Genomic DNA, 57,671 nt, shown 5'->3' with positions numbered 1-57,671 from the left:
CAGCTCGGAGACCACATCCATGGAGGGGACCCGGCCGTATCTGAGGAAAAACAGGGGGTTGGCCTGGATGCCCATGCCGGTAAGACCCTGGACAATGGACTTGTAGGTATCTTCGGCATTGGTTTCCACTGCCGTGGAACTCAGACCGTCGGCAATATAGATCTGGACCCTGGCGTTGGCCGGGCAGATGGTTTTGAGCTTGGCGGCCTGGTCTTCAGGCAGTCTGCGCCCCAGGTCCGGGCGGGTGAGGAATTCATCCTTGTCCGTGCAGCAGCTCTGGAGGGTTTCAATACCCAGTTTTTGGGTAAATTCGTCGGACACATTATTGAATACGGCATCCTGGGCCACGGCATGGTCGGCCCGGAACCGGAGAAGGGAACGGGTCAGGGGCCGGGGGCCGGAGCGCCAGATGCCGATTCGGGCAGGAGTGGTCTCCTTAAGTTTGAGGTACATCTCCCGGTTGTGGGGGTGGGGCACCAGCAGTTCTTTTTTCAGGTCAACGGCGGCCAGGTCCTCAAGGGCGTCGTCATTTACCTGGGCGGCTGAGGAGCCACCGGCTCCGGCAGCACCGGCTCCACCGGCAGTGTCAGCCGCGTTGGCAGCGCCAGCGGCGTTCAGGCTGCCCATTACATCTTCAATTATTGCTTTTAGCTTATCTTCTGAAATCACCGTAGTCTCCTCCTACTTGATAAAAACCGAGGCATCGCCGGCCCGTCTGCCCAGACGGCCGTTTTCACGGAAGCCCATTTTTTCCAGCCATTGGTCGAATTCGCTGACCGGGCGCAGTCCCAGGGTTTCCCTGAGGCTTGAGGCGTCGTGGTAGCCGGTGCACTGATAGTTGAGCATGATGTCGTCGCCCTGGGGAATACCCATGAAATAGGTACAGCCGGCGGCTGACAGGAGAACGGCCAGGTTTTCAATGTCGTTCTGGTCGGCCTTCATATGGTTGGTGTAACAGGCGTCCACCCCCATGGGGAGCCCGGTGAGCTTGCCCATGAAATGGTCCTCCAGTCCGGCCCGGATCACCTGCTTGTTGTCATAGAGGTATTCGGGGCCGATGAACCCGACCACGGTGTTCACCAAAAAGGGGGAAAAGTGTTTGGCAAACCCGTAGCACCGGGCTTCCATGGTCACCTGGTCCACTCCGTGGTGGGCGTCGGAGGAAAGCTCGGAGCCCTGGCCGGTTTCAAAGTAAAGGACATTGGGCCCGGTGGCGGTGCCCTCCTTGAGGGCCAGGTCCCGGGCCTCGGCCATGGTGGCCGCACTCAGGCCGAAGGCGGTGTTGCCCTTTTCACTCCCTGCAATACTCTGGAAGATCAAATCGGCGGGGGCCCCCTGCCGGATGGCCTCCATCTGGGTGTTGACGTGGGCCAGCACACAGGTCTGGGTGGGGATGTCGTGGGTTTCCTTGATCTCCTGGAAGAGTCTGAGAATGGCTGCCACGGAGTCGGCCGTGTCATTTACGGGGTTGAGGCCGATGACCGCATCCCCCACCCCGTAGCTCAGCCCCTCATAGGTGGAGATACGGATGCCGTCCAGGTCGTCGGTGGTGTGGTTGGGCTGGAGGCGGAAGGCCAGGGTCCCCTTTTTACCGATGGTGGTGTTGCAATGGGCGGTCACTTCAATTTTTGAGGCCGCATAGACCAGGTCCAGGTTGGACATGAGCTTGGCCACGGCCGCCACCATTTCCGAGGTGAGCCCCCTGGAAATGCGGCGGATGGCTGCGCTGTCGGTTTCATTGGAGAGGAGCCATTCCCTCAGTTCTGCAACGGTCCAGTTTTTGATACTGCCGTAGATCCGTTCGTTGACGTCATCCTGGATGAGCCGGGTGACTTCGTCCTGCTCATAGGGGACGGCCGGGTTGTTTCTCAGATCCGCCAGGGTCAGATTGCTCAAGACTTCCTTTGCCGCAACCATTTCGGTGACGGAGGCGGCGGCCACACCGGCCAGCTGGTCCCCGGATTTTTCCTCATTGGCCTTTGCCATGACGTCGTTGACGTCTTTAAAGGAATACAGGGTTCCAAATAGTTTTGTTTTTAATCTCATTTGCGTGTTCCTCAAGTGTATGGGATTTAGGGTCCTCAATAGCCAAAGACCAATGTCTTTACAATCACCGGCACCACATTGCCGTTGGCAAGGCCTTTGCCGATGTCGATGTAGTCGCCGTTTTCAACGGCAACCGAGTCAATGCAGATGACCTTCTTTTTGCCTGCCAGCTGCGCCCTTAAAGCCTGGCCCAGGGCTTTGGCCAGGTCGTTTTCAACCACCACCATCAGGGGGGCGGAAAGTGTCATGACGGCATCCATGCCGGCAATAATGCTCCGGGCCATTGTCTGTATCTCGTCAAAGCCGGGCGCAACAGGGCCTTTAAAGGCCAGAGCGGGCATCAGGTCCTCTCCCCTCAGGGCAAACCAGTTGACCTTTTGCGAGATGATATCCGCCCACTGCTCATAGGGAGCGGCCTCATCCTCTTTTGACAGCTTTAATACAGGGACATCCTGCACCGGCAGGGCCTCTTCGGCAAAGGTTACCGTAGACCCGCTGATGCTGGTGGTGTGGGAACCGGCCCCCACCACCGTGGCCCGTATGGTCTCTTTGGCCGCCAGTACGGTGAGTTTTTCCGGCAGGCTGGAGGCGGCCAGGGCCCGGCCCAGATAAATGCCCAGGTCCCCGAAGGCAAAGGGATCCATGTTCCGGTTATCCGGGTTGATTTTATCCTGGTTCATGCATTCGGCCACCCCTCCGGAAAAGGTGATATAATCAATGTCGTAATCCAGTTTCAGCAGCTTGTCCGTAGCCATCTCCGGCAGTACCCGGCTGCGCAGGGCCGTGCCGAGGGACTGTTCCAGAATGCCTGCCATGCCCTGGGCCAGGGTGTGGATGCCGGATTGGGTCAGGACCTGTCCGGGTTCCAGAGATATCCCCAGGCTTCGGGCCAGAAGCTGTGCCTTTTTTGAGGCGTAGGAGACTTTGCCGGTCCGGTCGGAGAATTTGACCAGGCGGCCGCCGATGTCCATGCAGGAGGTGTCGATGACCTCTCCGTTGCAGAATACGGCGATGTTGGTGGTGCCGCCGCCGATATCCAGGTTGGCGACCACTGCACCCCGTTCCTTGGAAACGGTGTGGGCGCCGGCGCCCTTTCCGGCAATGATGCCCTCAAGGGCCGGGCCGGCCGTGGCCACCACAAATTCTCCGGCCAGGCCGGAAAGGGTGTCCAGAACCTGGGCGGCATTGGATTTCCTGGCGGTCTCCCCGGTGATGATCACCGCCCCGGTGCCCACCTGGTCCGGGGTGATCCCGGCCCTGGTATACTCGGCTTCAACCATGGACCGTACTTTGGGGCCGTCGATTTCCTTTGCCGATACCAGAGGGGTTTCGTGGATGTCACTGGTGAATACCAGTTCCTTTTCCATGATGGTAATCCTGGGCACGGAAAAAACGTTGGCCATGTTCTGGAGTTTGATCTGGCTGAACACCAGCTGGGTGGTGGATGTGCCGATATCAATGCCCACGCTCAGGATATTATCTTCCAATGTGTTCCTTCCTTGTCTCTTTGCCGCGACCTGTGCGGCCTGCCGTAGTTTTTGCCAAAATAAAAAAGCCTTAATCCACGCGGGTATACCTGTCCGCTGAATCAAGGCTTCGTTGCCTGTTTCCGTCCCGCACCCCGTTGTGCAGGACTACAAGTTGTATATTGCCCGGTTATCCCGGGTCGCCGGCGTTACGGCCGGTTTGTTTCTTCTTCGCTGGGCGCATTGCCCGTAACAAAATCAAAAAGCACCTTGGTGCCGCCGGCACCGGACTCCACCTGAAGGGTGCCGCCCAGTTTGCCTTCCACCAGCTGCCGGACGATCGAGGTGCCCAGGGAGATGCTGGTGTCCACTTTATCCTCATCAAATCCGATGCCGTCATCGGTGATGCAGATATTGGAATAGGCGGTGCCTTTCCTGATTTCCACGGTAATCGTGCCGTGGTCTCTGCCCACAAAGGCGTATTTAATGCAGTTTTGGATCAGTTCGTTGACCACCAGGGCAATGGAGGTGGCCACATCGGAATCGGTGTGGATGGCGTCCCCGGTGATATCGATTTTAATTCCCCGGCTGGCGGAGAGGCTGTGTCCGGCCACACTGTTTAAAATCCGGTTGATCATGACCGTGAGGTCCACATCGTCAACCCCGTTCTGGGCCAGGATTTCATGGGTGGCGGCAATGCTCAGCACCCGGCTGATGCTTTTGGAAAACGCCCGTTTGGCGGATTCGTTGTCGACCCGCCGGGACTGCAGCCGCAACAGGCTGGCAATGGTCTGGAGGTTGTTTTTCACCCGGTGGTGAATCTCTTTGATGGCCACGGATTTGAGGATGAGTTCCTTTTCCTTGGCCATGACGGCGGTTTCATCGGAAATCAGCATGACCGCGCCGGTGGGACGGGCATTTTCTTTGCTCTGCATAATGGTGTATTTAATGTTCAGTACCAGGCCGCCCAGGTTGACGCCGGAGGAATTTACCTGTTTCTTTTCAAAAATTGTTTCCAGATCAATGTCTTCAAGGGCCAGGTTGGAAAATACAAGGCCCTCGGGTTCGTTCATGTACCCCAGTTTTTTATAGATGCCCCGGGCAACGGGATTGGTGTATACGCAGATCCCTTCCCGGTTGAAGATGGCAATTCCGTCGGTGACGTGGTAGGGGATCCCCTTCTCCTTGTTGAGCATGGAGATCAGGGCTTCGGTAAGCTGTTCCGTGGTCCTGGACAGCATGGAAAGGTGGCGCTTGGTTTTCAGGTCTGCGGTGATATCTGTTTCCGCGATGAGGCAGGCAATCACCCGGCCCCTTTTATTTTTAATGGGGGAAACATTCTGGCGGACATCCCTGTTTTCCTGGGTCTTGGCCATCATGTCCATGGTGGGCATGCCGATGTCCAGGGTCCGCAATGCCGCCGGCTCGTTGCTCCGGTATGCAAATTCTGCGACCACAGATCGTTTGTACAGGGTTTTGCCGTTGGAGGGGCGGGCCTGGGCCACCACCACTGCCACATCCTTATCCCGGGTGCGGCAGTCAATGAATACATCCGCGGTCATGAGGTCGGCCACGGCTTCCAGGGTCTCGGCCACTTCTTCAATATGCCGGATGTCGCTCTCGGCCAGATCCGTATGTTCCCTGCATATTTTTTCGATCATTTCCATGGCTGAACCTATTGGCTGAGCAGGATGATTTCGGCAATATCCCGCATGGGCCGGCGTTTGTCCATACCCAGTTTTCTGATCATCTGAAAGGCCTCGTCTTCGCCGATGTTTTTCTGCTGCATCAGAATTCCCTTGGCCTTTTCGATCACCGCCCGGTCTTCCAGCCGCTGCCGGGTTTTGGCGATTTCCCTGTCCTTTTCACAAAATTCTTTTCCCTTGGCAATGCCCACCTCTATCATGGGAAGCAGGGATTCCTCCCGGATGGGTTTGACCACATACCCCATGACCCCCGCCACCTTGGCCTGGTCCACAAATTCCTTTCCGCTGTAGGCCGTGATCAGTAGGATGGCCGAGGCCAGTCTTTCCTCGTGGATGATGCGGGCGGCCTTAAGGCCGTCCAGCAGGGGCATCTTAATATCCAGCAGCACCATGTCGGGCTTTTCTTTCCTGCACATCTCCACGGCGTCAAATCCGTCCGATGCCTCACCCACCACGTTGTAGCCGGAACTGGTCAATATCTCCCGGATATCCATTCGTGTAATAGGTTCGTCGTCTGCTATTACAATCCTGTATTCCATTATCTATTCATCCTCAAGGCGGTTCCGGCGGTCAGGACCGGGTGACGGGAACCACAGCAAATTTAAGGTTATCCTGGAAGTGGGAGACCACCTCATGGACAGCCGCATCCACGCTGGCCACATCCCCGGACATGACCAGGGAACCGCCGAAACGGTCCAGAAAACTCAAGGCCACATCCGCTGCCTTGGTGGCCACGTCCGCCGCAATGATAACGGCTTCCCCCGGGGTGATGGTCAAAATGCCGATGGCATCGTAATTCCCTTCTATGCCCACCTGTTCACAAACCGTTTTCAAGGGTTTTGCGATGATATGGGCCAGGGTCAGCTGTTTCCCCGGTACGTATTCCTGTATGACCCGTTGTTTTCCTTCGTCCATTTAACCCGCCTGTGAAAGGTAATATATATATAAGGTAGCCGTCAAGCCGGACCCGGTGTTCATTCCGGGCCCGGCCGTGGGTGTATTTACCTGACTAGTTCAGTCCTTCTTCGGCTGCAGCAATGGCTGCAAACTCTTCTTCCGGTGCTTTGGCGATCAGGTGATGACGGCTGTGAAGCTGGAAGTAAAGGATAAACGCGGCGTAAATGACCGCGGCGATGCAGGTCATCTTGGCATTGGCCAGGAAGCATGCCACAAAGGCAAAGCAGCCCAGGACAACGCTGATGCCTGAGGTCAGTTTCCCGCCGGGGGTTTTGTAGGGACGGGGCAAATTGGGTTCTTTCATTCTCAGGACGAAATGGGAAGCCGTCATGAGGATGTAGGAGATGGATGCGCCGAATACGGCGATGACCAGCAGGCTGTCACCGTCAATGATCAGGGACAGGAAAAAACCGATGCCGCCGATGGCCAGCAGGGATACCCATGGGGTCTTCCGTTTACCGGTGAGGGAGAGGAAGGTGGGCAGGTAGCCAGCGCGGGAAAGGGCGAAAAACTGCCGGGAGGCGCCGAAGATCAGGGAGAAAAAGGAGGCAACCAGGCCGGCCAGGCCGACAACGTTGATCAGACGGGAGACAAAGGTCGGTCCGCCGTAGGCGTTGGGGGACTGGATGGCGCCGATGAGGGGATCGGCTGCACTCTGGATCAGGGCGGATGAAGAACCGGCCGGACCGAATACCAGGATCAGGGCGGCAAAGATCAGCAGGGTAATCATGGCGGTGATGATGGCCTTGGGCATATCTTTTGTGGGATCCTGGCATTCTTCCGCTGCCAGGGGGATCCCTTCAACGCCCAGAAAGAACCACATGCCGAAGGGCAGGGCGGCCCAGACACCCATCCAGCCATGGGGCAGGAAGGTGGAGGCGCCGGCAACGTCCTTGGCCGGAGCGATGTCGAAGAGGTTTGCCGGGTTGAAATGGGGAACCATGGAAAAGATGAATGCAGCCAGGGCCAGTACGGCGATGACGGTGATGATCATGCACAGGGTCAGGGCTTCGCCCACGCCGTAAAGGTGGACACCCACAAATACCACGTAAAAGAGCAGCTTGGTCATCCAGGTGCCGCCCAGAAGAATGGTTGCCATACCCTGAAGTCCTTCGGGCACATAGGCGATGAGGGAACCGCCGGCCCCGAACAGGGATGAGCAGTAACCGGCGATGAAGCAGGCAATGGCCGCCGGTGCAATGCAGTATTCGAATAAGATGCCGATGCCGGTCATGTAGCCGCCCAGGGGGCCGAAGGCCCGGCGGGCAAATCCGTAGCCGCCGCCGGCGGAGGGGATGATGGTGGAAAGTTCCGCTTCAGAAAGTACCATGGAGGTGTACATCACCGCCATAAGGACGGTGGCGATAAGCAGTCCGCCCCATCCGGCTTTTTCAATACCAAAGTTCCAGCCCGCAAAATCGCCTGAAATAACGTAAGCGACACCCAGGAATGAAAGAAGCACCCAACCGGCCGCTCCTTTTTTCAGCTCCCGCTGTTCAAAATACTTGTCGTCTTGACCTGCCATAATTACTCCTTAAAAGAAATAAAACTCTTGTTTCCGCAGCCGGTGTCTCCCCTTTTCACTGTCCGTCCAGGCCGGAAAGCCTACCGTCCGCCACAAATAAAAAAAGCCTGCAGCAAGTGTTCCGTTTTCGGTCACTTGTCAGCAAGCTTCGTTGTTTGCCCTGTCGCCCCACGCCGTTGTACAGCGACATTCATTCCAAATTAGCGGGATAGGTACCACAAAAAAATCCGAATGACAACATCTTTTTTACAAAAATATTACGGCCGGTTTCCCGGCCGCAATATGTGTTGAACTTAATTGTTCTGCAATCTAAATGCCTGTTTACCAGGCCTGTTCAAATAGGTGGCGTATCTCTTCAAAGGAGGGTTTCCTGGGGTTATAGGCCGAGCAGGGGTCTTCCAGTGCCTTTACCGACAGGTCCCCCAGGGCGGATTTGAATTCGGCTTCTTCAATGTCCAGATCCCGGATCCGCAGGGGAATGTTCATATGTTCGTTAAGGCTCTGGACGGCCAGAACCAGACTCTTTGTGCCCGTGGCCACGGAGGATGCCGGCAGGTTGATCATTTCGGCAATGGTTTTGTACCGCTCGCCGGCTTCCAGGGTGTTGAATGTGATGGCGTGGGGCAGCATCACGGCGTTGGCCTTGCCGTGGGGGATGTGAAAGATCCCGCCCAGGGCGTGGGCCAGGCTGTGGCAGATACCCAGTCCGCAGTTGGAAAAGGCGGTGCCGGCCATGCAGGAGGCCACCATCATCCGTTCCCTGGCCCGCATGTCATCCCCGTTTTCATAGGCCCGGACCAGGTATTTGAATACATCCCGGATGGCGTGCTCCGAGTAGATGTCGGCAAAGATGTTGGCATCCACCGAGGTAAACGCCTCAATGGCATGGGTGAGCACATCCATGCCCGTGTCCGCGGTGATGGCCGGGGGCACGGTCCGGGTGAACCGGGCGTCCAGGATGGCCATGTCCGGGATGAGCAGCTCGTCGGACAGGGGGATTTTGGTCTGGTTGGCCGTGTCCGTGACCACGGAAAAAGAGGTGACCTCGGAGCCGGTGCCGGAGGTGGTGGGGATGACCACCAGCAGGGGCTTGTCTTTTTCGCCCATGGCCTTGTAGGCAAAGTACATCATGGCCTTGGCCGCATCGATGGCAGAGCCGCCCCCCAGGGCGATGATGCCGTCTGCCCCGGCCTGTACCAGTTCATGGGTGCCCAGGGTGACGGTCTCCAGGGAGGGGTCGGGTTCCACCCGGTCAAAGAGGCTGTGGGGAATCCTGGCCCGGTCCAGGGCGCTGATGATCCGGTCAGCAAATCCGATCTGGGTCATGAAGGGGTCGGTGACCACCAGGGCCCGTTTCAGAGGCAGGGTCTCAATAACGTTCATGGCGTCTTCGCCATAGCAGATTTTTGTTCTTCCGTTAAACTGGGTCATGGGCTGATTAACCTTTTATTTCGGTTGCAGATGAAAGCCGTAACAGCGGGGACGGACGTATGGTGCTTGGGGAACTGTGGCGGTCTGCTGTACGCGCTTAATGTATGTCAAAATAAAATCGGCGGTGTTGGAGAGCGGTAAAATATTCAAATCAGCGGGGTTTGTCAAGGGGGAGGGATCAGAAAAATGGAATGATGGGTGATGTTGAAAGGCCGGGCTGCCCTGTCCTCTGTGCCGATCCGGATTTTTTGTCAATACCGGTCAGCTTTTTTGCTATTTGATGGAGGGGGGCAGGATATTCCGGCCTTGCCTCCTCATTTTTTTTAAAAAACAGTTTTTTTAATTGCGGAATGTATCCTTTTTGATCAAGGCGGTCTGTTTAAAAAGCCGATTGGGGGGAAATTGCCGTGCTTTTCGCTGAAAACTTAATTTGATAGGCCAGTTTTGTAAACGGGCCTTGCGCCAAGGATATTGGGTATCATATCCCGGGGTTAGGCAAGAATGGAGGCCGGCAGCAGGCATGATATCGCCCTTTGCAATAATTTCTGGAAATTTTTTTGAAAAAAAATGTATTTTTACTAAAAAATTACATTGACTTTCCCCTTAGGGGTAAAGATATACTCGCCCCTCGAAAATGAAGATCCCTGAATTTTATGCATAAATTGGGTTTTGCATGGATGTGGGGTATAATATAAATCTTTAACGAGAAGGGAAGAGTTAATTATGAGTGGAGTATCCGGCTCACAGAATGCGGCAGCATTTGCCGCAAAGGCAAAACTCGCCGCAGACTTCAAAAGAAAGGGTATAATGATTGCCCTGGCATCCGGTCTGCTTTATGGGTTTTATACCGCTTTTATGACCCTGGGCATGTCCAAAGGCGCCTGGGTGGACTGGTACGGCGCCAACACCGCAGGGTTGTCCGCCTTTGCCATTACTTATCTGTTGGGTGCACTCGGTGCAGCCACCAACGACATCCTCAGTGCTGTCTGGGCCCTGGGCGCCGCCGGCGTCAGAGGCCTGATCGGCGACTTTTTCAGGTGCCTGAAGACCAAACCCGGCATGGTTATGGTTGGGGCCGCTCTCATCGGCGGGCCCTTTGCCAGTACCTGCTATGTTATCGGCCTGCAGAAAGCCGGTTCCATTGTTGTTCCCATCAGTGCCCTGTGCCCGGCTTTCGGTGCCATCCTGGGCCGCTTCATGTTTAAACAGGAACTGAGCGCCCGCATGCTGCTGGGTATTGCCATCTGCTTCGGCGCATCTCTGATGATCGGCGGCACCAGCATCTCCGGCGGTTCCGAAGGCATGGCCATCGGTATCTTCTTCGGTTTCCTGGCTGCCCTTGGTTGGGGTTTTGAAGGCTGCGTATGCGGTTATGGTACCTCCATGATCGATTCCGAGATCGGCATCACCATCCGCCAGGTCACCTCCGGCCTGTCCAACCTCATCATCCTGGTTCCCATTTTCGGCATGATGGACGGCAAAGCCGACACCTTCGCCCTTATCGGCCAGGCCTTCGGCGATACCTCCATTGTATGGTTTGCCGTTTCCGGTCTCTGTGCCTACCTTTCCTTCATGTTCTGGTACAAAGGCAACTCCATGTGCGGTGCTGCCCTGGGTATGTCCTGTAACGGTACCTTCTCCTTCTGGGGCCCCTTCTGCTGCTGGCTGGTACTCGGCGTGGCCTTCGGTCTTGACGGCTGGTCCATTCCGCCCATCGCCTGGGCTGGTGCTGTCGTAATGGTAGCCGGTATCTTTATCATCGCCCTGAACCCCCTTGACCTGTTCAAGAAAAAAGAGGAGGTAAACTATGAAGCCGCTTAATTACGCCATCCTGAAATACTTCACCAAGGTAGAAGAAGCTTGTGCCGATGATGTGATGAACGCCCTGAAGGGTGACTATGCCAGCTTTAAGGCTTTCAGGAAACCCTCCGTGATTTCCGCCATCATGACGGCTGAAGCCAACGGCCTGCTTGAAGAAACCCGGTTCGAAATGGGTTCCGACAACGAGCTGAAGGTTTACTACCGTGCCCATGAAGAAGGTGCTGACACCATTAATCATTACATTGCAGATTAATGTATGATTTGCTGATTCAGCATTGATTTCTATAAAATCCCTGTCCCGGTGCCTGCCCATGGCGGTACCGGGCAGGGATTTTTTTTAACCTTATCTCAGGGGAATCTTCTCTCTGATATACCCTGAACCCCCCTGTCCCTTTCCTTTCGGCTAATTCCTTTTAATCCGGCCAGTTAAGTCTTTTACATTTTTTAACAAAAAATTATTTTTTTTTGAAAAAAACCCTTGACCTTCCCCTAAGGGGAAAGCTGTATCCTGCTCACCGCAAAAAAGTGGATTCTAATAAAGGACCAATTTTTAAGGAGAAAAATTAATGCGGTACCAAGGAGAAGAAGCATTAGGACTTATCGAAACCCTGGGCATGGTGCCCGCGCTGCATGCTGCGGACCAGATGCTCAAGGCTGCTGACGTTGAACTGATTTCTTACGAGAACATCGGCTCCACCCTCGTGACCATCATGGTCAAGGGTGATGTGGCTGCTGTGAAGGCTTCCGTTGAAGCCGGCGCCAAGGCTGCTGAGTCCATCGGCAAACTGACGGCCCAGAACGTAATGCCCCGTCCCATCAGGGAAGTGGGTGACATTGTTTCTGTCCATGACGTTGATTTCGAGTAATTAAGATTTAGAAGGGAATTTTAAAATGGCCAAAGCAAGAGCATTGGGAATGGTTGAGACCTTCGGTCTTGTATTCGTGCTGGAGGCGGCAGACGCCATGGTAAAGGCTGCTGACGTTGAACTTGAAGGGTATGAGAATACTGCTTCCGGTTATATTTCCGTTCTGGTCCGGGGCGATGTGGCTGCCTGCCAGGCGGCTGTTGAAGCCGGTGTCCAGGCGGTAAAAGAGATGGAAGGCGAACTCTACTCTTCAGTGGTTATCCCCACGCCCCATCCGGACCTGGAGAAAATCACCAAACGCTACAAAATAGAAAACCTGCTGCCCCAGGAAGCCTAATCCGGCGACGGTGGATTAAAGACGGCAACGGTAACCCATATGCAGACGAGATAAGGAGAGAATTCCAGGATGAATATCATAGACAACGATCTGCTCTCCATCCAGGAAGCCCGGATTCTGGCAGAAAACGCCTTTGAAGCCCAGAAAATCCTTGCCGGTTTTTCCCAGGAAAAACTGGACAGGATCGTGGAATCCATGGCCGAGGCCGTGGAGGCCCGGGTCGAGGATCTGGCCCTCATGTCCCATGAGGAAACCGAGTACGGTATTCCCGGAGACAAGCTCAAGAAAAATCAATTCGTCTGCGGATATGCCCGCAGGCAGCTGCGGTCCATGCGCTGCGTGGGCATCATCAATGAAGACCGGCAGATGCAGATGATGGACGTGGGCGTGCCCATGGGCGTGGTCCTGGCGCTTTGCCCGGCCACAAGCCCGGTTTCCACCACCCTGTACAATGCCATGATCGCCGTTAAATCCGGTAATTCCATGGTTTTTTCCCCCCATCCCAGGGCCAGGAAAACCATGGGCGTGGTGCTGGACATCATCATTTCCGCGGCCCAGGCCGCTGGGATGCCCAAGGGCGCGGTGGCCTATCTGCACACCGTGGCCGCCGGCGGTACCCGGGAGCTGATGAACCACAGTCTGGTTTCCATGATCCTGAACACCGGCGTCCCCTCCATGCTGGCGGATGCCGAAAAAGCAGGAAAGCCCCTGATTTATGCCGGGACCGGAAACGGGCCGGCCTTTATCGAGCGCACCGCCGATGTTGACCAGGCCGTAAAGGACATCATTGCCAGCAAGACATTTGATAACGGTATTGTTGCGGCTGCCGAGCAGTCCATAGTGGTAGACGGGCCCATAGACGGGCAGGTGAGGGCGGCCCTTGAGGCCAACGGCGCCTATTTCATGACCAAAGAGGAGGCCGACCGGCTTGCGGGATTGTTTTACTGCCCCGTGGGCGGACTCAACCCCAAAATGGTGGGGATTTGTGCCAGGGACCTGGCCTTCAGGGCGGGGATTACCGTTCCGGGAAATGTCAGTGTTCTCATTGCAGAGCGCAAATATGTCTCCCCCAGCGATCCCTACCTCAAGGAGAAGCTTTGCCCCATTCTGACCTATTATGTGGAAGAAGATTGGCGTGAAGCCTGCGAAAAGTGCATTGAAATCCTGCTCACCGAGCGCGGCGGGCATACCCTGGTGATCCATTCCGGGGATGAAGATGTTATCCGCCAGTTTGCATTGAAAAAACCCGTTGCCAGGGTGCTGGTCAATACCCCGGCCACCCTGGGGGGCATGGGGGCCACCACCAATATGTTCCCCTCCATGACCCTGGGCAGCGGCTCCGCCGGCCACGGCATTACATCCGACAACGTGTCGCCACTTAACCTCATTTACGTCCGCAAGGTGGGCTACGGGGTAAGGAAGGCCGACGCCATAGATTTAAATAAAGAGACACCTTCTCTCTCAGCTCCCAAGACGATTGACGCTGATACGGATTCTGAAAAACTGCAGATCCTCTATCGCATTCTCAAAGGGGCGGTTGACGGGAAGGTAAACCCCTAAAGGGAGGTAATAATTTTGGATATTCGTGATTTTTCTGAAAAACTTGCGGAAGCCACCAAACATATGAGCCCCCAGGAACGCGAGTCCCTGAAAAAAATGTTTGAAAGCGTTTCCGCCGAGATCGCCAAAGAAGCGCCCGCCAACGGTGCTGCGGCAGCTGCCGCCCCGGCCTCTTTTGCTCCGGCCGGCACCGGGATCCCCGAGGGCCCCACCGAACGCCACGCGGCCCTGAAGGCCAATTTCCTGAAACAGGTGCCCTCCATCACCACCCACCGGGCCCGGGCCATCACCAAGATCGCCAAGGAAAACCCCGGCATGCCCAAGACCGTTCTCCGCGGCAAATGCTTCAAGTACTGCTGCGAGACCGCACCCCTGGTCATCCAGGAGAACGAGCTCATCGTCGGTGCCCCCAACGGCGCTCCCCGTGCAGGCTCCTGCTCTCCGGACATTGCATGGCGGTGGATGCTGGACGAGCTGGATACCATCGGCACCCGTGCCCAGGATCCCTTCTTTATTTCAGAAGAAGACAAAAAGATCATGCGGGAAGAGCTTTTCCCCTACTGGGAAGGCAAATCCGTTGATGAATACTGCGAAGACCAGTACCGGGAAGCCGGCCTCTGGGAAATGTCCGGTGAATCCTATGTCTCCGACTGCTCCTACCATGCCGTGAACGGCGGCGGCGACTCCAACCCCGGATACGACGTCATCCTCATGAAAAAGGGCATGCTGGACATCCAGGCCGAAGCCAGGGAGCACCTGGAAAAACTGGATTATGCAAATCCTGAAGATATTGACAAGATCTACTACTACAAGTCCCTCATTGACACTGCCGAGGGTGTAATGATCTACGCCCGGCGCCTCTCCGAGTACGCCTCCCAGCTGGCCGCCAAAGAGGCGGATCCCCGCCGGCGTGCCGAGCTGGAAAAGATCGCCGCCGTCAATGCCCGGGTGCCTGCCCACAAGCCCGAAACCTTCTGGGAAGCCATCCAGGCGGTATGGACCATCGAGTCCCTGCTGACCGTTGAGGAGAACCAGACCGGCATGTCCATCGGCCGTGTTGACCAGTACATGTACCCCTTATTCAAGGCCGACCTTGAAGCCGGCCGCATGACCGAATACGAAGCATTCGATCTGGCGGGCTGTATGCTCATCAAGATGTCCGAAATGATGTGGATCACCTCCGCAGACGGCTCCAAGTTCTTTGCCGGTTACCAGCCCTTCGTCAACATGTGCCTGGGCGGCGTGACCCGTGACGGACGGGATGCCACCAACGACCTGACCTACCTGCTCATGGATGCGGTCCGGCACGTGAAGATCTACCAGCCTTCCCTGGCCACCCGTGTGCACAATAAGTCCCCCCAGAAATACCTGAAAAAGATTGTGGACGTCATCCGGTCCGGCATGGGTTTCCCTGCCATCCATTTTGACGACACCCACATCAAAATGATGCTGGCCAAGGGCGTTTCCATTGAAGATGCCCGGGATTACTGCCTCATGGGCTGTGTAGAGCCCCAGAAATCCGGCCGCCTCTACCAGTGGACCTCCACCGGTTACACCCAGTGGCCCATCTGCATCGAGCTGGTGCTCAACAATGGGGTGCCCCTCTGGTACGGCAAACCGGTTACCCCGGATTACGGTGACGTCAATTCCTTTGACACCTGGGAAAAATTTGAAGGTGCCGTTAAGGACACCATTAAATGGGTCACCGAAAAGACCTCCATTGCAACGGTTATCTCCCAGCGGGTCCACAGGGAACTGGCTCCCAAACCCCTGATGTCCATGATGTACGAAGGCTGCATGGAATCCGGCAAGGATGTGTCCGCCGGCGGTGCCATGTACAACTTCGGCCCCGGGGTTATCTGGAGCGGCCTGGCCACCTACGCCGACTCCATGGCTGCCATCAAGAAGCTGGTATTTGAAGACAAGAAATACACCCTGGCCCAGATGAACGAAGCCCTGAAAGCCGACTTCGTCGGGTTTGAGCAGATCAAGGCCGACTGCCTGGCTGCCCCCAAATACGGTAACGATGACGATTACGCCGATATGATCGCCGCCGATCTCATCAACTTCACCGAAATGGAGCACAGAAAATTTAAAACCCTGTACTCCGTACTGAGCCACGGCACCCTGTCCATCTCCAACAACACCCCCTTCGGCCAGCTGCTGGGCGCCTCCGCCAACGGACGTAATGCCTGGCTGCCCCTGTCCGACGGCATCAGCCCCACCCAGGGCGCGGACTTTAAGGGCCCCACCGCCATTATCAAGTCCATCTCCAAGCTGTCCAACGACAATATGAACATCGGCATGGTGCACAACTTCAAGCTGATGTCCGGGCTGCTGTCCACCAAGGAAGGCGAAGACGGGCTGATCACCCTGATCCGTACCGCCTGCATGCTGGGCAACGGAGAGATGCAGTTCAACTACCTGGATAACGACGTGCTTCTGGATGCCCAGAAGCATCCTGAAAACTACCGCGACCTGGTGGTCCGGGTTGCCGGGTACAGCGCCTTCTTTGTGGAGCTGTGCAAGGATGTTCAGGATGAGATTATCTCCAGAACCATGCTGCATCAGGTAGTGTAACCTAATAAAGAACGGGAAACGAGCACCATGAGTACGACGACCACCATACCCACCGGCTCCAACTGCCGGGGCGCCAATGCCGACGGCGCTGTAATTGAGCGGAAGGCCAGGGTTTTCAACATACAGAAGTATAACATGTATGACGGCCCGGGCGTCAGGACCCTTGTATTTTTCAAAGGGTGCCCCCTGAGGTGCAAATGGTGCTCCAATCCCGAAAGCCAGAAACGGCATTACCAGGTTCTGTACAAACGCGAAGTCTGCGTGGACTGCGGGGCCTGCGTCGACGTCTGCCCTTCCGGGGTCCATAAAATGTCCCCGGAGGGCATTCACGAATTTGTGAAAAATTCCAAGTGCATCGGATGCCGGCTCTGCGAAGAGGCCTGTCCGGTTTCCGCCCTCTCCGTTGTCGGCGAGGAAAAGACCATCTCCGAGCTTCTGGAAATCGTTGAAGAGGACAAGCCCTTTTACGATGTTTCCGGCGGCGGGGTGACCCTGGGAGGCGGGGAAGCCCTGATGCAGCCCGGTGCGGCGGTGAGCCTGCTGGCGGCCTGCAAGCAGGCGGGCATCAACACGGCCATGGAAACCTGCGGCTATGCCAAGACCGATAATGTCCTGGCCGTGGCCGAATTCTGCGACCTCTTTCTCTTTGACCTCAAGCACATGGATTCCGACCGCCACTTTGAGCTGACCGGTGTGAGAAACGAACTGATTCTCACCAATCTGACCACCCTGCTCAACCGGCGGCACAACGTTAAGATCAGGATGCCCCTGCTCAAGGGAGTGAACAATACGGAAGCGGATATTGCACGGACCATCGAGTTCCTCATGCCCTTCCGGGACTATAAGAATTTCAAGGGCATCGACCTTCTGCCCTACCATAAAATGGGGGTCAGCAAATACAATCGGCTGGGCTGGGAATATCCCATTGAGGGGGACCCGAGCCTCAGCAACGAAGATCTGGACAGAATCGAAAAGGCCATCCAGGATTATGATTTTCCGGTGGCGGTGATCCGCCACTAGGCCGGGGAAGAGAAACATGGGAATATTTGACGGAAAAGAAAACGAACTGACCCGGGTGATCCAGGAAACAGTCCCCGGCAAACAGGTGACCATCGCCCATGTCATTGCCGCACCCACCCAGGACATTTACGACCGCTTAGGAATTGACGGCCGGGGCGCCATCGGCATCCTCACCCTCACCCCTTATGAGACCGCCATTATTGCGGCGGACATTGCCACAAAGGCGGCGGATGTCGAGATCGGGTTTCTGGACCGGTTCACCGGATCTCTGGTGGTTGGCGGGGACGTTCAGAGTGTTGAAACTGCCCTGGAACAGGTGACAGATGTGCTGAAAACCGTTCTGGGATTTACCGTGGTGCCGGTCACCCGGTTTTAAGGGAATCCTAATGGGAAAACGGCGGATCATGCTCATCGGGCCTTCGGAATGCGGAAAGACCACCCTGGCCAATGCCATCAACGGGGTGGAAGGGCCGGTGCGCAAAACCCAGGATTTGATCTTCGGAAAGCACACCATGGATGTGCCCGGGTCCTATATCGAGACCCCCTGGATGTACCGCCACCTGATCTCCGCGGCCCAGAACCACGCGGCCCACATTCTGATGCTGGTGGACCAGGGCCGCTGCCGGGAGATCGGGGCCCCGGGCTTTGCCAAGGTATTTAACTGCCCGGTGACCGGTGTGGTCACCAAAACCGACCTGAACCCGGAAAATGAAGGCCGCTGCCTGGCCCACCTCAAACGGCTGGGCGCCGCGCAGCCTTATTATAAAGTTTCCGGCCGTTCCGGAGATGGAATGGCTGAATTGACAACCTATTTAGAAGAACAAGGGCTGATGCAATGAAATTTATAACGGAATTCACGCTCAGGGACCTGTACAGAAAAGGGGCCTTTACCGAATACGAGCTCGGGGCCGATGCCCGGCTGACCCCCGGCGGACGGTCCTTCCTCTCGGATAAGCGGATCCGACTCATTGAGCCCGGCGCCCCTGTCAAGAAAAAGGCCTGGGAAAAAAAGGCCGACACCGTGACCCCGGATGGGGCTGAAGCAGCGGCCCAAGCCGCAGACAGGCCTAGCGCCGGGCCCAGCGCAGACAAGATGCTGGCAGCCCGGGCCAGGTCCCTGGAAAACCTCTTCCTTGAAACCGGGTATGATTTTCTGGAGACCGATGTCAATTTTGCCAAAACCATTATGGAGCTTTCACCGGCCGTTGGTGCCATCAGGAATATGATTCTGGGAGAAACACCGGAACAATCCCTTGACTGCACGGCCTGCACAAAAATCAACCAGGATAATTTTGACCAAGACCTGGGGGAGTGTTTTGAGATTACCCCCTTTCACATCCAGTCCAAGAACGGCAGACAGATCCTGAAGCTGGATAAGCTGCGCTGCGCCGTGTATGAACTTGCCGTCCTGGCCGAGGCCTCCAACCATCCTGCGGGAAAAGACGACGACCTCTACCGCAGGGTCAACCGGGTGGCCAATGTATTATCGCAGATGATCTGCACCGCTTTTGGAGGAAAAGAATGTCTGAGAGACGCGTAAATTTCGAATATTGCGACCAACTGGTCGAGGCCTTTGAAAAGGTCGTTGAAAAACCGGTGAAATCGAACTCACCTGTATACTATACCGGGGTGGACCTGGGAACGGCCTGCGTTGTGCTGGCCGTGCTGGACGAAAACCGGAAACCCGTTGCCGGTGCCTACCGCTGGGCCGATGTGGTCCGTGACGGCATGGTGGTGGATTATATCGGTGCGGTACAGCTGGTCCGGGAGATGAAAGAGGAAGTGGAAGAAAAACTGGGCACCGAGCTGATTTATGCAGCGGCTGCCATTCCTCCCGGTACCGACAGCCTTGACGGCGGGGCCATTAAAAATGTGGTCCAGGGGGCCGGCTTTGAACTCACCGGTCTCTTTGACGAGCCCACGGCAGCCAACGAGGTGCTGAAAATCAAGGACGGCGCCGTGGTGGATATCGGCGGCGGCACCACCGGCATTTCCATCCTCAAGGATGGGAAAGTGGTTTACGTGGATGACGAGCCCACCGGGGGCACCCATTTTTCCCTGGTGGTGGCAGGGGCTTATAAAATGGCCTTTGACGAAGCTGACAAGTACAAGCGGGAGTTTAAGAACCACGCCGAACTGCTGCCCGTGCTCAAGCCGGTGGTGGAAAAGGTGGGCTCCATTGTCAAGCGCCATATTGAAGGTCACAACGTCCAGGAAATTTCCCTGGTAGGCGGGACCTGCTGCCTCACCGGCATTGAGGAAATCATAGAGAAAACAACCGGGATTTACACCCATAAGCCCAAAAACCCCTTCTTTGTCACGCCCCTGGGTATCGCCATGAGCTGCGACAACCCCGAAGGCTGATTGGCATAAAGGAGAAAACATATGTTGACTGCAAAACTCATCGGCAATGTCTGGGCCACCCGTAAAGCGGACGGGCTCAACGGGTTCAAGCTTATGCAGGTGGAAGTCCTGGGCGGCACCATGGCGGGGCAGAAGATCGTGGCTGTGGATACCATTTCCGCCGGATTCGGCGACCGGGTACTGGTTTGCACCGGTTCCTCGGCACGGAAAATGTTCAACGACGACAGCCTCCCCATTGATGCCGCCATCGTCGGAATTATTGATGAAGACTGCAATTTTGAAGGAGACGAGTAAGGAATGGATCTTCTGGATTCAGTAAAACAGGCCGGTATTGTCGGCGCAGGCGGGGCGGGATTTCCCACCCATGTCAAGCTGGCGGCCCAGGCCGAATATATATTGCTCAACGGCGCGGAATGCGAGCCCCTGCTCAGGGTCGACCAGCAGATCATGGATGTCCATGCGGACGAAATCATCCAGGGTTTTGCCGCCGCCGGCAGGCAGGTGGGTGCCAAAAAGGCCCTGCTCTGCATCAAGTACAAACACAAAAAAGTCATCGCCAGACTCCAGGCGCGCATCGATGCGCTGAGTATGGGGGATTATGTGGAAATCCGGGAGCTTCCCGATGTCTACCCCGCAGGTGACGAGCAGATCATGGTCTATGAGGTGCTGGGCCGTACCGTGCCCGAGGGCGGCATTCCCCTGAACGTGGGGTGTGTGGTGACCAACTCAGAAACCGCCATGAACATCCACCGGGCAGCCAAGGGTGAAGCCGTTACTGAAACCTGGCTGACCCTGGCCGGGGATATCCCCAACCGCATGACCCTGAAAGTGCCCGTGGGCACCCCGGTCAGAGAGGTGCTGGCGCTCACCGGCGTGGACAACCTGGACGACTACCGGGTGATTGACGGCGGTCCCATGATGGGGCCTGTCATGGACAACATCGACGGTCATGTGACCAAGGTGTCCAAGGGATACATCCTTTTGAAAAAGGACCATTCCCTGATCCGCAAAAAGACCGTGACCCCTGAGCAGGCCAAACGGCTGAACAAGGCCACCTGCGAGCAGTGCCGCATGTGCACCGACCTCTGCCCCCGGTTCCTCATCGGCCACGGCATGGAGCCCCACAAGATGATGCGGGTGCTCAACTACGGCATGGACGTTGAAGAAGCCGGCATCACAGCCCAGCTCTGCTGTTCCTGCAACCTCTGCGAACTCTTTTCCTGCCCCGCCGGCCTCCATCCCCGTATGGCCAATGAATGGCTTAAGGGCAAACTGGCAGAGAAAAACATCCGCTACACTTCCACCAAGGAAAGCTACAGCGGCAGGGCCAACCGGGATTACCGCCAGGTTCCCAGCAAGCGCCTCATCGCCCGGCTGGGACTGACCCGCTTTGACCAGGATGCCCCCATTACGGATCAGACCCTGGAACCTGCGGAAGTGCGCATTGCCACCCGGCAGCATGTGGGTGCTCCCTGTGTACCGGCGGTCAGCGCCGGCGACCGGGTCGAAAAAGGACAGATCATAGGTAATATCCCCGAAGGCAGCCTGGGCGCGCCCATCCATGCCAGCATTTCAGGCAGGGTCACGGGAGTTGAAAACGATTATATCGCCATAAGGAAGGACTGATATGCAGAACGCTATCGGAATGGTTGAGTTTACAAGTATTGCTCGGGGGATTTACGCCGCCGACCAGATGGTTAAAACCGCTGAAGTGGAAATCGTGACCGCGGTTTCCGCCTGCCCGGGTAAATATATAGCAATTGTGACCGGGGATGTGGCCTCGGTTGAGAATTCCGTACAGGTGGGGGAAGAGCTGGCCGAGGAATACCTGGTGGACGCCATTGTGATCCCCAATGTGGCCAAGGGGATTTTCCCTGCCATTTCCGGGGCCACCATGCCCGAGGCCGTCAATGCCATCGGCATTGTGGAATGCTTTTCCATGGCCACCATGATCATTGCCGCTGACGCCATCCTCAAGGCTGCCGAACTGGAAGCCATTGAACTGAGAATGGGCAACGGCCTGGGCGGCAAAGCCTTTTTCACCTTTACCGGCGATGTGGCCGCGGTGAATGCGGGGGTTGATGCCGGCAAATCCATGATCAAGGGCAAAGGCCTGCTGGTGAACGCGGAAGTGATTCCCTCTCCCTCGGACCGGATTGTTCCCTCACTGCTATAGAAATTTGAAATTCGTGATAACGCTAAACTTATGAAAGGGAAGCAAGGCATGAAAAAAGTAATTTGTGCAAAAGATATCGACGAGCTGGTCAAAGAGGGGGGAAAAACCCTCTACGTCGATCCCAAGGCCATCTTGACCCCGTCCGCCAAGGACGCCATCAAAAAGGCCGAGATCGAAGTGGTTGAAGGACCCGCTCCCGCTGCCCCTGCCGCCTGTGAAGCCGCTGCACCGGCCGCTGCACCGGCAGCCGCCTGCGCCGAAGGCGACATCAGCAGCGATATGATTTACAAGGCCCTCAAGGCCATGCTGGAAAAGGGCATGCTGGAAGGGATGTTCAACGACAACCCTGCCGCCCAGCCGGCTGCCCCCTATGTCAGTGAAACCCACGGCAGCGGCCTGAAGCTGGTCCGGGGGAACAATGTCACCATGGAACCCCTGGATGTGGGCGTTCCCGGTGCCAAGGTCTCCTACCAGGAATTTGTGGGCAAGGGGGAAGCCACCACCTCCTCCGGGCTCCTTGAAATTGAGAACGCCCAGTTTGACTGGGAACTGGAATATGAAGAGACCGATTACGTCGTTGAAGGGACCATGACGGTCACCGTTGACGGGCAGACCTTCACCGCCAAGGCCGGGGACATGTTTTTCCTGCCCAAGGGTTCCAAGGTGGTCATGGGATCTCCTGATAAGTGTAAGGTGTTTTACACCACCTATCCCGCACTCTAAAAGAAGAGATACCTATATATAAGGATAGAAAATGAAGGCACTTGGATTAGTAGAAACAAAGGGGCTCGTGGCAGCCATCGAAGGGGCGGACGCCATGCTCAAGGCGGCTAATGTCGGCCTTGTGGACAAAACCAAGGTCGGGTCCGGGCTGGTTACCATCACCATCGACGGTGATGTGGGGGCCGTCAAGGCATCCGTGGATGCGGCCGTGGCCGCCATTGAGCGGGTTAATGCCGACGCCCTGGTTTCCACCCATGTGATCCCCCGCCCGGACATTTCCATTGAAGGGCTGATTTATCCGCCGAAAGATACAGATCCCGGCCCGGAGCCGGGACCCGATTCGGATCCTGAGCCGGCACCGGATAATACCCCCGATGCTGAACCTGAAGCTGATCTGGAACCTGAAGCCGAAGTTGAACCCGTTGCCGAAGTCGAAGCTGTTGTTGAGGCAGTTGCACCGGCTGTTGAACCTGAAGCTGACGCCCAGGCTGACGCGCCTGAGCCCGAAATTGAAGCAGCACCTGAATCTGAACCTGAGGTTCCGGCTGAGGATACCGAACCCGAACCGGCCCCTGAGCCTGTCCCCGAACCCGTCGAAACTCCGGCGGATCCCGAGTCCATGGACCGGGAGGATTTTGACAGGCTTGTCGCCGGAGGGGCGGCAGATGCCGCCCTTGAGGCCCTGAATAAACTCAAGCTGGTGAAAGTCAAAAAGCTGGCCCGGGAGTACAAGGATTTTCCCATGGAAGCGAAGAAGATTTCCAGGGCCAGTAAGAAAAAACTCCTTGAGGCCTTTGAGGCCCATTTTAAGAAATAATAGATACGACCTGAATAGGAGAATGAAATAGCGTGGAAAATATGGATTACGATTTGCGCTCCGTGCAGGAAGCAAGGGATCTGGCCCGCCTGGGCCAGGTAGCCACCGAGCAGATCAAAAACTATACAGAGGATCTCATTGACAAGATCCTGTGCAACATGGTTCGCGCCGCCCAGGCCCATGCCGTTGAACTGGCAAAAATGGCTGTGGAGGAAACCGGTTTCGGCAAGGTTGCCGATAAGACCTACAAGAACCACATGGCTTCCGTCACCCTTTACGATGCCATTAAAAATATGAAAACCATCGGTGTGATCCGGGAAGACGACCTGAACAAGGTCATTGAGATTGCCGAGCCCGTGGGCCTCTGCCTGGGGATTATCCCCTCCACCAACCCCACATCCACGGCCATCTTCAAGATGATGATCGCCCTGAAGTCCAGGAATGCCATCATCATGTCCCCCCACCCGGCAGCTAAAAAATGTACCATGAAGGCATGCCAGGTGATGTATGATGCCGCCGTAGAAGCCGGCGCACCCGCCAATATCTTCTCCTGCGTGTCCATGCCCTCAATGCCGGCCACCGACGCGCTGATGAAGAATGATCTGGTAAAAATGATCATTGCCACCGGCGGCCCCGGCATGGTGAAAGCCGCTTACAGCGCGGGCAAACCCGCCCTTGGCGTTGGCGCCGGTAACTCTCCCGCCTATATCGAGAGAACCGCCAATGTGGCCCAGGCTGTTAAAAACATCGTGGCTTCCAAGACCTTTGACAACGGTACCATCTGTGCTTCCGAACAGTCTGTCATCGCCGAGGAATGCAACCGTGATGAGGTCATTGCCGAGTTCAAGAAACAGGGCGGTTACTTCATGACCAAGGAAGAGACCGACAAGGTCTGCAACCTGCTCTTTAAAAACGGCCATGCCATGAACGCCGCCTTTGTGGGCCGGTCTCCCCAGGTTATCGCCGCTGCCGCCGGCATCAATATCCCCGCCGGCACCACGGTTCTCCTCGGCGAACAGCACGGGGTGGGCAAAGAATGGCCGCTCTCCTTTGAGAAATTGACCACGGTTCTGGCCTTCTACACCGTAAAAGACTGGCATGAGGCCTGCAAGCTCTCCATCGATCTGCTCCAGAACGGTATCGGCCACACCATGAGCCTGCACACCGAGGATGCCAACATGGTCAGGGAGTTCAGTGTCAAACCCTCATCACGGATCCTGGTCAACACCGGTTCCACCATGGGCGGTGTCGGCGCTTCCACCGGCCTGGTTCCCTCATTTACCCTGGGCTGCGGTTCCTGGGGCGGCTCTTCCGTCTCAGACAACGTGACGCCCATGCACCTGATCAACATCAAGCGTGTGGCCTACGGTATAAAGGACTGCACCACCCTGGCGGCTGAAGATCCCACATTCAACTATCCTGAACTGAACAGCCTCAGCGCCGCCTGCCCCGCAGGAAACCCTGTCTGCCAGGGCGCTGCCTGCCCCTCTCCCTGCAAGCCCGCAGAAACCGCCGCCCCGGCTGTCTCTCCGGCTGAGATGATGCGCACTGCCACATCTGGCTGCTGCGGTGCCACCATCGGTGCCAATGGCGAAGGCATCAACAAGGAGCAGCTGGCCGACATGATCGATTCCCTGGTAAAAGTGCTCAAGGGAGAAGGGTAATGAGTACCTACGACGCCCTGGTCAAGCTGCTGGTCGATGCCGTGGCCGAACACGGTGCGGACAAGGTGATTCCCGTGGCCCAGGCCACCGTATCCCAGCCAGCAATTGCACCCGCAGCTGCGGCGCCTGCCGCCCCGGCTGTGGATCCCGACCACATTCCCGTAGGGGTTTCCAACCGCCACATCCACCTTTCCCAGGAAGATGTTGAAGCCCTTTTCGGTAATGGCCACGAACTTCAGGAGCTCAAGCCCCTGTCCCAGCCCGGCCAGTACGGCTGCAAGGAAACCGTCACCATCTGCGGCCCCAAGGGGGCCATTGAAAAGGTGAGGGTGCTGGGTCCCACCCGGAGTAAAACCCAGGTGGAAGTGCTGGCCGGTGACGCCTATAAACTCGGCGTCATCGCCCCCACCCGCATGTCGGGAGACTTGGAAGGCTCCCCCGGCATCACCCTGATTGGCCCCAAAGGGTCGGTCCAGGCCAAGGAGGGGCTGGTCGTGGCCCAGCGCCACATCCACATGAACAATTCGGATGCTGCGCACTTCGGCGTCCGTGACGGGCAGATCGTCAGCATTCAGTTGGACGGCACCCGGGGGGGCATGTATAACAACGTGGTTGTCCGGGCCAATGATTCATCGGCCCTTGAATTCCACGTGGATATAGAAGAAGCAAATGCCATGAATATCAATGCGCATTCGCAGATTAAAATTGTGAAGTAGTGTTTAAACAAACACAGGAAATCAGTTGGTACTAATAATAAGGCCAACTCAATAATACAGATTTTTTTTAGCTAAAAAAAACAGGAGGAAGTAAAAATGACTAAATTTGATGCATTGGGAATGATTGAAACTAGAGGTCTGGTAGGTGCTGTAGAAGCTGCTGACGCAATGGTTAAAGCTGCAAACGTATACCTGGTAGGCAAAGAACAGATCGGTTCCGGTCTGGTAACCGTTATGGTAAGAGGCGACGTAGGCGCTGTTAAGGCTGCCACCGACGCCGGTGCCGCTGCTGCAGAACGGGTAGGTGAAGTGGTTTCCGTCCACGTCATCCCCCGTCCCCACACCGAAGTGGAAGACATTCTGCCCCAGAAAGCATAAGTAATCCATTGGCCGGGCCCCTGGACCCGGCCTCTCCGCCATAAGAATCCGGCAGGTGCCCGTCAGGGCGTCTGCCGGATTTTTTATTTGATGGGATGTTTCAGGCGGGGGCAGGGCGGCATATCCCCAGTTTTGATGCCAAGATACCGGCAGAGCCGCATGACCTGTTCAGGCCGGCAGAAATCCCCTTCTTTGAGGTCCTCATAGGCCTTTAAATCTATATCAAGGCAGGCCAATATCCGGGATTTGTTTCCGGCGGCCTCCACTTGTTCAATCACCTTGAGGGTGAGCGCACAGATATGGCATTCCCTTGCATAAAAGGCCCTGAATGCGGGGTCGGCCAGTTTTTGTGCCTTGACGGACTTAAAAAACTTCACGCCAGGCCTCTTCAAGCGTTTCAGGAGATGATTTTTCCAAAAACCGTTCACGGTATGCCATGACATCCCGGATCTGATTTTCCGGGACCCGCTCTGTATTTTTAAAGAAAGCGTTGTAAAGTACAATGAACTTTTGGTAGCAGAAAAAGTAGAGTACCCGCACATTTTCCCTTGAGAGGGTGAATCTCAACTCATGGATGCCGTCCCTAAGCAGGTCAGCGTATGGCCGGGGGAGGATAGGGCCCTTTTCCTCCAGCAGGGACAGCAGGCGCAGTACCTTGACCTGGTGTTTGGGCCGGCAGTGATTGATGAATTCGGTTACCGGGCATAGGCTCTCCATTTCATCACAAAAGAGAATGCGCCATTTTTGTTCCATCCTGGGATTCCTAGTCGTTTTCAGTTCTGCAGCGTGGCGGAATCCAAGACTGCCAGAGTTTTTTATTGGCGTCAAGCCATCTTGATGCGGTTTTTTCCACGGAGATGCCCTGGATGTCCACCTCATGAACCAGTCTTGAAATTTCAGCATTTCCAAAATCCATCCGCTTTAAGGTCTGGAAGGCACAGGGCCACTGCTCCGGCATGCCGGCCCAGGCCGCCTTTTTAAGCCAGCCCCGCCTGGGGTTGCCGCAGTCGAAAAGGAAATCCGGGTTGACGCCCCATTCCGGCCGGGTCTCGCAATCTTTTTCATATCCCGGAAATTCAACAAATTTTCCTGGAACTTCAGCTTCCACCCAATTGGGAGTCCAGTTGAAAAAGATAATGGGCTGATGTTTTTTCAGCACCTCGGACACGGTTTGATTCCAATCTGAGCCCCCTTGGACCTTTACCATCTTGAACTTTAATCCCAGGGCACTGATCCGTGCCCGGTCACGCTGGTCCCAGGGCCCCCCAATGTACTGCCCCAAAGGGCGGGTAAGGTCTGTGGCAAAGACCGGATAACAGGTCTCCAGGGCCCGCCAATCGGGAAGGCCCGGGCAGAGGCCTTCAACATAATCCGGATACCACCAGTCTTCCCGGGTAATGGCGGTATAGGTCCCTGCGTCAATCACGCCCCCCTGTTTCAGCATCCGTGCAAACAGCTTTGCATTGGTCCCTTCCCAGACTTCCACCTGAACATGGAGATGGCCTCTGAGCATGAGCCCCCACTGCCCCTCATCCGTATGCCGGAAATACGCTATGTTGTACCCCATGGATTGAAAGATCCGCCCGGCTATCCGGGACAGGATATTCTGGCTGGTCCAGTCGTTGGTGACAATGGCAATCGGTGCAGGGCTTTCAGGTGGTCCGGAGCCGGGTAGGGCGGAACTGGGTAATAGCGCGGATCCAACCATCAACATTATAATAAGGATGGTTCGCCCGGCAGATGAATGCCGTTTCCCTGGTTGATATATAAAATTTAAAATCCGCTTTCCCATGCATAATGAGTAGCAGGATCAGTGTATGCTGTAAATATGAATTATGAATATGGGAGAATGGTGGTCTTATCGAGGGGAGTGGGGGTGGTGGGCCGTGTTGGGCTCGAACCAACGACTCTCTGCTTAAAAGGCAGATACTCTACCAACTGAGTTAACGGCCCGGAATTGCTTCCAAAAAAATGGCGTCCCCAAGGGGATTCGAACCCCTGTCGCCGGCGTGAAAGGCCGGTGTCCTGGACCAGGCTAGACGATGGGGACGCGTGGTGGTGCCCAGGAACAGAATTGAACTGCTGACACGGGGATTTTCAGTCCCCTGCTCTACCGACTGAGCTACCTGGGCTCACAAGAATTGGGACTTTAAAGGAAAACGGCGGGGCTGTCAACGATTATTTTCCACCGGCCAAAAAAAAACGGATGGGCCGGGGAGGGCTTAAAAAAGGCAGTCGTTGTATAAGCGTCATCTTTTAATACAAACGAAGGTTCCCCGGCCCATCCGCGGATGGGCTATTATTCTATTTCAAAGGCCCGTTCCCCGTGCAGGGCATTGTCCAGCCCGGCCAGTTCGTCATCCGGATTTACCCTGAGTCCGCCGGTGAGGGCCGCCGTTACCTTGATCACAATAAAGGTGGCCAGGGCGGAGAAGGCTGCGGTGCCGATGATGGAGAGAATCTGCACCAGTACCTGTTTGGGGTTGCCGTAGAAAAGACCTGCAGCCCCTTCGGTTACCGAGGGGGAGGCAAAAATGCCGGTGGCCACGGCGCCCCAGATGCCACAGAGCCCGTGGATGCCAAAGGCGTCAAGGGAGTCATCATACCCCAGTTTCTGTTTCAGGACCGCCACCCCATAATACCCCAGGAGCCCTGAGATGATGCCGATGGCAAATCCGCCGGCCAGGGTGACGAACCCGGCGGCCGGGGTAATCCCCACCAGGCCGGCTATGGCACCTGATGCCAGGCCCAGGAGCGTGGGTTTACCGGCAATTTTCCATTCTGCAAAGAGCCAGGCCAGTCCCCCGATGGCGGCTGCGGTGTTGGTGACCATAAAGGCCGATGCGGCCACCCCGTCGGCAGCCAGCTCACTGCCCGCATTGAAGCCAAACCAGCCGAACCAGAGCAGCCCGGCGCCCAGGGCGGTGAATGTGACAGAAGAGGGAATCATGGCCTCTTTCCCATAGCCCCGGCGTTTTCCCAGGATCAGGGAGAGAACCAGTCCGGAAACCCCGGCATTAATGTGGACCACATTGCCCCCGGCAAAATCCAGTGCCCCGATTTTATGCATCCAGCCCCCGCCCCAGGCCCAATTGCACACCGGGGTATAGACAACGGTGACCCAGAGGACGGCAAATACGATCCAGGCGGAGAATTTCATCCGGTCCACGACGGAACCCAGGATAATGGCAACGGAGATGCAGGCAAAGGTCATCTGAAAGAGAACAAAGATCAGGGTGGGAATGGTGCCGGAAACAGAATTGATGCCAATGCCGGAGAGAAACAAATGGTCCAGACTGCCGATGAAAAGGCAGCCGCTTTCACCGAATGCCAGGGAATACCCCCAGGCCACCCACACCACCGAGGCCAGGCAGTATGCGGTCAGGGTCATGGCAATGGTGTTCAGCAGGTTTTTGTACCGGGACAGGCCGCCATAGAACAGGGCCAGGCCGGCCGGGGTCATCATCATGACCAGCGCCGTTGACATGGTCACCCAGGCGGTGTCGCCGGTGTCAATGGCGCCATCTCCTGCAAGGGCCGGCATGGTGTTTACTAGAAGCATTATGGTCAGGATTATCCATTTTTTCAGCATCATTTCCATCCTCGTTGGGTTATCAGTTGTGTTTCAACAAATTTGTCCAAAGATAAATAGCAAGGGGTATGCCAGTATTTCGAATGCTCCCGTGGCGCGGGGTGCAACCCGCTTAAAATATGGGCGATATCGGGTTTAGGTGTTGTGGGGGTGGATGGAGATTTAGATTTATAGATCGATTTTAATACAAAAATGTTATTTTTTACATGGTTGAGTATTTCAAAAATGTAATTTTTTCCATTCTTCTTATTTGGGGTGCCGTGACAAAGATTCCGGCAGGACCAGAGGGAACCTTTGCCGGGGTTTTTTTGTTGAAATTACATTATTGTCAATTTCCATGAATCTGTCGTGTGAAGCTGACGGTAAGGGTGACCGCTCCCCAGTCGGATTCAACCTTGCCTGTGAGCAGAAAAGGTTTGCCGTAATCCAGGATGTGACAGAACCGGGCATAGGGCTTGGGAAAAAAAACCGTTTCCACGATTCCGGTCTCATCCTCAAAGGTGAGGAATTTCATGGGATCCCCCTGTTTGGTCCGGACTACTTTGCCGGTGATGAGCCAGCCGGCAAAGGTGACGGTTCTTCCGGTGAAATTGTGGAGGTCCGCAGCCTTGACCGTGTTAAGTGTCCTGATTTGGCCGGCATAACCGGTTATGGGGTGGCTGCCGGCCAGAAGCCCGAGGGTGTCCAGTTCCCGGTGGATCAAATCCTTTGGGGCATCCGGGGGAAGGTCCGGGATCTCGGGCAGGGGGGCGTCAAAGAGGCCCGGCAAAGTGCGGTGGCATGCCCTGGCGGATTGGCGGCTTCTCAGCCACAGGGCGTGGGACCAGAGCAGGGCCGCCCTGCTGTTGCCTGGGTTGAGGCGGTCCAGACAGCCGCTGTGGACCAGGGCGCAGCATTCATCTTCCCGGAGGGAGACCCGGGAGAAGAAATCCCAGAGGTCGGAGAATTCTTTGGTTTTCCGTTCACGGATGATGGTTCCCATGGTGGCAGCGGTGAGCCCTTTAATGGCCATGAAACCGATTCTCAGGCGGTCTCCGGAACCGGTCCAGGAGATCTGGCTGGCGTGGATGTCCGGCCCCTGCACCTTGATCCCCAAGCGCCGGGCTTCGGATACATAGGCAAAGGTGGAGTAGAACCCGCCTCGGTTGGAGATCACAGCCGCCATGAATTCCGCCGGGTAATGGGTCTTAAGATAGGCGGCCTGGAAAGAGACCCGGGCATAGGAGGCTGAGTGGGGCTTGCAAAAAGAATATCCTGAAAATGAGATGATCATCTCCCAGATTTCCCGGGTTTCTTCCGGGCTGACGCCCTTTGCCCTTGCCCCGTTGATAAAGTCACGGTGATAGGCGGACAATTCCCGGTGCTTGTCCTTTTTGGACATGATTTTTCTGAGGCCGTCGGCCTGGGCATGGGTAAAGCCGGCCAGGCGTACCGCCACCCGGGAGACATCCTCCTGGTAGACCATGATGCCGAAGGTTTCGTCCAGAAGACCTCCCAGCAGGGGATGGATGGGATCCCATATCCCGGTGTGCAGCCGTTGGAGGTATTGCTGGATGAATTCGTTGGCCGCCGGCCGGATGATGGAGGAATGGATGACCAGGTGGGCGAAATCCCCCACCCGTGATTTTTTCTGGAGCAGGCGCATGGCCGGGCTTTCAATGTAAAAGCACCCCATGGTCTGCCCCTGGGCCACCAGGGCCTGGGTGGCCGGGTCGTCTTCGGGGTCAATCTCCTGGAAGTCGGTGAATGCGCCACGGGTGGTCCTGATGGCGGCGATACAGTCCCGGATGACCCCCAGGCTCCTGTTGCCCAGCAGGTCTATTTTAACCAGGCCGGCGGCTTCGGCGCTGTCTTTTTCCCATTGGATCAGCGGAATACCCTTGGGCGCTGTCTGGACCGGAACATAGGTGTCAATGGGGTCGGGGGTGATGACCACACCGCCGGGGTGGACCGAAAGATGTCTGGGGGTGCCGGTGAGGGCCTGGGCCTGGGCCATGATTTCAGGCCATGGCCTGGGAAAGTCCATATCCTTGAATTCCGGCCGGGTTTTGATCCGGTCCAGAAGGCTTTGGGCGGCCTCGTCCTCCCGCCAGAACCAGGGCAGGCGGGCCGTCACTTTTTTGATCTCGGCTTCCGGCAGGCCGTAGACCTTGGCCGTCTCCCGCACCGCCATCCTGGGCTGGAAGAGAATGTGGGAGGAGACCATGGCCGCATGCCCTTTAAACTGGCTTAGCACCCGGTTGAGGATGCCGTCCCGTTCATCCCAGGCAAAGTCGACATCAATGTCCGGGGGATCCTGCCGGCCCGGGTTCAGGAAGCGTTCAAAGTAGAGGTCGTGCTTGATGGGACAGACATTGGTTATCCCCAGGCAATAGGCCACAATGGAGGCCGCTCCGGACCCCCGGCCGCAGGTTTGGGAGGCGTGGCGGACAATGTCTTCCACCACCAGAAAATAGCCGGCGAAATTTTTTTGATTAATTACGGATAATTCCCGGTCGATGCGGTGGACCACCTTTATGGGCAGGGGGGCGCCGTAACGGTCCCGGGCACCGGCCAGGGTTTTTTCCCTGAGCAGGTCCGGGGCGCTTGTCCCCCGGGGCAGGGTGAATGGCGGCATGACAATGCCGAATTCCGGCCCCTGGAATTCCAGCCGTTCACCGATTTCATGGGTGGCGGCAATCGCCCCGGGCAGGGCCGCGAACCTGCTGGCGTAATCATCCGGGCGGCCCAGGAAGGCATTTGCCGGGGCCAGGTCCCGGGGGCCCAGCCTTGACAGGCAGGTGTTTTTGTCAATGGCCCTGAGCATGGCATGGGCGGGGTGGTCCCCGGGACGGAGGAAAAAACTGCCCGGGGTGGCAACCATGGGGATATTCATGTCCACGGCCATCCGGCACAGCCGATGGGTGCGGGAGAGGGGGCCCCTGGGCAGCGCGGCGGCCAGGTCCAGATTCATGCCCCGCCAGCGCGCCAATAGTTCCGGGGCCTGGGTCAGGATGACCAGGCCCCGGCCCAGTTCCGGAATGCGATCTTTCAAAGTGAACGCCTTATCCCTGTGGCGGCGGGTCAGCAGCCGGCAGAGATTCCGGTATCCCCTGGCATTCTTCACCAGGCAGACCGCCCGCCAATGGCCGGCCGGGTCCGAAATTTCCGCACCGATGATGGGGCGGAGGCCGTAATCCCTGCAGGCGTCCAGAAAGGGCCATAGCCCGTAAAGGTTGCCCGTGTCCGTCAGGGCCAGGGAATGGTAGCCCATGGCCCTGGCATGGGCGCAGAGCCTGCGGACGGGGGCGGTACCCCACATGAGTGAGTAATGGGAGCGGACGGTCAGGGGGATCATGGAATGGCCAGTGCAGCGGCGGGACGGACGGCGGCATTGCCGAACCGGGCCCGGATTTCAGCCATGGCACCGGAGAGCCTGTCGGTCCTGGGGGAATTATCAGGGCCAGGGGAGGCAAATAGGTCGGCTTGCACCGGCGCAACCGGGCCGGCAGTGCAGGTCAGGGCCATGTGCCGGATGCGGACCCGCCGCTTCCAGGCGGCCCGGAACAGGGACCGGGATTGCCGGAACAGGGCCGATTCAAGGCCGCCCTGGGCCTTGGCGGATTCTGTATGGCAGACCCCGTCGGAATAGGAGATGGTGAGGGTGAGGGAACGCAGGGTCTCATTCCGGGAACAGAGCCGGCCGGCCAGGGCCGCCGCCATTAAGGCCAGCCCGGCAGTCAGTTCATCCGCATCGTTGGTGTCGTCGGCAAATTCATGGTCCGCCCTGAGCCGGCCGGGCCGGGAGGGGGAGACCGGAGAGGGGTCAATGCCCTTGAGCAGCCGCCGGACAGCAGCGGCCCGCCCGGGAAAGGGGATGTCCATCTGTGCCGGGGTCAGGGTGCGGATCTGTGAAATACGGACCAGGTTGAACCGGGTGGCGGTGCGGATCTCTTCTTTGGACAGCCCGGGAAGGAGGCTGAGGGGCAGCGGGCCCAGGAAGGCCTCTTCCTCCCCCGGACCCACGATATATTCCCCCAGGGGTTTGACCATGCGGGTGGCCACCTTGGCCACCAGTTTGGAGGTGGCCAGGGACCAGATGGGCTCCAGGCCAAGGGACTTTTTCACGGATTTTTTCAGGCGGAAGGCCACGTCCGGAGGCGGGCCGTAAAGGCGGCTTGTGCCGGTAATGTCCAGAAACAAGTGGCCGTCCCGGCAACCGGACTCAACAGCCGGAGTGTAGGTCAGGCCCTGTTTGAACACATCTTTCATGGCCCGTTCGTAACGGTTGAACCGGGGGGGCAGGACCGGGACACCCCGGTGCTGCCGCTTGACCCGGGACAGGGGCATGCCCTTGCGGATGCCCTCCTTAAAGGCGGGCTCGTTCATATCGTAGACCACGGCCCGGGGGGCGCCTGTGGGGGCGATCACCAGGGGCTCGTTCCTGAGGGCGGGATCAATGCAGGCTTCGATGCCGGCAGCAAAGTCGGCGATATTCAGGTGGATGATGTCGCGGTGTGACATGGTGCCGTACTCTATGGGTTAATGGGCCTGTAAAATAGCGGCAAGGCGCAGGCAGTTTTTCGGGGCCTGGCCCCGGACGTGGTTGTTGAAGAACAGGGCACCCGCCCGGGCGCCGGGCATGAGACGCTGGGTCATGAGAGCGGCGGTTTCACGCAGTTCGGTTTCGCTGTAGTCATAATCGAATTGTTTCTGCATATTGCCCGAACGCCATCCGGCGCTGTTCCGGCCGTGGAGGCGCAGGTAAATCAGGTCCGGGTTGGTGACCAGGTCCAGCCGGGGAAACAGGTGGGGCAGGGGCGGCCCGTCAACGGTGACCAGGGTGATGTTTCGGCGCTCAAATTCATAGAATACCTTGTCGTTCACCCATGAGGGATGGCGGAATTCCACGGCCATGGGCAGCCCTGTGAATTCTTCCAGGAGCGCTGCCAGGTAGGCCCGCCGGTCCGGGGTGCGCCTGAAATAGGGGGGGAGCTGGACCAGGATGCTTAGCAGTTTTTGAGTGTCCACCAGGGGGGCAACGGCCCGGCGGAAGGCGGCGGCCTCATCCTTCCAGAGGGTTTTATCCACCTCATGGGTGAGGGTGCGGGTCAGTTTGAGGCTGAACATGAAATTTCCGGGTACCTGGGCGGCCATGCGTTCCAGGGAGGGCGCCTTGGGCATCTGGTACCAGGTGTAGTTGAGCTCCACGGCATTGAAGTGCCGGGTGTAGGCGGTGAGCATATTGGCGGCATGGGTGCCTTTGGGGTACACCCCGGCATCCACCCATTCGCCGTAGGAGTAACCGCTGGTGCCTGTGAAAAGAGCGGCCATAAGATCATTCCGCTTCCATGGCATCGGCCGGCCGGATCAGCCCCACTACCTTTCCCTGGATCAGAACCTCGTCAAAATCGTAGGTCTGGGGGGCAAATTCGGGGTTTTCCGGGCGGAGTTCAATGAATTCCGGATGAAGGAAGAAACGCTTTACCGTGGCCTCTTCTCCGCGAACCAGTGCCACGACGATTTCCCGGTTCCTGGCATACTGCCGGGGGCGGCAGATGACGATGTCACGATTTAAAATACCGGCGTTTTTCATGGACTGCCCTTGGATTTTCAGGGCAAATAGGTTGTCTCCGGGATACAGGCCGCTGTCCACCAGAAGGCTGCCCTCCCATTCCTGGGTGGCGTAGATGGGCAGGCCCGCGGTGATCCGGCCGACAATGGGGATGCGTTTGTGGCGAAATCCCGCGTCCCCTTCGCCGGCGCCGGGAAATCCCCCGTCGCCGCTGTTTCCGCCGTGATCCAGGATATGGATGGTCCTGCTGTATCGCCCCTGCCGCTGGATATAGCCTTTATCTTCCAGGGTTTTGATGGTTTGGCTGACGGCGGCGTGGCTGACCCCCAGATCGCCGGCAGCGGTGCGAAGGCTCGGCGCCGTACCGCTGCGATGCAGTTCCCGGTTTAAATAATCCAATAGTTTTTTCTGTTTTTTTGTCAACTGCGGTTTCATTTTTCCCCTCTTTTTGGTGTCCATCAGTGTGGCAAAAATAGTTTTAAATGTCAATATAAATGTAAAGGTAAAAGTAAAGAAAAAATCTATACATAACAGGGGGTGAAATTGTATGGTTAAACCATTTCTTAATATTGTCGGGCCCTTTGACTGGGGAGGGTTTCGGCTGTATCGCCATGTGAAACATCCTTTTTAGTTGTTGACAACCTAGAATTAATGGGCTACAGAAAGCTACAAATAGGCTATAGAGGCGCTTTTTGGCGTTTTCCGGATTTAATCTGCAACGGAACGAATCTTGTAATGGCTGAATTAGAACTAAAAAACATTAGTGTTCGGTTTGGGGGACTTCTCGCCCTCTCCAGTTTGAGTTTTACCATTGGGAATGGCCGCGTCGTGGGATTAATCGGCCCAAACGGCGCGGGAAAAACCACGGTGTTCAACGTGCTCACCGGTGTCTACCAGGCATCTGAGGGGGATGTTATCTTTGATGGCAAAAGCATTTTGGGCAAACGGCCCTATGTGATTTTTGAAAAGGGGATTGCCAGGACATTTCAGAATATCCGCCTCTTTTCGGCCATGACCGCCGTTGAAAATGCCATGGTGGCCCGGCACTGCCGGGCGGGAAAAGGAATCTTGGGCTCCATCCTGAGAACGCCGTCCCAGAAGCGGGAAGAGGCATGGATAAAGGACAAAGCCATGGAAGCCCTGAAGTTTATGGGGGTGGACGAATTTGCAGATACCGTGGCGGCCAACCTGCCCTACGGCCTCCAGCGCCGTCTTGAAATCGCCCGGGCCATCGCTTCCGAGCCGAAAGTCCTGCTTTTGGACGAGCCCGCCGCCGGTATGAATCCCTCTGAATCCTCAGAGTTGATGAACGATATTGCGCGCATAAAGGACCTCGGCATTGACGTGCTTTTAGTGGAGCACGATATGAAGGTGGTCATGGGTGTGTGTGATCATATTGTCTGTGTTGATCACGGTGTGAAAATCGCCGAGGGAGACCCTTCTGAAATCCAGAACAATCCCAAGGTGATAGAGGCATATCTGGGTCAGCCTGCCAACCAATAATTTTTAGGAGGAGAATGATGAGAAAAAGAGTTGTTTCAATCGTAACACTGTGCCTTATCCTGGTTCCCTTTCTGTGCGGCGGTGTCTATGCAAAGACGTTGAAGATCGGCTCCATGAGCCCCCTGACCGGGCCCTATGCCTCTGACGGCACAGATATCAAAAACGGCGTTCTTACTGCCATTGAAGTAATGGAAGAAATGGGGGGCATCCCCGGTTACGACAAAATCCAGCTGTTCCCCCAGGATACCGCATGCGACCCCAGACAGGCGGTTGCCGCAGCCAACAAGCTCATCAACCTTGAGGTGGCGGGCGTCGTCGGTGCCTATTGTTCCTCTTCCACCATCCCGGCCTCTGATGTTCTGGATGAAGAAGACATCATCATGATCACCCCGGCCTCCACCAACGAAAAGGTTACCGACCGCGGCCTTCCCTACATGTTCCGCATGTGCGGCCGTGACGACGACCAGGCACCGGCTGCCGCCAAGTTCATGAAAGAATCCCTGGGCGCCAAAACCATTTTCATCGTTGACGACAAGACCACCTATTCCCAGGGCCTGGCCGACGGCGTTGCCGATGCTGCCAAATCCATGGGCATGAACGTTGTGGCCCATGAGCATGTCAACCAGGGTGACAAAGACTTTTCCGCCATCCTGACCATGGCCAAAAAAGCCAATGCCGATATTTTCTACATGTCCCTTCAGGGTTTCTCTCCTGCGGCCATGATGACCCTGCAGGCCAAACGGCTGGGCATGGATTCCCAGATCGTTACCCAGGACGCAGTGTTCCAGCCCAGGTACATGGAAGTGGCCAAAGACGCTGCCAATGGCGTTTTCCTGACCTACGGATTTACCGATCCCACGACGCCTGAATACAAGGCCTTTGAAAAACGCTACGTGCCCAAGTACGGGAAGATCGCAGCCTATGCCACCTATGCCTACGACGCTGCCATGTCCCTGCTCAAAGCCATCAAGGCTGCTGGTTCCACCGATTCCGCCAAGGTAAAAGCCGAGCTGATGAAACTGGATTTCCAGGGCGTATCCAAGCACGTGAAGTTCAGAGCCAACGGTGATTCCGGCTCCTCCTACATTGCTTTCAAGGTTGAGGGCGACAAGTTTGTTCCCTATTGGGAACCTGTCAACGGCCTGATTAAGTAGTGTTTGGACGAAAACGCACCTCTATGGGCACGTTTTAATCCAAACAGTTAACTGCGATGCGGCCGGAATCAAGGGTCAATTGTTGCCCCGGCCGCATCATCCCTCCACAGCAACTTTGAGAAATGAAGTTATAGAATGGAATATTTTATTCAGCAGTTGATTAACGGTTTGACCCTGGGCGGCATGTATGCGCTCATCGCACTGGGATATACCATGGTTTACGGTGTGATACAGCTCATCAACTTTGCCCACGGCGAGTTTTTTGCCGCAGGCGGATATGCGGGGGCCATCGCCCTGTCCTATTTTGCGGGACTGGGGTATATGGATACCCATCCGATACTCTGTCTGACCGGGGCCTTTGCCCTGGCCATGGCATATTGCGCCTATCTGGCCGTCGGGGTTGAAAAAATCGCGTATAAACCTTTAAGAAAAGCCTCGCGGCTGGCGGCGCTGCTGTCGGCACTGGGCATGTCCATTTTCCTGTCCAACGGTATGATGCTCACCCGGGGCGTATATGATGCGGTTTACCCTTCCGAGCTCTTCCAGGGCGGGTTTGATTTCGGTATGGTGACCATTTCTTATCTTCAGATCACCATTGTCTCCCTGACAGCGGCCCTGCTCATCGGGCTGAATATCCTGGTTTTCAAGACCAAGATCGGCATGGCCATGCGGGCAACGGCCCAGGATAAGACCATGTCGGCCCTGGTTGCCATCGGCTCCAACAAGATCATCTCCCTGACCTTTGCCATCGGCGCCGGCCTTGCGGCTGCCGCCGGCATCATGTACGGGCTCTACTACGGATCGGTGAAATACGACATGGGATTTGTTCCGGGGATCAAGGCCTTTGCCGCTGCGGTTCTGGGCGGGATCGGCAATATCACCGGGGCCATGGTCGGCGGCCTTATCATCGGCATGGTGGAAATCTTCGGTGCCGGGTATATCTCCGGGGAGTACAAGGATGTGTTTGCCTTTATCATCCTGATCGGCGTGCTTTATTTTAAACCTACTGGAATTATGGGCGAGAATATCGATGATACAAGAGTTTAAAAAAGTCTGGAAACCGTTTGTCATCGGCATGCTCTGGCTGCTGGGCCTGCTGTGGCCCATGCTGGGCGTTCACCCCGACGGCACCCTGACTTTCCAGAAAACCTTTACGGTGTGGAGTTATATTGCGGCGGGCGCCCTTGTCTGCCTGATAATTTACGTGATGAAGGCCAGCGGCACCCTGACCGTTGTCACCGATCCCCTGACAAAGGCGGGGCAAGGTGTTAAACGATCGGCCACGGCCCTGCCCACCTGGGTGTGGATCGTCATCCTTCTGGTATTCTGCTGCATATATCCACAGTTTGCGGGGCGGTACGGGACGGATGTGGCCATCAACGTGCTGCTGTATATCTGCCTGGGCCTGGGCCTGAATGTGGTGGTCGGCCTGGCCGGCATGCTGGACCTGGGGTATATTGCCTTTTACGGTGTGGGGGCGTACACCTATGCCATTTTAAATACCGTGTACGGCCTGGCCTTCTGGGTCTGTCTGCCCTTTGCCGGTATTTTTGCCTGCATTGCCGGCTGCATTGTCGGGTATCCGACCCTGAGGATGCGCGGCGATTACCTGGCCATTGTCACCCTGGGGTTCGGGGAGATCATCCGGATCATTCTCAACAACTGGATGGAATTGACCAACGGCCCCAACGGCATCCTGGGAATAGACCGCATCGGCTGGTTCCGTTTTGTATTTGAAAACGGGGTCTCATTTGAAACCATATGGGTGAAAAAGCTTCAGCTCTTCTACTATTTTGCCTTGGGCCTGGCTATTTTTACGGCCATCGGGGTAAACCGGCTCAATTTCTCCCGCATCGGCCGGGCCTGGGAATCCATCCGGGAGGATGAGACGGCGGCTGAACTCATGGGGGTGAACACCTTTATCTACAAGCTGCTGGCCTATGCCACAGGTGCCTTTTTTGCAGGCCTTGCCGGCGCGTTCTTTGCGGCCCGGATGAAATTTGTCTCCCCTGAAAGTTTTACCTTCCTGGAGTCGGCCATGGTGCTCTGCATGGTGGTCCTGGGCGGTATGGGGTCCATACCGGGGATTATCCTGGGGGTTATCGCACTTATTGCCCTGCCTGAAGTGTTCCGTGAATTTGAATCCTACCGAATGCTGATATTCGGATCCACCATGATCATTATGATGCTGTTCAGGCCGGCCGGCCTGATTCCTGCCAAGCGCGTGGGCCAGCGATCCGAAGAAAAGGAGGGCTAAGGGATGAGTGACCAGCCGATTATAGAAATGAAAAACGTCCATTCCGGGTATGGGTCCATCAAAGCCCTCAAAGGGGTTTCCATGAAAGTCATGCCCGGGGAAATTGTTGCCATGATCGGGGCCAACGGGGCCGGGAAATCCACGACCCTGATGACCATCTGCGGTATTGTGGCAGCTGAAAAGGGCGAGGTCTGGTACGACGGAAAGGTGATCAATAAGGTTTCCCCTGAAAAACTGCCCACCATGGGACTCTGCCAGGTGCCGGAGGGACGGCGGATCTTTCCCCGGCTGTCCGTTGAAGAAAACCTGATTCTGGGCGCCTTTTACCGTAATGACAACGACGGCATCAACAAGGATATCCAGCATGCCTATGATCTTTTTCCCATCCTCGGTGAACGGCGCCGGCAGGAGGGGGGCACCCTCTCCGGGGGCGAGCAGCAGATGCTGGCCATTGCCCGGGCACTGATGGCCAAGCCCAAGGTGCTGCTGCTGGATGAACCCTCCCTGGGGCTTGCCCCCATTATCATTCAGCAGATTTTCGATATCATTGCCGATATCAACCGGGAGGACGGCACCACCATCCTTCTGGTGGAGCAGAATGCCAACCTGGCGCTGCAGGCCGCCACCCGGGGCTATGTCATGGAAACCGGGGAAATTACCCTGGAGGACAATGCCAAATCCCTGCTGGAAAATCCAAAGATCCGGGAGGCTTATCTGGGAGAATAAATGACCCCAATCAATTGCTGATAGAACGCCAAGGGGCCGGTGGTTTCACCGGCCCCTTAAATTTGTGGGGTGGTTTCACTGTGTTCTAATTCAAACCGGGCAATGATGGGGTTGTGGTCGGAGAGGTCTTTGCATTTCAGGGCCTGGACGCTTTGCGGGGCCAGGCCGCGGTAATAGATACGGTCCAGGTGGAACCCAAAGAATTTTTTAATGTGGCGCTGTTTTTCCGGGCGGGCCAGGACCAGGCCCAGCAGGTCGATGAAATGGTCGAGAATTTTTTCCCTGGATCTCCGCCAGCAGTTGAAGTCCCCGGCCACTATCATGGCGCCCCGGTAGGCCCTGAGCAGGTCGAACAGCCTGGCAAGCTCCCATTGGTACCATGCCAGGGAACGGAAGTTGATGGCGTGGATATTCACCACCATGAGGGTGGCCTTGTTTTTAAACCGGTAGATGGTGATCAGGGCGTTTTTGGGGGTGAAAATGATGGGCTCCTTGGCCAGTGTCATGTGGAACCGGGTGGACCTTGGATCTGCATTGGCGGCAGTGATCACTCCTGAATAGTGCCTGGGCAGCCGCATATTTGCGGCGGCGGCATAGGGGAAACCGCCCACCGAGGGGATGGCATCTGAAAACCGGGCCTCCTGGAGCAGGATCAGGTCCAGGCCGAAATCCGATTTCCATTTGAGAATCCGGTCCAGGAATCCGGTCCGCAGGTTTTCCTTATGAATATTCCAGCAGATGATCCCGAAGTTGTCCGGTATGACAGCATTCTCAAAGAATACAGGGGACTGGACCAGGGGGGCGGCCGGAATCAGCATGGCTATAACAGCGGCGCAAATATGCGCATAAGGTTTTCGCCCATCCGCCGCCACCGGCCGGCGGTTGCCATTTCCCCTTTACACCGGGCCATCAGTCCCCGCATCCAGGTTTCGCAGCCGGATACGGCTTCTTCTCCGTAGATGAAGCTGACGGCCTCGTAGTTGAGAAAGAGGCTGCGCTGGTCAAAATTGGCCGATCCCATCATCATGCCCTGGCTGTCGATGAGGATGGCCTTGGCATGGATCATCCCGTCCTGGTAAAGATGGACTTCAATGCCCTTGGCATCCACGTCCCGCATGAAGGAGGAGCGGCCAAGGTCGGCGATGAGGTGGTTGGAGCTGGCAGGGGTGATCAGCTTGACATCCACCCGCCGGTGCCTGGCAATGATCAGGGCCTGGAGCAGGCTTTTGTCCGGTACAAAATAGGGGGTGACGATCCATATTCGCTCTTTGGCCCCGAAAATGGCTGAAAGCAGGGCTTCGTACAGGGCGTCACTCGGGATATCCGGGCCCGAGGGCACCACCTGGATGCCGGTGTTGCCGGCGGGTTCCGGCAGGCGTTTGGGCAGCTCCAGCAGGGCTTTTGAGCTGTGGTTCCAGTCCTGGGTGAAGATTTCCCGGTAATGGAACACCGCCGGTCCCCGGATTTCAAAGAGAATATCGATCCATCTTTTTTTTTTATATATCGGCCCCAGGTATTCCTTGGACAGGTTCATCCCGCCTGCCATTACCGTGGTGTCGTCAAAGATGAAGATTTTTCTGTGGTTTCTCAGGTTGATATAATTCTGGAAGGGGCGGGTGAGCAGGGGCATGTAGAACGCCACTTTGCCGCCGGCTTTCCTGAACCGTTTTAAAGGGTATTGAAACAGATAAAGGGGCAGGGAACCGATGCTGTCGATGAGCAGTCGGACATCGACCCCCTGTGCCGCTTTCCGGGCCAGGGTGGAGATGATGGACCGGGCGACCACGTCGGAACCGAATACATAGGTTGAAATGAGGATCTGTTTTTCAGCGGCCCGGATATGGTCCATGAGGACATTGTGGGCCCTGATTCCGTCGGGATAAAAATTAAAGGAATTGCCGGTTGTGGCCCCGGCAATCCCGTTATTCCTTAGAACCAGATCCAGGCTGTCGGCCTTGGACTCCGGCACCTCGCCTTTGCAGGCCAGTATGAACTGGGATTTGACCTTTCGTTTCAGTTTGCGGCTTCTGAAGATGAAGTACAGGGGAACGGCAACATAGGGCAGGAGGATAATGGCCAGTAGCCAGGCGATCATGGAGGTGGGTTCCCGGCGCTGGTAAACCATATGTCCCAGGGCGCTGAGAACGAGAATCCCCACAACAATGGTGCCCAGGTGAAATAATAAAAAGGTTGCCAGGCTGTTGTCCATCCCTTCTTATCCTCCTAACGAGCGCCGGGAGCCGGTCCCTTTTCCCGGCGCTTGCGGGTTACAGGGGGGTGAATTCAAATTTCTGGCCGCCGATGGAGGCCTCAATCATGAGTCCGCCCTTGGCGTGGATAAATACGGCCATCCCTTTGTAATAGGGGATGTCAGCCTGGACCCCTGTGGCGGGTCCGGCACTGGCGCCGGCCGTTCCCCCTTCGGTGCCGGCTTTGGCCTGGGCGCCGGCGGTGACGGCCACGGCGGATGCGGACCCGTCGAATTCAAAACTGCCGCTGGTGAATTCCTTATAGGCCCGCTGGTCCTGGAAGAAGATGATCTGTGAAAAGGCCTGGCCCCCGAACTGGAATCCGATGCTCCCCTTGATCAGTTTGACCACGCCGGTGACGGTGCCGAGTTTGTATACCCGGCCCTCGCCATAGGAGCCGCCGATGATGAAACCGCCTTTGCCCACCGTGGGGAAAACGGCATATCCGTAACAATTCTTGAAAAAGGGCTGTACGGTTGGCGCTTTTTTAAAAACGGAAAGGGTTTTGCTGTAAGGCTCGGCAAAGGCAGGTGCAACCGTGAACACTGCGACCAAAAGAACGATAAGCGGCAAAATGAATTTTTTCATCCGGTTTCTCCTTTATTTTTCAACAAGTTGGCGGGCAAAAGCGGCAACCTTGCCTTTGATCTGGTCGTCCATATCCCCAGGTGTGGTGCATTTGTCCAGGAACAGGTCGCCGGGGTGGACAGACTTGTGGGGCTTTTGAATTCTTGAAAATGCGGTGAATGCCGCCTCTGCATTGTTGTCCCAGGGGCCGGCACCGGTCATGAGCAGGGCCTGGCGCTGTCCCTCCACCAGGGAGGCATGGCCGGGTTCATGGTAGCGGGTGTAGAGGCTGTAGGTTCGGTCGATGACGGCTTTCAGCTGGGCCGTCACCCCCCAGAAATAAAGGGGAGAGGCAAAGATCACAGCCTGGGCGTCAACCATTTTCTCAAGGATGCCGGGGATGTCGTCCTTTTGTACGCAGCCGACTTCTTCAGGTTTCTTTTTACATGCGGCGCAGCCAAGGCACCCTTTCAGTTCTTTGGCCGTCAGGTAGATGTTTTCAACCTCATGGCCCATGGCCGTGAGTTCTTCTTCCGCCCATTTTAATGCCTGTGCTGTGTTCCCTTTTTTTCTAGCGCTGCCCTGGAGGCATAGGATTTTCATTTTCAACTCCCAAGATCTGTGTTATTCGAATAGACTACAGGATGTATTCTAGAGGAAAATTAGGTTTTGTCAAATAAATACCGGTAGTAAATTGTACGATGTTGTACACGGGACAGGGAAATGGGAAGCGAAATTTTTAAAAATCGAAATCTGATCCTGGAACATTTGATGGACCAGGCCGATATCGGATATATTGAAATCAATATGGATTTTTCCATTACCCTGTGGAGCAGGGGGGCAGGGACCCTGCTGGGCCACACTGCCCAAGAGGCCTTGGGGAAGAGGCTTGATAAGATTATGGCGGTGGATAAGAAAGCCCTGACTGACAATGAGGGCACCGGCGATATCCGGATTTTTCATATGGATCGCCACAATACCCCGCTTCAATACCAGGTCCATTACAATTCCATTATCGGGACCAGGGGAGAAAAGGCCGGCACCGCACTGCTGGTCAAAGAGATCATTGATACCCGGGACGAATGCTACCAGTCCAGCCTCAGGGCCGGTACCAATTCAATGGAGGATATCCTCGGATTTGCGCCGGTGGGTATTTTCCATGCCGCACTGGACGGCAACCTGACCATGGCCAATTCCGAATATGCATGGATGCTGGGATATGAATCCACTGACTACCTGGTCCAGGCGGTGAATGATTTTGCCGGACAGGTCTTTTACGACGAAAAACATGCCGAGGATTTCATGTTCCTCCTCATGGAGGCGGAACGGGTTGCACGGTTCCGCTGCCGGCTGAAGCGCAAAAACGGTTCCTTTATCTGGGCGCTCTGCTTTGCCATGCTCACCTTTGATGCATCTGGCAGGGCCGACGGATTCAATGGATATGCCATTGATATCGGGGAAACAGTTAAGGCTGAAACCGCCCTCCAAAAAGCCAATGAAGAGCTGATGCGTCTTTCGGTGATAGACGGTCTGACCCAGATTGCCAACCGCAGGCAGTTTGACGCCCACCTCAATATGGAATGGAAGGGGCATATCAATACAAAGAAGCCCCTTTCGGTGATTCTCTGCGACATTGACTATTTTAAAATCTATAACGACACCTACGGCCACCAGGCCGGGGACGAATGCCTGAAGAAGGTGGCCGGCGCCATTGACGACTGTGCCAGACTGGCCGGGGGACTGGCCGCACGGTACGGCGGAGAAGAGTTCGGTATTATCCTGCCGGGAACCAGCAAAACTGCTGCCGCTGAAGTCGCGGAAAATATCAGAGCCGGGGTCCTGGCCCTGGGGATTGCCCATAATGGATCCCGGGCCAATGCCAATGTCACCCTGAGCCTGGGCATTGCCACGACAATTCCCAGGAAAGAGGCCTCGGACATGGGCCTGCTGGCCGATGCCGATGCGGCCCTCTATCTGGCCAAGGAGCAGGGGCGGAATCGGTGGGTCAGCGGATAAAAAACCACTCCTGCTCTGATGAATGGGTACGGGAATAGGTATAGCCTGCTATGGACGCCTGCTTCAGGGGCGCCGGGTCTGCCAGCGCCTTTTTGATAATGTGCCTGGCAACGCATCCCCTGGCCTGTTTGGCCCGCACCGTGACATTCTTCAGTTGTCCTTCATTCGCTTCCCTGAACTGAAGGGTGATCGTCCTTTGTTTTAACTTTTCTGAGTTCAGCACCGAGGCATATTCATCCGATGCCAGGTTAATCAGCCATTCACCGGGGGCCAGCAGGGATTCGAACCAGGGAATCAGCCGTTTTTTCCAGAAGGGTTTCATGCCGGTGCCGCCGGGTTTCAGCGGGGTATTGAAATCCAGACGGTAGGGTTTTATCAGGTCCAGGGGGCAGAGGGCACCGTAAAGGCCCGAGAGAATCCTCAGGTTTTCCTGGGCGTAGCGCATCTGCTCCCTGGTGAAGTCATCCGGGGCCAGGGTTTTGAAAGCCTCCCCCCGGAAGGCGAACAGGGCCGGGCTGGCCGGGGCGCGGTCAAACCCCTCTATCATCTCCTGGACCTTGAGGGTGAGGCTGTCGCTGGTTTTAAATACTTTTTTCAGGCCGGCCCGGTCCATGGTGGTGAGCATCCGGACCAGGCGCTCTGCATCCTTCGCGAATTCCGGGTGGCCGGGGGATAATCCCCCCAGGTCCGGTTCCCCCATATCCATTGTTTTGGTGGGAGAGAGGATCAGTTTCATTTCTTATGGCAGGCCTTGCAGCTTGTGGGCCCGTGCTTTTCACCGGCTTTTTTCTTTGCCTTGTGGCATTTGAGGCAGGTTTTGTTCATGACCTGTTTTTTCTTGAGTTCACCGGCGGCTTTAGCCGCATTTAGGGCGCCTTCTTTCTGGGGGAAGCTTTTATGGCAGACCATGCAGTCCCCGACGAGGGTCTGGTGAAGGTGGTGGTTAAAGGCCACGGTCCCTATTTTTCCGCCGTCCAGGTTTATTTTTTCCCGTCCCTGGCCGGAGAACCCTGAAACCGGGGCAAAGAGGAATAGGGCGGCAATGATAATCGCGGTGATGAATCGGGTACTCTTTTTCTCTTCCATTTTTCTCCCCATGGTTTGTCGGTAAATTGAAATACGATAAATTTCATTATCACAGGCCCGGGGAAATGGACAGGAAAAAAAGGCCGCTTGCAACAGCCGGATTTATTGAGTTTGCCCCTTTTAATGGAGGGTATTTTTTATTATAGATGCTTGTAACCCACAGCAACCCATACTAGTGAGGCAAAGTATGTTCAGAAAGATGAGAAGAAAAGATAAACGGCTGTCCAGGGAACAGGCCCTTGAGGTTCTGGAGGCAGGTGAGGAAGGGGTTCTGGCCACGGTTGGCGAAGACGGTTATCCCTATGCGGTTCCCCTCAATTATGTATTTCACAATGGGGCCGTCTATTTTCACTGCGCCCCGTTCGGCCATAAGATCGACAATATGGCCTTTAACCCCAAGGTCTCTTTCTGCGTCACCTCCGGCACCGGAATTATTGCCGAGGAATTCAGTACCCGGTATAAAAGCGCGGTGATTTTCGGCAGGGCCCAGGAGGTGCTGGGAGATGATAAAATCGACGGGCTCCGGGCTTTGGTCAAGCGGCTGGCGCCGGACCACCTGCCTGCAGGCGAGGACTATATTCAACGGGACCTGAGAAAAACCCGGGTGTTCAAGATTGTTGTCGAACAGATATCCGGGAAAACCGCCCATTGAGACCGGCTCCTGTTCCCCCGGGCTGACGGTCAGATAGAGGCGGGCTTCGGCGGGTTCCATAAAAAAATAATTGTCTCCACCGCAGATGGGCTTGGGGTCTCTTCCACGGTGGAAAACAATATAATGCATAGGGTCTGTGGACGGCAGGCGATTGGGCCTGGGCGTTGGGTCAACATTGTTTTCTGGTTTTTTTTATGAAATACTATTGATTCCGGGAGTAATCTATACTACTTCCGATTTTTATTTCATCAAAAACTGAAAGTATGACGCGTATGCCCACTCAAGTGAAAGGTGTCCTAGTGCACATTGAAAAAACTGGCATCGCCAAGGGTCAGAGCGGCTTGCCCGTTTCGGTAAGAACTTGGTTTTTACCTGTTCAGCATGCCCTGACGGCTTGCCTTACCCTTGTGGGAATGCTGCTGTTTACAGCGGCAGCGCTGGGCAGCCAGCCTTCCCGGGCGTCTCTTACACCCGAAGAAAATGAATGGCTTGCGAAACATATAGATCAGATTGAACTATGGTATAATGAGGCGCTACCGCCAATTGAATTTACCGATGAGAACAACGGGTTCAGCGGAATAACAGCGGATATCTTTTCCCTGGTGGAAGAGAGACTGGGGATACGTGTCCCGAAAAAAACGCCTAAAGACCGGACCGCATATCTGGCGGGATTGAAAAACGATGGATTTGCCATTGCGCCGGCCATTGTAAAGCTGCCCGAGCGCCAAGACTTTTTATTGTTCAGTTCTGTTTACATGAAAATTCCCATTGTCATCATTGCGCCACTCACCCTGGGGACAGGTGTGACCCTTGATGACCTGTCAGGGAAAAAGATTGCTGTTGTGGCAGGATCGGCCACTGAAGAGTTTGTCAGGCAGTATTCAGGGGCAAAACTGAATGTCCTGGCTGCGCAGAGTGTTGAAGAGGGATTACGAATGGCCGCATTCGGACAGGCTGATGCTTATGTGGGCAGCCTGGCCGTTGCATCCCACTATATCACCCGGCAGGGAATCACCAATCTCAAGCTGGCGGGTACCACCGATTTGAATTATGACCTTCGCATCGGGGTGAACAAGAAATATCCCCTGCTTTTTTCATCCATCCAAAAGGCCCTTTCAGCGATATCTCAAGAAGAATTTGCGGCGGTTAAAAACAGGTGGATAACATTTCAGATGCCCTCCGGGCTGTCTTCGAACACCTTCAGGTTGCTGGTGATCGGAGGGGGAGTCTTATGTGGTGCGATTCTAATCCTGGCTGCCATTTCGACAATTTTAAAGCGCCGGCTGGATGACAAAATCACCCGGCTGAATCAGGCCAGGGGAGATATTGCCCACAGTGAGGCAAGGTTCCGGTCGTTTTTTGAAAACGCACCGCTTCCCTTTGGTGAACTGGATATGGACACCGGTGCCATCCGATTTAACCGGTCCTTTACCGACGTCTTTGGATACACAAATGAGGAGGTCCCCGACCTTGATGCCTGGTGGCCCAGGGCATATCCGGAACCGGAATATCGAAACGAGGTCAAGGGGGAATGGGAGCGGGCCGTTCGTGAAAAAAGGCCCATCGGGGTGTCTCAGGAGCAGAAAGAATATACTATCTCTTGTAAAACCGGAGTAGTGAAGCAGGTTGACATCCGGGCCACCCTCATGAGAGACCGGGTGCTGATCACCTTTGTGGATGTCAGCCATATCCGGCATGATGAATCGGAAATCAAAAAAAGCCTGAATCTGTTTCAGACACTGTTCGACCTCCTGCCCTTTTCCTGTGTGATCAATGATATGGAGGGGCGGTATCTGCTGGCCAATCAGTATTTTTGCGAAACCGTGCAAAAGCCTTTGGAATCGATTGTGGGCCGCACAATGGAAGAACTCGGCAGAATAGTGGAAACGGCCGACAAAGAGCGAATTATATCGGAAATAGAAAAGAATGGCTTTGTAAGAGATGCGGAAGTGGCCGTCCGGCGCAACGGGGTAAAGAATCACATTCTGTTTTCGAGCTGTATCATTGATTGGAAGGATGGCAAGGCCATATTGTCGTCCACGGTGGACATCAGTGACCGTAAAACGGCTGAAACGGCATTGAAAGAAAGTGAGGAGAATCTTCGCGTTACCCTGGATTCAATCGGTGATGCCGTTATTGCGACTGATATCAGCGGCAAGGTGACCCGGATGAACACCGTTGCCGCCCACCTCACGGGTTGGAATGCCCAAAAGGCCGTTGGCGAGCCCCTTGAAAACGTGTTTCACATTGTAAATGCAGAGACAGAGGAACGGGTGGACAATCCGGTACAAAAGGTGCTTTCAACGGGGAAAACCGTTGATCTTGCCAATCACACCGTTCTCATCGCCCGGGATGGTACCCGTTACCAGATTTCAGACTCCGGTTCGCCCATCCGCAATGACAGCGGAGAAATCATCGGGGTCGTTTTGGTCTTCAGGGATGTCACAGGTGTCTATGAGATGCAGGAGCGGCTCCGCCAGTCCCAGAAAATGGAAGCCATCGGGGTGCTGGCCGGGGGCATCGCCCATGATTTCAACAATATCCTTTCCGCATTGCTGGGATTCGCGGACCTGGCCAAACTTGAAGCCGGGGATGAGGAACCCATGAAAAGATACCTGGATTCAGTCTCTTCAGCCGGGCTGAGGGCCAGGGATCTTGTCCGGCATATCCTTACATTCAGCAGAAAAGCGGAGGTCAAGAAACAGCCGATATCTATTGATCCCATTATAAAGGAAACCGTGAAATTCATCCGGGCTTCCCTGCCGGCCAATATTGAGATCCACCAGGAATTGAAGGTGCACCGGGCACGGGTTCTGGGGGATCCCATCCAGTTCCATCAGGTGTTGATGAATCTCTTTACCAATGCGGGCCATGCCATGAAAAACAAGGGCGGCCGGCTTGAGATCGTTCTGGACGCCATCCGCGTGAACAAGGCGGACTCCCGCCAGTTTAAAGATGTTGCACCGGGGCAATACTACCAATTGGTTGTTTCCGATACCGGCATTGGAATTCCAAAGGCCGTTATCCATCGTATTTTTGAACCGTTTTTCACCACAAAAAAAAGAGAAGAAGGCACAGGAATGGGCCTTTCAACCGTTTACGGCATTCTAAAAGAAATGGGCGGCGGCATCTCTGTCTACAGTGAACCGGGGAACGGCACCACATTCAAGGTGCTTATCCCGGATGAAGCGGCGGCCGAGGTATCGGAGAAATCTGAAGAACCGCCCCTGGTGCGCGGGGAGGGCCGGATTCTGGTGGTGGATGATGAGGCACCCATTGTGGAAGGCACCCGGGACCTTCTATCCAAAATGGGGTATTCCGTAACTGCGGCCACAAGCAGTGAGGAAGCCCTGGCGCACATTCGAAATGCGCCCCGGTATTTTGACCTGGTGCTAACGGATATGACCATGCCCGGAATGAACGGTTTGGATCTGTCAAGGTCCATAAAGGCCATCAATCCCGGCATTCCCATTGTCCTTTGCACGGGGTTCAGCCAGGGACTGACAAAGGAGATCTGCACCTCAGCCGGTATTTTTGACCTGGTCATGAAGCCCATGATTGCCTCAGAACTCTCCATGACGGTCCATCGGGCGTTGCATGCCATCGTTGACGGGGAAGAAAAATGATACATGTGCTGATTGTTGATGATGATCCGGAGATCTGCCTGTTTTTTGAAACGGTTTTAACAAAGATGGGATGTGCGTTCTATACCGCCAACACGGTCCGCGCGGCGGAGTCCCTGAATAAAAGATGTTCTTTCGACATTGTCCTGCTGGACCTGGAACTGCCCGACGGTAACGGGCTGGATATCATGCCGGCCTTGTCAGACGGCCCATCAAGCCCGGAAATTATTATCATCACCGGCACCGGTGACGCCAGGGGGGCTGAGACGGCATTCAAATACGGGGCCTGGGATTATGTCCAGAAACCCTTTCAGCTGGACGAGGTTTCCCTGCCCATAAAACGGGCGATCCAATACCGGAAGGAAAAACTGGCCGCCCCCCGGCTGGTTCCCCTGAAACGCGCCAAGATCATCGGGGAGTCCTCCGCCATCCGAAAATGCCTGGAAGATGTCGGCCGGGCGGCCGCCACAGATGCCGGTGTGATTGTTACCGGGGAAACGGGGACGGGAAAGGAATTGTTCTCAAGGGCAATCCATGAAAACAGCAAGCGGGCGTCAAAACCCTTTGTGGCAGTGGATTGCGGTGCGCTGACGGAAACCTTGATTGAGAGTACCCTGTTCGGCCATGAAAAAGGGGCATTCACCGGTGCCGCATCAAGACAGGACGGATTGATCGTACAGGCGGACGGCGGCACCTTGATGCTGGATGAAATCGGTGACATGCCCCTGTCCGTCCAGAAAACCTTTTTAAGGACGCTTCAGGAAAGAACCGTCCGTCCCCTTGGGGGCAAAAAGGAGATCCGTGTTGATATCCGCCTCATTTCCGCCACCAACCTTGACCTCTCCCGGATGGTAAAAGAGAACCGGTTTCGCCAGGATCTGTTTTACCGGATAAGGGCCATGGAAATTCATCTGCCGCCACTCAGGGAGAGAAACAAGGATATTGAAGAGATCGTGGTCAGAAAAATTCACGAATTATCAACCCATTATCATCTGGGTGCAAAAGCCGTTTCTCCTGAATTTATCGGCACCCTTGAGAAAAATCCATGGCCGGGCAATATCCGTGAACTCATTAATGTCCTTGAGCATGCCCTGGCTGCTGCCGGGCACGATCCCACCCTGGTCCCCAAACATCTTCCCCCGGGATACCGTCTGCCCGGTCTCGGATTTGATACGGCCCCGGCGAAATTTGCCAGAACCATTGTTGACATTGCCATTAATGGCAATGAAGGATTCCCTCCTTTAAACGACTGCAGGCAGCGGCTGGAAAAAAAATACCTGGAACGGTTGCTCAAAGAGGCCCGTGGCGACCGTAAGGCCGCATGCCTTATGTCCGGGCTCTCCCAGGCCCGGCTGTACGCCTTGTTGAGCAAGTATAATCTTCCCGGATTTGTCTCTAAACAGGGATAGCACATTCCTGTATCTGATACATCCTTGGGACAATTCTTGTAAAATGGAATTTCGCCATTCTTGGATACAAGAATATTGTCTATCTTTTTGGAATTTCAGAATTAGTTCGGTTCGCAATATCCGCTTATTATAGGGGGTGTTGAAAATCTGATGCCCTGGCGCGTTTTCTGCTTAAGACTCCTCCAGCAGTACATACTAAACCTGTAATTAAGCACGGAGACATCATGAAAAAACTCACCTTGAAATTTAAATTGATTGTAAGCGGTATCCTGATCGCCCTGATTCCCTTATCCGTTGTCGGGGTTTTCTCCATCGTAAAGTCCTCCCAGGCCATTCAGGAGCTTGCGGAAGACAAGAGCCTGACGGTTGCACTCAATTTCGCCGCCTTGATTGACGCGTTCCTGAAAGAGCAGATTAAACTGGCCCAAAGCATCGCGACAAGCCCTGTTGTCACAGAGGCGGGCATAAGGGCTGCCCAAGGTGAGCTGAGCCCGGGCAATGACGCCTTTAATGCATTGGATGATTATCTGGCCGCTGCATATCAAAAAATAGGAAAAGGATATGACATGTTTTTTGTCACCGACCGGAACGGCATGCTTATATCCGATACAAACCGCGGTAAGTCGAGGGAACAGAAGGTGTCAATAAAGGAGCGAGAATATTTCCACTCTGCCCGGTCCGGAAAGATTACCATCAGCAATCCCATAATCTCCAAGGTCAGCAGCCAACCGGTTGGCGTTGTTGCCGTTCCGCTGGAAAATTCTTCCAATGAATTTGTTGGGGTTTTTGCTTTGGTGGTCCAACTGGAGGACCTGTCCAATCAGATTACCCAAACCAGAATAGGTAAAACAGGGTATTCATTTGTTCTGGACAGCGCCGGTGATATTATTGCCCATCCAGACAAGAAGCTGATTTTGCAGTTGAATGTGCATGATATCAAAGGGTTCGAGTCCATCGGCGACAAAATGCTGGCCGGTCAATCCGGTGTTGAAAAGTACCGGTTCAAAGGAAATCGCAAAATTGGCGGGTTTGCCCCTGTTGATATTTCAGGCTGGTCTGTTGTTGTTACCCAGAATGAAGCTGAATTCATGGGGCCGGTGTACATGATACGCAATATGATCCTCATGGCCGCAGCGCTTTTCCTCGCCCTGACCATTGTCGGCGTCCTCTGGTTTGTCAGGGGAATCATGGCCCTGCTTGGCCATGATCCCGCAGAAATTGCCCGGATTGCCGACAGCATCGCCGGTGGAGATCTGACCATTGAGTTCAATAATAACGGCAAAGAGACCACCGGCGTATACAAAAATATGAAAACCATGACTGACAATCTGACCCTGATGTTCAAGGATATCACGGGGGGAACCTGTACATTGACCGCCGCTTCCACTGAGTTGTCCGCCATATCTGATCAGATGGCATCCGGGTCTGAGCAGACATCGGAGAAAGCCAACAGTGTCTCTTCCGCTGCCGAGGAGATGGCTACCAGTATGAACAGTGTTGCCGCAGCCACCGAACAGACATCGGCCAATCTGCAGATGATTGTGGCGGCGGCCGAGGAAATGACGGTGACAATTAATGAAATTGCCAAGAATACCTCAACCGGAAGCCAGACCACCTCTGAGGCTGTGAAAAAAGCCGAAGAAATCTCCTCAAAAGTTGCCGAGCTTGGCCAGGCCGCAGCGGAGATCAGCAAGGTGACAGAAACCATTGCCGATATCTCCGAACAGACAAATCTGTTGGCACTGAACGCCACCATCGAAGCGGCAAGGGCAGGAGAAGCCGGAAAGGGCTTTGCCGTGGTCGCCGGCGAGATCAAGGCCCTGGCACAGCAGACGGCGGAAGCAACCAATGAGATCAGTTCCCGGATCGGCAATGTCCAGACCTCGACCAGAGAGTCCGTTTCAGCCATTGAGACCATTGTGGGCATTATCAATGAAATCAACGGCATTGTTACATCGGTTGCCACTGCCATTGAAGAGCAGTCCGCCACCACCCAGGAAATATCCAGCAACGTCAGCCAGGCGGCAGAAGGGGTTCAGGAAGTCAATGAGAATGTCAACCAGGCCTCTGCCGTTGCCGGCGAGGTGACCCATGACATCCACGGGGTCAGCCAGTCGGCTGAGGAAATGAGAACCGGCAGCCTCCAGGTAAATACCAGTGCCTCTGAACTGTCAAAACTGGCTGAAAATCTCAATCAAATGGTCAGCCGGTTTAAATTGAAATAAATTATCGCCTATCGCCGTTCATAAAGCCATGCCGGTGTCCCCCAAGGGGCACCGGCTCTTTTTTTTAAAAGAGGGGCACACCGGACAGATGCCGGCGGATGAGATAGATATCGGATGAGATAAATATCTTGACTTAAAGCACTTATTCTCTAATACTGGTCAGTGAAATCCTTAAAAATCAGTGCAACGTTTTTCAGGGAGGAATGGTAATGAGGCATATCGTTCACATATTTATCCTCGTTCTATTATTATCCGTATCTGCTTTTGCCAAAGACAGTGATTATCCTACCCTGAAAATCACCACCTGCAACTGGCAGCCTTATGCCGGTGTCAATCTGACCAACTATGGGTTTGCATCTGACCTCATGACCATCATTCTAAACCGCATGGGCTATAAAACCCAGATTGACATCCTGCCCTGGAAACGCGCCATGGTCATGACCAAATCCGGGAAATATGCCCTTGCCTACAATGCCTATTATTCAAAGGACCGGGCCAGAGAATATGCCTTTACCGATCCTTATATCCACAGCGAGATTTACCTGTGTTCCAAAAAGGATGCCAAGATATCCTTTACCACCCTCAAAGAACTGAAACCCTATAGAATCGGCCTGGTAATGGGGTATGTAAATCCTACAGCAATTGAGAACGCCGACTACCTCACCAAGGATTACGTCGTAACCGATTTCCAGAATTTAAAAAAGCTGATCGGCAGACGGGTGGACCTGATCGTGATCGACAAATATGTGGCGACCCACTCCGTAAAGACCTCCCCCTTTCTTATTGCAAATATAACCGATCTTGTGTTTCATTCCCCGGCCCTGGCCAAGCTGCCGGTCCACGCCATGTTTTCCAGGGCGGTTCCCGGATACATGAAAAAGGTTGATGCATTTAACCGGGAACTGGCAAAGGTTATAAAAGACGGCACCTTTGATACCCTCATGGAAGTCCACAATTTCAAATAACCCGCAGCGTCATTCCAATCCCCGCAAAAATGGAAAGTCATTTTCCAGGTTGCTCACCCCCTGGTATCCTCCCGAGAGGTGGGGAATAACAATTGGGCGGTTAAGACCGTTGCAATTCTTTTTATTCCTGACCAAAAAACCGGGGCAGGGTTGACTAAGGCGGTCAGTTTGCATACATAGGGCTGAAACCAATACACAGGAGGAGATATGAGAAAAGTCGGTATGTTGATCCTGGCGGGGCTCATTGCCCTGGTTGCCGCGGGGGGTATCCACGCCAAGACCGCCACCATCAAGCTGGGGGTGGTGACCAAGCCCGGGGCGGCCCAGAATATCGTGGCGGAGAAGTTCAAAGAATTGGTGGAAGAACGGTCGGCCGGCGCCTACAAGGTGAAGATCTACCATTCCGCCTCCCTTGGCAATGAAACCGAAATCCTCCAGCAGATCCAGATGGGCACCGTCCACATGGGGGTGATCACCGGCGGCCCCTTTGATACCTTTGACCCCATTGTCCGGGTGATCAACTATCCTTTTCTCTTTAAAGACCATGCCCAGGCCGACGAAATCCTGGACGGCCCCCTGGGGGCTGAGATTCTTAAAAGCCTTGAGACTTCAGGATTCAAGGGACTCTGTTTTTCTGAAAACGGATTCAGGAACCTGACCAATAACACCCGGGCCGTCACCGGGCCCGGCCAGGTGGCCGGGTTGAAGATCCGGGTCATGGCTTCAGCCCTGCACAAGGCCATCTGGCAGAGCCTGGGCGCCAATCCCACGCCCATGCCCTGGCCCATTTATACGGAGCTGGAACAGGGGGTGATCGACGGCCAGGAAAATCCCCTCTGGGTGATGGAGGTCTATAAATTTTACGAAATCCAGAAATACATGACCCTGACCCGCCATGTCTATTCCCCCCATATTGATGTGGCCTCTCTGCGGTGGTTCAATAAGCTGCCGGAAGCGGACCGGGGGATGATTACCGCGGCCATCAAAGAAGCGGCGCAGTACCAGCGCAGGAGCAATCGGGAGAAGAATGCCGGCCGCCTGGCCCTGCTCAAGGAAAAGGGCATGGAAGTGGTTGAGAATCCGGATGTGGCTGCCTTCCGGGCAAAGGTGGCCGGGCTCAAGGAGATGGATCTCTATTCCGATCCCAGGGTGCAGTCCCTGCTGGTAAAAATCCTTGATGCCGTGAAATAACGCCTCTGCGGCATGTATTATCTGAATAAGATCAGCCGGGGGCTGAACCGGTGGATTCGGGGCCTGATCGCTTCCATGGGCATTGCCATGGCCGTGATTGTGACGGTCCAGGTATTTTCCCGGTATGTGCTCAACCATTCATTATTCTGGTCCGAGGAACTGGCCCGGCTGCTGCTGGTCTGGCTCACCTTTTTCGGGGCCACCGTGGCCTATTACCACGGGGCACACCCCGGGGTGGACGGCTTTTACCGGCGACTGGCGCCGGGGTGGCAAAAAGGGGCGGCCTGCCTGACCCATGGGGCCAGCCTGGCCCTGTTCGCCGTTATGATATATTCCGGAATTGAATTTTCCTGGTTTGTCCGGCTGCAGATCACCCCGGCCCTGAATCTGCCCAAATGGGTGATGATGGCCGTGGTGCCGGTGTCCGGCCTGATTTTTACCATTCACGGCCTGGCCTTTCTGGGCCGGTCCCTAAAAGGCCGGGCATGACCACCGAACTCCTTCTGACCACCCTTTTTTTCCTTTTTCTCATCAACACCCCCATTGCCATTGCCATTGGCGCGGCATCCATGACTGCCATACTGGTCCAGGGGGATTTCCCGCTGATGATGGTGATCCAGCGCATGGTGGCGGGAACGGATTCCTTCCACCTCATGGCCGTCCCATTGTTCATGTATGCCGGGGTGATCATGGAAAAGGGGGGGATTTCCCAGCGGCTCATTGATTTTGCCAATGCCCTGACCGGCTGG

Annotated in this window: 55 protein-coding genes and 3 tRNA genes (2 of these 58 running past the window's edge); 33 read left to right on the top strand and 25 right to left on the bottom strand. The window is 55.5% G+C overall.

Annotation, left to right across the window (positions count from 1 at the left end):
* The 8 genes from eutC to HUN04_11680 all read right to left on the bottom strand — a co-directional run.
* A protein-coding gene (eutC, locus tag HUN04_11715) for an ethanolamine ammonia-lyase subunit EutC (protein WDP90325.1) crosses the window boundary here: on the bottom strand, window positions 1–669 show its 5' portion. 237 nt of this gene lie to the left of the window's left edge; the window shows 669 of its 906 coding nt (coding positions 1–669); the start codon lies at window positions 667–669; the stop codon falls past the left edge of the window.
* A gap of 12 nt (window positions 670–681) precedes the next feature.
* Complete coding sequence (locus tag HUN04_11710) at window positions 682–2,046, bottom strand: ethanolamine ammonia-lyase subunit EutB (protein ID WDP90324.1); 1,365 nt, start codon at window positions 2,044–2,046, stop codon at window positions 682–684.
* A gap of 35 nt (window positions 2,047–2,081) precedes the next feature.
* Entirely contained in the window at window positions 2,082–3,533 is a 1,452-nt protein-coding gene (gene eutA / locus HUN04_11705; protein ID WDP90323.1) for an ethanolamine ammonia-lyase reactivating factor EutA, read from the bottom strand.
* Window positions 3,534–3,721: 188 nt separating this feature from the next.
* The gene (locus HUN04_11700; protein ID WDP90322.1) at window positions 3,722–5,179 is read right to left on the bottom strand and encodes a sensor histidine kinase; all 1,458 of its coding nucleotides are present in this window, start codon (window positions 5,177–5,179) and stop codon (window positions 3,722–3,724) included.
* A gap of 8 nt (window positions 5,180–5,187) precedes the next feature.
* Window positions 5,188–5,757, bottom strand: a complete 570-nt coding sequence (locus HUN04_11695; protein WDP90321.1) for a response regulator — start codon at window positions 5,755–5,757, stop codon at window positions 5,188–5,190.
* A 31-nt stretch (window positions 5,758–5,788) separates the two neighbouring features.
* Window positions 5,789–6,133, bottom strand: a complete 345-nt coding sequence (locus tag HUN04_11690; protein ID WDP90320.1) for a BMC domain-containing protein — start codon at window positions 6,131–6,133, stop codon at window positions 5,789–5,791.
* 94 nt (window positions 6,134–6,227) lie between these two features.
* Window positions 6,228–7,700 carry an amino acid permease gene (locus tag HUN04_11685; GenBank protein ID WDP90319.1) on the bottom strand — a complete coding sequence of 491 codons (1,473 nt, stop codon included), beginning with the start codon at window positions 7,698–7,700 and terminating at the stop codon, window positions 6,228–6,230.
* A 321-nt stretch (window positions 7,701–8,021) separates the two neighbouring features.
* The gene (locus HUN04_11680) at window positions 8,022–9,131 is read right to left on the bottom strand and encodes an iron-containing alcohol dehydrogenase (GenBank protein ID WDP90318.1); all 1,110 of its coding nucleotides are present in this window, start codon (window positions 9,129–9,131) and stop codon (window positions 8,022–8,024) included.
* 723 nt (window positions 9,132–9,854) lie between these two features.
* Here HUN04_11680 and HUN04_11675 point away from each other — a divergent pair.
* From HUN04_11675 to eutM, 19 genes are all read left to right on the top strand, one after another.
* Complete coding sequence (locus HUN04_11675; GenBank protein WDP90317.1) at window positions 9,855–10,952, top strand: hypothetical protein; 1,098 nt, start codon at window positions 9,855–9,857, stop codon at window positions 10,950–10,952.
* The gene (locus HUN04_11670; GenBank protein ID WDP90316.1) at window positions 10,939–11,205 is read left to right on the top strand and encodes a hypothetical protein; all 267 of its coding nucleotides are present in this window, start codon (window positions 10,939–10,941) and stop codon (window positions 11,203–11,205) included. Before HUN04_11675 ends, HUN04_11670 begins: the two co-directional genes overlap by 14 nt.
* 313 nt (window positions 11,206–11,518) lie before the next feature.
* Entirely contained in the window at window positions 11,519–11,818 is a 300-nt protein-coding gene (locus HUN04_11665; protein ID WDP90315.1) for a BMC domain-containing protein, read from the top strand.
* 25 nt (window positions 11,819–11,843) lie between these two features.
* On the top strand, window positions 11,844–12,155 hold the full coding sequence (locus HUN04_11660) for a BMC domain-containing protein (GenBank protein WDP90314.1): 312 nt from the start codon (window positions 11,844–11,846) through the stop codon (window positions 12,153–12,155).
* A 69-nt stretch (window positions 12,156–12,224) separates the two neighbouring features.
* Window positions 12,225–13,715, top strand: a complete 1,491-nt coding sequence (locus tag HUN04_11655) for an aldehyde dehydrogenase family protein (protein WDP90313.1) — start codon at window positions 12,225–12,227, stop codon at window positions 13,713–13,715.
* Between the two features lie 15 nt (window positions 13,716–13,730).
* Window positions 13,731–16,295 (top strand): choline trimethylamine-lyase, encoded by a 2,565-nt coding sequence (gene cutC / locus HUN04_11650; GenBank protein WDP90312.1) that lies wholly within the window; start codon window positions 13,731–13,733, stop codon window positions 16,293–16,295.
* Between the two features lie 27 nt (window positions 16,296–16,322).
* Entirely contained in the window at window positions 16,323–17,315 is a 993-nt protein-coding gene (gene cutD / locus HUN04_11645) for a choline TMA-lyase-activating enzyme (GenBank protein ID WDP90311.1), read from the top strand.
* A gap of 16 nt (window positions 17,316–17,331) precedes the next feature.
* Window positions 17,332–17,691 (top strand): BMC domain-containing protein, encoded by a 360-nt coding sequence (locus HUN04_11640; GenBank protein WDP90310.1) that lies wholly within the window; start codon window positions 17,332–17,334, stop codon window positions 17,689–17,691.
* Between the two features lie 10 nt (window positions 17,692–17,701).
* A complete protein-coding gene (locus HUN04_11635; GenBank protein ID WDP90309.1) occupies window positions 17,702–18,154 on the top strand; it encodes an ethanolamine utilization protein EutP in 453 nt (150 codons plus the stop codon).
* Window positions 18,151–18,855, top strand: coding sequence for a cobalamin adenosyltransferase (locus HUN04_11630; protein ID WDP90308.1), 705 nt, complete (start codon window positions 18,151–18,153; stop codon window positions 18,853–18,855). Before HUN04_11635 ends, HUN04_11630 begins: the two co-directional genes overlap by 4 nt.
* Entirely contained in the window at window positions 18,837–19,679 is an 843-nt protein-coding gene (gene eutJ / locus HUN04_11625) for an ethanolamine utilization protein EutJ (GenBank protein ID WDP90307.1), read from the top strand. Before HUN04_11630 ends, eutJ begins: the two co-directional genes overlap by 19 nt.
* Window positions 19,680–19,700: 21 nt before the next feature.
* The gene (locus HUN04_11620) at window positions 19,701–19,973 is read left to right on the top strand and encodes a EutN/CcmL family microcompartment protein (protein WDP90306.1); all 273 of its coding nucleotides are present in this window, start codon (window positions 19,701–19,703) and stop codon (window positions 19,971–19,973) included.
* 3 nt (window positions 19,974–19,976) lie between these two features.
* The gene (locus HUN04_11615; protein ID WDP90305.1) at window positions 19,977–21,305 is read left to right on the top strand and encodes a 4Fe-4S dicluster domain-containing protein; all 1,329 of its coding nucleotides are present in this window, start codon (window positions 19,977–19,979) and stop codon (window positions 21,303–21,305) included.
* Between the two features lies 1 nt (window position 21,306).
* The gene (locus HUN04_11610; GenBank protein ID WDP90304.1) at window positions 21,307–21,855 is read left to right on the top strand and encodes a BMC domain-containing protein; all 549 of its coding nucleotides are present in this window, start codon (window positions 21,307–21,309) and stop codon (window positions 21,853–21,855) included.
* A gap of 48 nt (window positions 21,856–21,903) precedes the next feature.
* Window positions 21,904–22,578: a DUF861 domain-containing protein gene (locus HUN04_11605; protein ID WDP90303.1), complete on the top strand. Its 675-nt coding sequence runs from the start codon at window positions 21,904–21,906 to the stop codon at window positions 22,576–22,578.
* Window positions 22,579–22,609: 31 nt separating this feature from the next.
* Window positions 22,610–23,395, top strand: a complete 786-nt coding sequence (locus HUN04_11600; protein ID WDP90302.1) for a BMC domain-containing protein — start codon at window positions 22,610–22,612, stop codon at window positions 23,393–23,395.
* A gap of 32 nt (window positions 23,396–23,427) precedes the next feature.
* Window positions 23,428–25,059: an acetaldehyde dehydrogenase (acetylating) gene (locus tag HUN04_11595; protein WDP90301.1), complete on the top strand. Its 1,632-nt coding sequence runs from the start codon at window positions 23,428–23,430 to the stop codon at window positions 25,057–25,059.
* Window positions 25,059–25,775, top strand: a complete 717-nt coding sequence (locus tag HUN04_11590) for a phosphate propanoyltransferase (GenBank protein WDP90300.1) — start codon at window positions 25,059–25,061, stop codon at window positions 25,773–25,775. The genes HUN04_11595 and HUN04_11590 overlap by 1 nt, the downstream gene beginning before the upstream one ends.
* Window positions 25,776–25,871: 96 nt before the next feature.
* Window positions 25,872–26,153 carry an ethanolamine utilization microcompartment protein EutM gene (eutM, locus tag HUN04_11585; protein ID WDP90299.1) on the top strand — a complete coding sequence of 94 codons (282 nt, stop codon included), beginning with the start codon at window positions 25,872–25,874 and terminating at the stop codon, window positions 26,151–26,153.
* Window positions 26,154–26,236: 83 nt separating this feature from the next.
* On the opposite strand, the gene HUN04_11580 is transcribed toward eutM, so the two are convergent.
* The 11 genes from HUN04_11580 to lexA all read right to left on the bottom strand — a co-directional run bounded on the left by HUN04_11580 (window position 26,237) and on the right by lexA (window position 35,734).
* Window positions 26,237–26,530, bottom strand: coding sequence for a hypothetical protein (locus HUN04_11580; protein ID WDP90298.1), 294 nt, complete (start codon window positions 26,528–26,530; stop codon window positions 26,237–26,239).
* Window positions 26,517–26,906: a type II toxin-antitoxin system RelE/ParE family toxin gene (locus HUN04_11575; protein WDP90297.1), complete on the bottom strand. Its 390-nt coding sequence runs from the start codon at window positions 26,904–26,906 to the stop codon at window positions 26,517–26,519. The genes HUN04_11580 and HUN04_11575 overlap by 14 nt, the downstream gene beginning before the upstream one ends.
* Before the next feature lie 10 nt (window positions 26,907–26,916).
* Window positions 26,917–27,861 carry an ABC transporter substrate-binding protein gene (locus HUN04_11570; protein ID WDP90296.1) on the bottom strand — a complete coding sequence of 315 codons (945 nt, stop codon included), beginning with the start codon at window positions 27,859–27,861 and terminating at the stop codon, window positions 26,917–26,919.
* Between the two features lie 169 nt (window positions 27,862–28,030).
* Window positions 28,031–28,106: transfer RNA gene (locus HUN04_11565), tRNA-Lys, on the bottom strand.
* Window positions 28,107–28,125: 19 nt separating this feature from the next.
* A tRNA-Glu gene (locus HUN04_11560) sits at window positions 28,126–28,203 on the bottom strand.
* A 6-nt stretch (window positions 28,204–28,209) separates the two neighbouring features.
* Window positions 28,210–28,285 (bottom strand) — tRNA-Phe (locus HUN04_11555).
* A 167-nt stretch (window positions 28,286–28,452) separates the two neighbouring features.
* Window positions 28,453–29,748 carry an ammonium transporter gene (locus tag HUN04_11550; GenBank protein WDP90295.1) on the bottom strand — a complete coding sequence of 432 codons (1,296 nt, stop codon included), beginning with the start codon at window positions 29,746–29,748 and terminating at the stop codon, window positions 28,453–28,455.
* A gap of 325 nt (window positions 29,749–30,073) precedes the next feature.
* Entirely contained in the window at window positions 30,074–33,082 is a 3,009-nt protein-coding gene (locus tag HUN04_11545) for a DNA polymerase III subunit alpha (protein WDP90294.1), read from the bottom strand.
* Window positions 33,079–34,248, bottom strand: a complete 1,170-nt coding sequence (locus tag HUN04_11540) for a hypothetical protein (protein ID WDP90293.1) — start codon at window positions 34,246–34,248, stop codon at window positions 33,079–33,081. The genes HUN04_11545 and HUN04_11540 overlap by 4 nt, the downstream gene beginning before the upstream one ends.
* 18 nt (window positions 34,249–34,266) lie before the next feature.
* The gene (locus HUN04_11535) at window positions 34,267–35,058 is read right to left on the bottom strand and encodes a DUF72 domain-containing protein (protein WDP90292.1); all 792 of its coding nucleotides are present in this window, start codon (window positions 35,056–35,058) and stop codon (window positions 34,267–34,269) included.
* Between the two features lie 4 nt (window positions 35,059–35,062).
* Window positions 35,063–35,734: a transcriptional repressor LexA gene (gene lexA, locus HUN04_11530; GenBank protein WDP90291.1), complete on the bottom strand. Its 672-nt coding sequence runs from the start codon at window positions 35,732–35,734 to the stop codon at window positions 35,063–35,065.
* 300 nt (window positions 35,735–36,034) lie between these two features.
* Between lexA and HUN04_11525 the strand changes: the two genes are divergently transcribed.
* The 5 genes from HUN04_11525 (at window position 36,035) to HUN04_11505 (ending at window position 40,939) form a co-directional block, all read left to right on the top strand.
* Window positions 36,035–36,802, top strand: a complete 768-nt coding sequence (locus HUN04_11525) for an ABC transporter ATP-binding protein (protein WDP90290.1) — start codon at window positions 36,035–36,037, stop codon at window positions 36,800–36,802.
* A 17-nt stretch (window positions 36,803–36,819) separates the two neighbouring features.
* Entirely contained in the window at window positions 36,820–37,956 is a 1,137-nt protein-coding gene (locus tag HUN04_11520; protein ID WDP93264.1) for a branched-chain amino acid ABC transporter substrate-binding protein, read from the top strand.
* 135 nt (window positions 37,957–38,091) lie between these two features.
* Window positions 38,092–39,003, top strand: a complete 912-nt coding sequence (locus HUN04_11515) for a branched-chain amino acid ABC transporter permease (protein ID WDP90289.1) — start codon at window positions 38,092–38,094, stop codon at window positions 39,001–39,003.
* Window positions 38,987–40,213 (top strand): high-affinity branched-chain amino acid ABC transporter permease LivM, encoded by a 1,227-nt coding sequence (gene livM / locus HUN04_11510; GenBank protein WDP90288.1) that lies wholly within the window; start codon window positions 38,987–38,989, stop codon window positions 40,211–40,213. The genes HUN04_11515 and livM overlap by 17 nt, the downstream gene beginning before the upstream one ends.
* A gap of 3 nt (window positions 40,214–40,216) precedes the next feature.
* Window positions 40,217–40,939, top strand: coding sequence for an ABC transporter ATP-binding protein (locus tag HUN04_11505; GenBank protein ID WDP90287.1), 723 nt, complete (start codon window positions 40,217–40,219; stop codon window positions 40,937–40,939).
* 56 nt (window positions 40,940–40,995) lie between these two features.
* On the opposite strand, the gene HUN04_11500 is transcribed toward HUN04_11505, so the two are convergent.
* From HUN04_11500 to HUN04_11485, 4 genes are read right to left on the bottom strand one after another with little or no spacing between them, the layout of a single operon-like run.
* Complete coding sequence (locus HUN04_11500) at window positions 40,996–41,757, bottom strand: endonuclease/exonuclease/phosphatase family protein (GenBank protein WDP90286.1); 762 nt, start codon at window positions 41,755–41,757, stop codon at window positions 40,996–40,998.
* A gap of 2 nt (window positions 41,758–41,759) precedes the next feature.
* A complete protein-coding gene (locus tag HUN04_11495; GenBank protein ID WDP90285.1) occupies window positions 41,760–43,148 on the bottom strand; it encodes a PLDc N-terminal domain-containing protein in 1,389 nt (462 codons plus the stop codon).
* A 58-nt stretch (window positions 43,149–43,206) separates the two neighbouring features.
* A complete protein-coding gene (locus HUN04_11490; protein WDP90284.1) occupies window positions 43,207–43,776 on the bottom strand; it encodes a lipid-binding SYLF domain-containing protein in 570 nt (189 codons plus the stop codon).
* A 12-nt stretch (window positions 43,777–43,788) separates the two neighbouring features.
* Window positions 43,789–44,358, bottom strand: coding sequence for a flavodoxin family protein (locus HUN04_11485; GenBank protein WDP90283.1), 570 nt, complete (start codon window positions 44,356–44,358; stop codon window positions 43,789–43,791).
* Window positions 44,359–44,478: 120 nt separating this feature from the next.
* On the opposite strand from HUN04_11485, the gene HUN04_11480 reads away from it, so the two are divergent.
* Window positions 44,479–45,771, top strand: coding sequence for a diguanylate cyclase (locus HUN04_11480; protein WDP90282.1), 1,293 nt, complete (start codon window positions 44,479–44,481; stop codon window positions 45,769–45,771).
* Here the strand turns inward: HUN04_11480 and HUN04_11475 are convergent.
* Together HUN04_11475 and HUN04_11470 are read right to left on the bottom strand one after the other, a co-directional pair.
* The gene (locus tag HUN04_11475) at window positions 45,761–46,507 is read right to left on the bottom strand and encodes a YaaA family protein (GenBank protein WDP90281.1); all 747 of its coding nucleotides are present in this window, start codon (window positions 46,505–46,507) and stop codon (window positions 45,761–45,763) included. The two genes, HUN04_11480 and HUN04_11475, sit on opposite strands and share 11 nt — an antisense overlap.
* Window positions 46,504–46,857: a cytochrome c3 family protein gene (locus HUN04_11470; protein ID WDP90280.1), complete on the bottom strand. Its 354-nt coding sequence runs from the start codon at window positions 46,855–46,857 to the stop codon at window positions 46,504–46,506. Before HUN04_11470 ends, HUN04_11475 begins: the two co-directional genes overlap by 4 nt.
* 187 nt (window positions 46,858–47,044) lie before the next feature.
* Between HUN04_11470 and HUN04_11465 the strand changes: the two genes are divergently transcribed.
* From HUN04_11465 to HUN04_11430, 8 genes are all read left to right on the top strand, one after another.
* A complete protein-coding gene (locus HUN04_11465) occupies window positions 47,045–47,509 on the top strand; it encodes a pyridoxamine 5'-phosphate oxidase family protein (protein WDP90279.1) in 465 nt (154 codons plus the stop codon).
* A gap of 413 nt (window positions 47,510–47,922) precedes the next feature.
* Window positions 47,923–51,135, top strand: coding sequence for a PAS domain S-box protein (locus HUN04_11460; GenBank protein WDP90278.1), 3,213 nt, complete (start codon window positions 47,923–47,925; stop codon window positions 51,133–51,135).
* Window positions 51,132–52,541 (top strand): sigma-54-dependent Fis family transcriptional regulator, encoded by a 1,410-nt coding sequence (locus tag HUN04_11455; GenBank protein ID WDP90277.1) that lies wholly within the window; start codon window positions 51,132–51,134, stop codon window positions 52,539–52,541. The genes HUN04_11460 and HUN04_11455 overlap by 4 nt, the downstream gene beginning before the upstream one ends.
* Before the next feature lie 224 nt (window positions 52,542–52,765).
* A complete protein-coding gene (locus HUN04_11450) occupies window positions 52,766–54,766 on the top strand; it encodes a Cache 3/Cache 2 fusion domain-containing protein (protein ID WDP90276.1) in 2,001 nt (666 codons plus the stop codon).
* 209 nt (window positions 54,767–54,975) lie between these two features.
* Entirely contained in the window at window positions 54,976–55,731 is a 756-nt protein-coding gene (locus HUN04_11445; GenBank protein ID WDP90275.1) for a transporter substrate-binding domain-containing protein, read from the top strand.
* A 207-nt stretch (window positions 55,732–55,938) separates the two neighbouring features.
* Window positions 55,939–56,922, top strand: coding sequence for a TRAP transporter substrate-binding protein (locus HUN04_11440; GenBank protein WDP90274.1), 984 nt, complete (start codon window positions 55,939–55,941; stop codon window positions 56,920–56,922).
* A gap of 75 nt (window positions 56,923–56,997) precedes the next feature.
* The gene (locus tag HUN04_11435) at window positions 56,998–57,411 is read left to right on the top strand and encodes a TRAP transporter small permease (GenBank protein ID WDP93263.1); all 414 of its coding nucleotides are present in this window, start codon (window positions 56,998–57,000) and stop codon (window positions 57,409–57,411) included.
* A protein-coding gene (locus tag HUN04_11430; protein WDP90273.1) for a TRAP transporter large permease crosses the window boundary here: on the top strand, window positions 57,408–57,671 show its start. Its footprint extends 1,017 nt past the window's final position; 264 of the gene's 1,281 nt are visible here — the first part of the coding sequence; the start codon lies at window positions 57,408–57,410; its stop codon lies off the right edge, out of view. Before HUN04_11435 ends, HUN04_11430 begins: the two co-directional genes overlap by 4 nt.

The organism is Desulfobacter sp., from assembly GCA_028768525.1.
In the GTDB taxonomy this organism is placed as follows: Bacteria; Desulfobacterota; Desulfobacteria; order Desulfobacterales; family Desulfobacteraceae; genus Desulfobacter.
Note: the sequence above shows the minus strand (reverse complement) of the source record. Positions and strands in the feature narration are given on the sequence as shown.

Bases quoted from the DNA above. Each gene is read 5' to 3' on its own strand.
- HUN04_11600 (WDP90302.1), top strand. From the start codon at position 22,610: ATGAAGGCACTTGGATTAGTAGAAACAAAGGGGCTCGTGGCAGCCATC.
- HUN04_11525 (WDP90290.1), top strand. From the start codon at position 36,035: ATGGCTGAATTAGAACTAAAAAACATTAGTGTTCGGTTTGGGGGACTT.
- HUN04_11615 (WDP90305.1), top strand. From the start codon at position 19,977: ATGGATCTTCTGGATTCAGTAAAACAGGCCGGTATTGTCGGCGCAGGC.
- HUN04_11505 (WDP90287.1), top strand. From the start codon at position 40,217: ATGAGTGACCAGCCGATTATAGAAATGAAAAACGTCCATTCCGGGTAT.
- HUN04_11440 (WDP90274.1), top strand. From the start codon at position 55,939: ATGAGAAAAGTCGGTATGTTGATCCTGGCGGGGCTCATTGCCCTGGTT.
- HUN04_11545 (WDP90294.1), bottom strand. From the start codon at position 33,082: ATGATCCCCCTGACCGTCCGCTCCCATTACTCACTCATGTGGGGTACC.
- cutD (WDP90311.1), top strand. From the start codon at position 16,323: ATGAGTACGACGACCACCATACCCACCGGCTCCAACTGCCGGGGCGCC.
- HUN04_11480 (WDP90282.1), top strand. From the start codon at position 44,479: ATGGGAAGCGAAATTTTTAAAAATCGAAATCTGATCCTGGAACATTTG.
- HUN04_11690 (WDP90320.1), bottom strand. From the start codon at position 6,133: ATGGACGAAGGAAAACAACGGGTCATACAGGAATACGTACCGGGGAAA.
- HUN04_11710 (WDP90324.1), bottom strand. From the start codon at position 2,046: ATGAGATTAAAAACAAAACTATTTGGAACCCTGTATTCCTTTAAAGAC.
- HUN04_11435 (WDP93263.1), top strand. From the start codon at position 56,998: ATGGGCATTGCCATGGCCGTGATTGTGACGGTCCAGGTATTTTCCCGG.
- HUN04_11575 (WDP90297.1), bottom strand. From the start codon at position 26,906: ATGGAACAAAAATGGCGCATTCTCTTTTGTGATGAAATGGAGAGCCTA.
- HUN04_11680 (WDP90318.1), bottom strand. From the start codon at position 9,131: ATGACCCAGTTTAACGGAAGAACAAAAATCTGCTATGGCGAAGACGCC.
- HUN04_11465 (WDP90279.1), top strand. From the start codon at position 47,045: ATGTTCAGAAAGATGAGAAGAAAAGATAAACGGCTGTCCAGGGAACAG.
- HUN04_11550 (WDP90295.1), bottom strand. From the start codon at position 29,748: ATGATGCTGAAAAAATGGATAATCCTGACCATAATGCTTCTAGTAAAC.
- HUN04_11445 (WDP90275.1), top strand. From the start codon at position 54,976: ATGAGGCATATCGTTCACATATTTATCCTCGTTCTATTATTATCCGTA.
- HUN04_11500 (WDP90286.1), bottom strand. From the start codon at position 41,757: ATGCTGATTCCGGCCGCCCCCCTGGTCCAGTCCCCTGTATTCTTTGAG.
- HUN04_11605 (WDP90303.1), top strand. From the start codon at position 21,904: ATGAAAAAAGTAATTTGTGCAAAAGATATCGACGAGCTGGTCAAAGAG.
- livM (WDP90288.1), top strand. From the start codon at position 38,987: ATGATACAAGAGTTTAAAAAAGTCTGGAAACCGTTTGTCATCGGCATG.
- HUN04_11485 (WDP90283.1), bottom strand. From the start codon at position 44,358: ATGAAAATCCTATGCCTCCAGGGCAGCGCTAGAAAAAAAGGGAACACA.
- eutJ (WDP90307.1), top strand. From the start codon at position 18,837: ATGTCTGAGAGACGCGTAAATTTCGAATATTGCGACCAACTGGTCGAG.
- HUN04_11685 (WDP90319.1), bottom strand. From the start codon at position 7,700: ATGGCAGGTCAAGACGACAAGTATTTTGAACAGCGGGAGCTGAAAAAA.
- HUN04_11570 (WDP90296.1), bottom strand. From the start codon at position 27,861: ATGGTTGGATCCGCGCTATTACCCAGTTCCGCCCTACCCGGCTCCGGA.
- HUN04_11640 (WDP90310.1), top strand. From the start codon at position 17,332: ATGGGAATATTTGACGGAAAAGAAAACGAACTGACCCGGGTGATCCAG.
- HUN04_11450 (WDP90276.1), top strand. From the start codon at position 52,766: ATGAAAAAACTCACCTTGAAATTTAAATTGATTGTAAGCGGTATCCTG.
- HUN04_11665 (WDP90315.1), top strand. From the start codon at position 11,519: ATGCGGTACCAAGGAGAAGAAGCATTAGGACTTATCGAAACCCTGGGC.
- HUN04_11655 (WDP90313.1), top strand. From the start codon at position 12,225: ATGAATATCATAGACAACGATCTGCTCTCCATCCAGGAAGCCCGGATT.
- HUN04_11620 (WDP90306.1), top strand. From the start codon at position 19,701: ATGTTGACTGCAAAACTCATCGGCAATGTCTGGGCCACCCGTAAAGCG.
- HUN04_11515 (WDP90289.1), top strand. From the start codon at position 38,092: ATGGAATATTTTATTCAGCAGTTGATTAACGGTTTGACCCTGGGCGGC.
- HUN04_11660 (WDP90314.1), top strand. From the start codon at position 11,844: ATGGCCAAAGCAAGAGCATTGGGAATGGTTGAGACCTTCGGTCTTGTA.
- HUN04_11670 (WDP90316.1), top strand. From the start codon at position 10,939: ATGAAGCCGCTTAATTACGCCATCCTGAAATACTTCACCAAGGTAGAA.
- HUN04_11455 (WDP90277.1), top strand. From the start codon at position 51,132: ATGATACATGTGCTGATTGTTGATGATGATCCGGAGATCTGCCTGTTT.
- HUN04_11470 (WDP90280.1), bottom strand. From the start codon at position 46,857: ATGGAAGAGAAAAAGAGTACCCGATTCATCACCGCGATTATCATTGCC.
- HUN04_11700 (WDP90322.1), bottom strand. From the start codon at position 5,179: ATGGAAATGATCGAAAAAATATGCAGGGAACATACGGATCTGGCCGAG.
- HUN04_11675 (WDP90317.1), top strand. From the start codon at position 9,855: ATGAGTGGAGTATCCGGCTCACAGAATGCGGCAGCATTTGCCGCAAAG.
- HUN04_11520 (WDP93264.1), top strand. From the start codon at position 36,820: ATGAGAAAAAGAGTTGTTTCAATCGTAACACTGTGCCTTATCCTGGTT.
- eutM (WDP90299.1), top strand. From the start codon at position 25,872: ATGACTAAATTTGATGCATTGGGAATGATTGAAACTAGAGGTCTGGTA.
- HUN04_11695 (WDP90321.1), bottom strand. From the start codon at position 5,757: ATGGAATACAGGATTGTAATAGCAGACGACGAACCTATTACACGAATG.
- lexA (WDP90291.1), bottom strand. From the start codon at position 35,734: ATGAAACCGCAGTTGACAAAAAAACAGAAAAAACTATTGGATTATTTA.
- HUN04_11630 (WDP90308.1), top strand. From the start codon at position 18,151: ATGAAATTTATAACGGAATTCACGCTCAGGGACCTGTACAGAAAAGGG.
- HUN04_11475 (WDP90281.1), bottom strand. From the start codon at position 46,507: ATGAAACTGATCCTCTCTCCCACCAAAACAATGGATATGGGGGAACCG.
- HUN04_11635 (WDP90309.1), top strand. From the start codon at position 17,702: ATGGGAAAACGGCGGATCATGCTCATCGGGCCTTCGGAATGCGGAAAG.
- HUN04_11610 (WDP90304.1), top strand. From the start codon at position 21,307: ATGCAGAACGCTATCGGAATGGTTGAGTTTACAAGTATTGCTCGGGGG.
- HUN04_11495 (WDP90285.1), bottom strand. From the start codon at position 43,148: ATGGACAACAGCCTGGCAACCTTTTTATTATTTCACCTGGGCACCATT.
- HUN04_11535 (WDP90292.1), bottom strand. From the start codon at position 35,058: ATGGCCGCTCTTTTCACAGGCACCAGCGGTTACTCCTACGGCGAATGG.
- HUN04_11590 (WDP90300.1), top strand. From the start codon at position 25,059: ATGAGTACCTACGACGCCCTGGTCAAGCTGCTGGTCGATGCCGTGGCC.
- HUN04_11490 (WDP90284.1), bottom strand. From the start codon at position 43,776: ATGAAAAAATTCATTTTGCCGCTTATCGTTCTTTTGGTCGCAGTGTTC.
- HUN04_11540 (WDP90293.1), bottom strand. From the start codon at position 34,248: ATGTCACACCGCGACATCATCCACCTGAATATCGCCGACTTTGCTGCC.
- HUN04_11460 (WDP90278.1), top strand. From the start codon at position 47,923: ATGCTGCTGTTTACAGCGGCAGCGCTGGGCAGCCAGCCTTCCCGGGCG.